Annotated in this window: 51 protein-coding genes, 3 tRNA genes and 1 pseudogene (2 of these 55 only partly in view); 25 read left to right on the top strand and 30 right to left on the bottom strand. The window is 72.6% G+C overall.

Going from position 1 to position 55,102, the window contains the following annotated elements; genetic code table 11:
• A protein-coding gene (locus tag ACGFI7_RS10400; RefSeq protein ID WP_393401777.1) for a helix-turn-helix domain-containing protein crosses the window boundary here: on the top strand, positions 1 to 66 show its 3' portion. 978 nt of this gene lie to the left of the window's left edge; the window shows 66 of its 1,044 coding nt (coding positions 979-1,044); its start codon lies beyond the left edge, outside the window; the stop codon is at positions 64 to 66.
• Positions 67 to 367: 301 nt separating this feature from the next.
• Here the strand turns inward: ACGFI7_RS10400 and ACGFI7_RS10395 are convergent.
• The 3 genes and pseudogenes from ACGFI7_RS10395 to ACGFI7_RS10385 form a co-directional block, all read right to left on the bottom strand.
• A pseudogene (locus tag ACGFI7_RS10395) lies at positions 368 to 787 on the bottom strand (transposase family protein); the annotation flags it as partial.
• A gap of 16 nt (positions 788 to 803) precedes the next feature.
• On the bottom strand, positions 804 to 1,613 hold the full coding sequence (locus ACGFI7_RS10390) for a transposase (protein ID WP_393401774.1): 810 nt from the start codon (positions 1,611 to 1,613) through the stop codon (positions 804 to 806).
• 949 nt (positions 1,614 to 2,562) lie between these two features.
• Positions 2,563 to 2,637, bottom strand: a tRNA-Val gene (locus ACGFI7_RS10385).
• A 435-nt stretch (positions 2,638 to 3,072) separates the two neighbouring features.
• On the opposite strand from ACGFI7_RS10385, the gene ACGFI7_RS10380 reads away from it, so the two are divergent.
• The gene (locus tag ACGFI7_RS10380; protein ID WP_393401771.1) at positions 3,073 to 3,489 is read left to right on the top strand and encodes an SsgA family sporulation/cell division regulator; all 417 of its coding nucleotides are present in this window, start codon (positions 3,073 to 3,075) and stop codon (positions 3,487 to 3,489) included.
• A gap of 136 nt (positions 3,490 to 3,625) precedes the next feature.
• Here ACGFI7_RS10380 and ACGFI7_RS10375 read toward each other — a convergent pair whose 3' ends face one another.
• Complete coding sequence (locus ACGFI7_RS10375; protein WP_393401768.1) at positions 3,626 to 4,261, bottom strand: DUF305 domain-containing protein; 636 nt, start codon at positions 4,259 to 4,261, stop codon at positions 3,626 to 3,628.
• Positions 4,262 to 4,315: 54 nt separating this feature from the next.
• On the opposite strand from ACGFI7_RS10375, the gene ACGFI7_RS10370 reads away from it, so the two are divergent.
• The gene (locus tag ACGFI7_RS10370; RefSeq protein ID WP_393401766.1) at positions 4,316 to 5,695 is read left to right on the top strand and encodes an LVIVD repeat-containing protein; all 1,380 of its coding nucleotides are present in this window, start codon (positions 4,316 to 4,318) and stop codon (positions 5,693 to 5,695) included.
• Here the strand turns inward: ACGFI7_RS10370 and ACGFI7_RS10365 are convergent.
• The 5 genes from ACGFI7_RS10365 to ACGFI7_RS10345 are packed head-to-tail and all read right to left on the bottom strand — an operon-like array spanning position 5,689 to position 10,024.
• Positions 5,689 to 5,892: a hypothetical protein gene (locus ACGFI7_RS10365; RefSeq protein ID WP_393401763.1), complete on the bottom strand. Its 204-nt coding sequence runs from the start codon at positions 5,890 to 5,892 to the stop codon at positions 5,689 to 5,691. The two genes, ACGFI7_RS10370 and ACGFI7_RS10365, sit on opposite strands and share 7 nt — an antisense overlap.
• Complete coding sequence (locus ACGFI7_RS10360) at positions 5,835 to 7,295, bottom strand: serine/threonine protein kinase (protein WP_393401760.1); 1,461 nt, start codon at positions 7,293 to 7,295, stop codon at positions 5,835 to 5,837. Before ACGFI7_RS10360 ends, ACGFI7_RS10365 begins: the two co-directional genes overlap by 58 nt.
• Before the next feature lie 7 nt (positions 7,296 to 7,302).
• Positions 7,303 to 8,133, bottom strand: a complete 831-nt coding sequence (locus tag ACGFI7_RS10355) for an aminotransferase class IV (RefSeq protein ID WP_393401758.1) — start codon at positions 8,131 to 8,133, stop codon at positions 7,303 to 7,305.
• A complete protein-coding gene (locus ACGFI7_RS10350) occupies positions 8,130 to 9,143 on the bottom strand; it encodes a chorismate-binding protein (RefSeq protein WP_393401755.1) in 1,014 nt (337 codons plus the stop codon). The genes ACGFI7_RS10355 and ACGFI7_RS10350 overlap by 4 nt, the downstream gene beginning before the upstream one ends.
• Positions 9,110 to 10,024 (bottom strand): LysR family transcriptional regulator, encoded by a 915-nt coding sequence (locus tag ACGFI7_RS10345; RefSeq protein WP_393401752.1) that lies wholly within the window; start codon positions 10,022 to 10,024, stop codon positions 9,110 to 9,112. Before ACGFI7_RS10345 ends, ACGFI7_RS10350 begins: the two co-directional genes overlap by 34 nt.
• Between ACGFI7_RS10345 and ACGFI7_RS10340 the strand changes: the two genes are divergently transcribed.
• Positions 10,023 to 11,243 (top strand): Rid family hydrolase, encoded by a 1,221-nt coding sequence (locus tag ACGFI7_RS10340; RefSeq protein ID WP_393401929.1) that lies wholly within the window; start codon positions 10,023 to 10,025, stop codon positions 11,241 to 11,243. The genes ACGFI7_RS10345 and ACGFI7_RS10340 overlap by 2 nt on opposite strands.
• Here ACGFI7_RS10340 and hutH read toward each other — a convergent pair.
• Positions 11,240 to 12,790: a histidine ammonia-lyase gene (hutH, locus tag ACGFI7_RS10335; RefSeq protein ID WP_393401750.1), complete on the bottom strand. Its 1,551-nt coding sequence runs from the start codon at positions 12,788 to 12,790 to the stop codon at positions 11,240 to 11,242. The genes ACGFI7_RS10340 and hutH overlap by 4 nt on opposite strands.
• A gap of 16 nt (positions 12,791 to 12,806) precedes the next feature.
• Positions 12,807 to 13,511 (bottom strand): ArsR/SmtB family transcription factor, encoded by a 705-nt coding sequence (locus tag ACGFI7_RS10330; RefSeq protein ID WP_393401747.1) that lies wholly within the window; start codon positions 13,509 to 13,511, stop codon positions 12,807 to 12,809.
• A 210-nt stretch (positions 13,512 to 13,721) separates the two neighbouring features.
• On the opposite strand from ACGFI7_RS10330, the gene ACGFI7_RS10325 reads away from it, so the two are divergent.
• The 4 genes from ACGFI7_RS10325 to ACGFI7_RS10310 all read left to right on the top strand — a co-directional run bounded on the left by ACGFI7_RS10325 (position 13,722) and on the right by ACGFI7_RS10310 (position 16,414).
• Positions 13,722 to 14,468: an SDR family NAD(P)-dependent oxidoreductase gene (locus ACGFI7_RS10325; protein ID WP_393401745.1), complete on the top strand. Its 747-nt coding sequence runs from the start codon at positions 13,722 to 13,724 to the stop codon at positions 14,466 to 14,468.
• An 83-nt stretch (positions 14,469 to 14,551) separates the two neighbouring features.
• A tRNA-Gly gene (locus tag ACGFI7_RS10320) sits at positions 14,552 to 14,623 on the top strand.
• A gap of 13 nt (positions 14,624 to 14,636) precedes the next feature.
• Positions 14,637 to 14,711: transfer RNA gene (locus ACGFI7_RS10315), tRNA-Val, on the top strand.
• 131 nt (positions 14,712 to 14,842) lie between these two features.
• A complete protein-coding gene (locus ACGFI7_RS10310; protein WP_393401742.1) occupies positions 14,843 to 16,414 on the top strand; it encodes a bis-aminopropyl spermidine synthase family protein in 1,572 nt (523 codons plus the stop codon).
• Between the two features lie 15 nt (positions 16,415 to 16,429).
• Here ACGFI7_RS10310 and ACGFI7_RS10305 read toward each other — a convergent pair whose 3' ends face one another.
• Entirely contained in the window at positions 16,430 to 17,401 is a 972-nt protein-coding gene (locus ACGFI7_RS10305; protein WP_393401740.1) for an amidohydrolase family protein, read from the bottom strand.
• Entirely contained in the window at positions 17,398 to 17,763 is a 366-nt protein-coding gene (locus ACGFI7_RS10300) for a metal-sulfur cluster assembly factor (protein ID WP_393401737.1), read from the bottom strand. Before ACGFI7_RS10300 ends, ACGFI7_RS10305 begins: the two co-directional genes overlap by 4 nt.
• 88 nt (positions 17,764 to 17,851) lie before the next feature.
• Between ACGFI7_RS10300 and ACGFI7_RS10295 the strand changes: the two genes are divergently transcribed.
• From ACGFI7_RS10295 to ACGFI7_RS10280, 4 genes are all read left to right on the top strand, one after another.
• Positions 17,852 to 18,754 carry an IclR family transcriptional regulator gene (locus ACGFI7_RS10295; protein WP_393401735.1) on the top strand — a complete coding sequence of 301 codons (903 nt, stop codon included), beginning with the start codon at positions 17,852 to 17,854 and terminating at the stop codon, positions 18,752 to 18,754.
• 21 nt (positions 18,755 to 18,775) lie between these two features.
• The gene (locus tag ACGFI7_RS10290; RefSeq protein ID WP_393401732.1) at positions 18,776 to 19,426 is read left to right on the top strand and encodes an NAD(P)H-binding protein; all 651 of its coding nucleotides are present in this window, start codon (positions 18,776 to 18,778) and stop codon (positions 19,424 to 19,426) included.
• Positions 19,427 to 19,501: 75 nt separating this feature from the next.
• Positions 19,502 to 20,593, top strand: a complete 1,092-nt coding sequence (locus ACGFI7_RS10285) for an LLM class flavin-dependent oxidoreductase (protein ID WP_393401927.1) — start codon at positions 19,502 to 19,504, stop codon at positions 20,591 to 20,593.
• Positions 20,590 to 21,240, top strand: a complete 651-nt coding sequence (locus tag ACGFI7_RS10280) for an FMN reductase (protein ID WP_393401730.1) — start codon at positions 20,590 to 20,592, stop codon at positions 21,238 to 21,240. The genes ACGFI7_RS10285 and ACGFI7_RS10280 overlap by 4 nt, the downstream gene beginning before the upstream one ends.
• On the opposite strand, the gene ACGFI7_RS10275 is transcribed toward ACGFI7_RS10280, so the two are convergent.
• From ACGFI7_RS10275 to ACGFI7_RS10250, 6 genes are all read right to left on the bottom strand, one after another.
• Entirely contained in the window at positions 21,241 to 22,158 is a 918-nt protein-coding gene (locus ACGFI7_RS10275) for a superoxide dismutase (protein ID WP_393401728.1), read from the bottom strand.
• Positions 22,159 to 22,232: 74 nt separating this feature from the next.
• Positions 22,233 to 22,829: a DUF1349 domain-containing protein gene (locus ACGFI7_RS10270; RefSeq protein WP_393401726.1), complete on the bottom strand. Its 597-nt coding sequence runs from the start codon at positions 22,827 to 22,829 to the stop codon at positions 22,233 to 22,235.
• Positions 22,829 to 23,938 (bottom strand): Gfo/Idh/MocA family protein, encoded by a 1,110-nt coding sequence (locus ACGFI7_RS10265; protein ID WP_393401724.1) that lies wholly within the window; start codon positions 23,936 to 23,938, stop codon positions 22,829 to 22,831. The genes ACGFI7_RS10270 and ACGFI7_RS10265 overlap by 1 nt, the downstream gene beginning before the upstream one ends.
• Positions 23,920 to 24,930, bottom strand: a complete 1,011-nt coding sequence (locus ACGFI7_RS10260; RefSeq protein WP_393401721.1) for a zinc-binding dehydrogenase — start codon at positions 24,928 to 24,930, stop codon at positions 23,920 to 23,922. The genes ACGFI7_RS10265 and ACGFI7_RS10260 overlap by 19 nt, the downstream gene beginning before the upstream one ends.
• 50 nt (positions 24,931 to 24,980) lie before the next feature.
• Positions 24,981 to 26,798: a N,N-dimethylformamidase beta subunit family domain-containing protein gene (locus ACGFI7_RS10255; RefSeq protein WP_393401718.1), complete on the bottom strand. Its 1,818-nt coding sequence runs from the start codon at positions 26,796 to 26,798 to the stop codon at positions 24,981 to 24,983.
• Entirely contained in the window at positions 26,795 to 27,985 is a 1,191-nt protein-coding gene (locus ACGFI7_RS10250; RefSeq protein ID WP_393401716.1) for a glycosyltransferase, read from the bottom strand. Before ACGFI7_RS10250 ends, ACGFI7_RS10255 begins: the two co-directional genes overlap by 4 nt.
• A 244-nt stretch (positions 27,986 to 28,229) precedes the next feature.
• Between ACGFI7_RS10250 and ACGFI7_RS10245 the strand changes: the two genes are divergently transcribed.
• Genes ACGFI7_RS10245 through ACGFI7_RS10220 form a run of 6 tightly spaced genes read left to right on the top strand, consistent with a single transcriptional unit; the run spans position 28,230 to position 35,875 of the window.
• Complete coding sequence (locus ACGFI7_RS10245) at positions 28,230 to 29,423, top strand: radical SAM protein (protein WP_393401714.1); 1,194 nt, start codon at positions 28,230 to 28,232, stop codon at positions 29,421 to 29,423.
• 13 nt (positions 29,424 to 29,436) lie between these two features.
• Positions 29,437 to 31,548: a DegT/DnrJ/EryC1/StrS family aminotransferase gene (locus tag ACGFI7_RS10240; RefSeq protein ID WP_393401711.1), complete on the top strand. Its 2,112-nt coding sequence runs from the start codon at positions 29,437 to 29,439 to the stop codon at positions 31,546 to 31,548.
• Positions 31,545 to 32,708: an acyl-CoA reductase gene (locus ACGFI7_RS10235; RefSeq protein ID WP_393401708.1), complete on the top strand. Its 1,164-nt coding sequence runs from the start codon at positions 31,545 to 31,547 to the stop codon at positions 32,706 to 32,708. The genes ACGFI7_RS10240 and ACGFI7_RS10235 overlap by 4 nt, the downstream gene beginning before the upstream one ends.
• A 44-nt stretch (positions 32,709 to 32,752) precedes the next feature.
• Positions 32,753 to 33,814, top strand: coding sequence for a hypothetical protein (locus ACGFI7_RS10230; protein WP_393401705.1), 1,062 nt, complete (start codon positions 32,753 to 32,755; stop codon positions 33,812 to 33,814).
• Positions 33,814 to 34,677, top strand: a complete 864-nt coding sequence (locus ACGFI7_RS10225) for a phytanoyl-CoA dioxygenase family protein (RefSeq protein ID WP_393401702.1) — start codon at positions 33,814 to 33,816, stop codon at positions 34,675 to 34,677. Before ACGFI7_RS10230 ends, ACGFI7_RS10225 begins: the two co-directional genes overlap by 1 nt.
• Positions 34,664 to 35,875 carry an MFS transporter gene (locus ACGFI7_RS10220; RefSeq protein WP_393401699.1) on the top strand — a complete coding sequence of 404 codons (1,212 nt, stop codon included), beginning with the start codon at positions 34,664 to 34,666 and terminating at the stop codon, positions 35,873 to 35,875. The genes ACGFI7_RS10225 and ACGFI7_RS10220 overlap by 14 nt, the downstream gene beginning before the upstream one ends.
• 45 nt (positions 35,876 to 35,920) lie before the next feature.
• Here the strand turns inward: ACGFI7_RS10220 and ACGFI7_RS10215 are convergent, their stop codons facing one another.
• From ACGFI7_RS10215 to ACGFI7_RS10185, 7 genes are all read right to left on the bottom strand, one after another.
• Positions 35,921 to 37,960: a bifunctional aldolase/short-chain dehydrogenase gene (locus tag ACGFI7_RS10215; RefSeq protein ID WP_393401696.1), complete on the bottom strand. Its 2,040-nt coding sequence runs from the start codon at positions 37,958 to 37,960 to the stop codon at positions 35,921 to 35,923.
• Entirely contained in the window at positions 37,960 to 39,105 is a 1,146-nt protein-coding gene (rhaI, locus tag ACGFI7_RS10210) for an L-rhamnose isomerase (RefSeq protein ID WP_393401694.1), read from the bottom strand. The genes ACGFI7_RS10215 and rhaI overlap by 1 nt, the downstream gene beginning before the upstream one ends.
• A complete protein-coding gene (locus ACGFI7_RS10205) occupies positions 39,102 to 39,431 on the bottom strand; it encodes an L-rhamnose mutarotase (RefSeq protein ID WP_393401691.1) in 330 nt (109 codons plus the stop codon). Before ACGFI7_RS10205 ends, rhaI begins: the two co-directional genes overlap by 4 nt.
• 63 nt (positions 39,432 to 39,494) lie before the next feature.
• A complete protein-coding gene (gene rhaS / locus ACGFI7_RS10200) occupies positions 39,495 to 40,565 on the bottom strand; it encodes a rhamnose ABC transporter substrate-binding protein (RefSeq protein ID WP_393401688.1) in 1,071 nt (356 codons plus the stop codon).
• On the bottom strand, positions 40,562 to 41,536 hold the full coding sequence (locus ACGFI7_RS10195; protein ID WP_393401685.1) for an ABC transporter permease: 975 nt from the start codon (positions 41,534 to 41,536) through the stop codon (positions 40,562 to 40,564). The genes rhaS and ACGFI7_RS10195 overlap by 4 nt, the downstream gene beginning before the upstream one ends.
• The gene (locus ACGFI7_RS10190) at positions 41,529 to 42,560 is read right to left on the bottom strand and encodes an ABC transporter permease (protein ID WP_393401682.1); all 1,032 of its coding nucleotides are present in this window, start codon (positions 42,558 to 42,560) and stop codon (positions 41,529 to 41,531) included. Before ACGFI7_RS10190 ends, ACGFI7_RS10195 begins: the two co-directional genes overlap by 8 nt.
• Positions 42,557 to 44,053 carry a sugar ABC transporter ATP-binding protein gene (locus ACGFI7_RS10185; RefSeq protein WP_393401680.1) on the bottom strand — a complete coding sequence of 499 codons (1,497 nt, stop codon included), beginning with the start codon at positions 44,051 to 44,053 and terminating at the stop codon, positions 42,557 to 42,559. Before ACGFI7_RS10185 ends, ACGFI7_RS10190 begins: the two co-directional genes overlap by 4 nt.
• 168 nt (positions 44,054 to 44,221) lie before the next feature.
• On the opposite strand from ACGFI7_RS10185, the gene ACGFI7_RS10180 reads away from it, so the two are divergent.
• From ACGFI7_RS10180 to ACGFI7_RS10155, 6 genes are read left to right on the top strand one after another with little or no spacing between them, the layout of a single operon-like run.
• Positions 44,222 to 45,538, top strand: coding sequence for a rhamnulokinase family protein (locus ACGFI7_RS10180; RefSeq protein WP_393401925.1), 1,317 nt, complete (start codon positions 44,222 to 44,224; stop codon positions 45,536 to 45,538).
• A complete protein-coding gene (locus ACGFI7_RS10175; protein WP_393401678.1) occupies positions 45,535 to 46,584 on the top strand; it encodes a LacI family DNA-binding transcriptional regulator in 1,050 nt (349 codons plus the stop codon). Before ACGFI7_RS10180 ends, ACGFI7_RS10175 begins: the two co-directional genes overlap by 4 nt.
• A gap of 34 nt (positions 46,585 to 46,618) precedes the next feature.
• Complete coding sequence (locus tag ACGFI7_RS10170) at positions 46,619 to 47,248, top strand: hypothetical protein (protein ID WP_393401676.1); 630 nt, start codon at positions 46,619 to 46,621, stop codon at positions 47,246 to 47,248.
• Between the two features lie 36 nt (positions 47,249 to 47,284).
• Positions 47,285 to 47,890: a cyclodeaminase/cyclohydrolase family protein gene (locus ACGFI7_RS10165; RefSeq protein ID WP_393401673.1), complete on the top strand. Its 606-nt coding sequence runs from the start codon at positions 47,285 to 47,287 to the stop codon at positions 47,888 to 47,890.
• A 34-nt stretch (positions 47,891 to 47,924) separates the two neighbouring features.
• Entirely contained in the window at positions 47,925 to 48,752 is an 828-nt protein-coding gene (locus tag ACGFI7_RS10160) for a bifunctional 5,10-methylenetetrahydrofolate dehydrogenase/5,10-methenyltetrahydrofolate cyclohydrolase (RefSeq protein WP_393401671.1), read from the top strand.
• A 28-nt stretch (positions 48,753 to 48,780) separates the two neighbouring features.
• Positions 48,781 to 49,458 (top strand): type 1 glutamine amidotransferase, encoded by a 678-nt coding sequence (locus ACGFI7_RS10155; protein ID WP_393401668.1) that lies wholly within the window; start codon positions 48,781 to 48,783, stop codon positions 49,456 to 49,458.
• A 135-nt stretch (positions 49,459 to 49,593) separates the two neighbouring features.
• On the opposite strand, the gene ACGFI7_RS10150 is transcribed toward ACGFI7_RS10155, so the two are convergent.
• From ACGFI7_RS10150 to ACGFI7_RS10135, 4 genes are all read right to left on the bottom strand, one after another.
• The gene (locus ACGFI7_RS10150) at positions 49,594 to 50,334 is read right to left on the bottom strand and encodes a sulfite exporter TauE/SafE family protein (RefSeq protein ID WP_393401665.1); all 741 of its coding nucleotides are present in this window, start codon (positions 50,332 to 50,334) and stop codon (positions 49,594 to 49,596) included.
• A gap of 155 nt (positions 50,335 to 50,489) precedes the next feature.
• The gene (locus tag ACGFI7_RS10145) at positions 50,490 to 52,103 is read right to left on the bottom strand and encodes an AMP-binding protein (protein ID WP_393401663.1); all 1,614 of its coding nucleotides are present in this window, start codon (positions 52,101 to 52,103) and stop codon (positions 50,490 to 50,492) included.
• 26 nt (positions 52,104 to 52,129) lie between these two features.
• Positions 52,130 to 53,443: an FAD-dependent oxidoreductase gene (locus ACGFI7_RS10140; protein WP_393401660.1), complete on the bottom strand. Its 1,314-nt coding sequence runs from the start codon at positions 53,441 to 53,443 to the stop codon at positions 52,130 to 52,132.
• A 38-nt stretch (positions 53,444 to 53,481) separates the two neighbouring features.
• Positions 53,482 to 54,711 carry an alpha/beta hydrolase gene (locus ACGFI7_RS10135; protein ID WP_393401658.1) on the bottom strand — a complete coding sequence of 410 codons (1,230 nt, stop codon included), beginning with the start codon at positions 54,709 to 54,711 and terminating at the stop codon, positions 53,482 to 53,484.
• A gap of 86 nt (positions 54,712 to 54,797) precedes the next feature.
• Here ACGFI7_RS10135 and ACGFI7_RS10130 point away from each other — a divergent pair, with 86 nt between their 5' ends.
• Positions 54,798 to 55,102, top strand: partial view of an endonuclease V gene (locus ACGFI7_RS10130; protein WP_393401655.1) — the 5' end (the start) only. Its footprint extends 355 nt past the window's final position; only the first 305 of its 660 coding nucleotides appear in the window; the start codon lies at positions 54,798 to 54,800; its stop codon lies beyond the right edge, outside the window.

Raw genomic sequence — 55,102 nt, 5'->3', positions numbered from 1 at the left:
CAAGAAGCGAGAAAGATCGCACGCATGCACCGCGAAACCCGGAATGAGGTGAAAACAAGAAGTTGACGGGAAATGGATACAAACGATGCAAGTGCCGGGAGAGCGGCCGTGAACTCGGCGCCAACTTCCAAAGCTCCGCCGCGAGGACGGCACGTGGAATCCGCATCACGGCACCTGGCACGGCAAGGAAGAGCTGCCTGCCGGGCCTGACGGCAAGCGCGTCTACCTGAGGCTGGGTGGTTTCAGGAGCGAGAGCGAGTTGTCCGCCTTCTATCAGCAGGCGGGGCGCCTGCTCGACATCGCGGACGCCGGCCTGGTGGGGCACGAGACGCGGATGGAAATCCTAGAGATTATCAAGGAGCACTTTTCATCCTGAGTAGCGGCCTTCTTCGATGAGCTGCAGGACGAGGATGGCCTGCACGATCGTGGTGGCGCGGTGCGCGTAGCAGCGCAGCCGGGTCAGGATCTTCCAGGTCTTCAAGGTGGCAACGGCGCGTTCCCCGCAGGCGCGGATGCGCGCGTGTGCGCGGTTGACCGAGCGCTGATGGCGCGACAGCGGCGGCCGCAGCCGATGGCCTTTGAACGGCGTGCGGATGCTGCCACCCGCCCCTTGATAACCCTTGTCGGCGAAGGTCGTCACTCCTGCGGCGCTCAGCGCGTCGACCAGGCCGGTGGCGCGGGCCGCGGCCAGGTCGTGCGCGGCACCGGGCAGTGCAGGGGCGGCCCATATGAGCCGGCCGGCCGGATCGGCCAGGACCTGCACGTTCACGCCGTGGCGGCGGTGTTTGATGCCCCTATGTTCGTCAAGTCCCTTCCGCCGGCGCAGGGGGTGTGAGAGCAGCTTTGATGATCTTGAAGAGGGTTCTCGACAGGTAGCGCTTCAGGCAGCGGATGATCTCTCTCTTCGAGAGTCCGTCCTGCGTGCGGCGGGCGATGTAATCGCGAGTGGGCTGATGGCGCCGTATACGGGTGATCACTACCCGGAACAGGGCAGCATTCGCCTGGCGATTGCCGCCACGGTTCAACCGATGGCGTTGATTCTTGCCCGACGAAGCTTCGACAGGGCTGACACCGCACAGGGCGGCGAACGATGCCTCGCTGGCGAGCCGTTCGGGGTTGTCGCCAGCTGCGATGAGCAGAGCGGCAGCGGAGTCTGGGCCCACGCCGAACTGCTGGAGAAGCCGCGGCGCGGTCGTCTTGACGGCAGCGGCGATGCGCCCGTCGAGGTCCTTGATCTCATGGGTGAGCTGCTGGATGCGCATGGCAAGCAGACGAAGGGCATGCCTGCAGGCAGCTTCCACTCCGGAGTGGTCGTCGGACCGCAGCGCGGCGCATCGTGCCACCAAGGTCGCAGTGCCCAAGCCTGTCAGTGACTCTCGGAGTGCAGGTTCGGCGTTGACGAGGAGCATCTTCATCTGGTTGATCGCTTGCGTGCGAGACTTGATCGCCGAGTCCTTGGCGACCTTGTAGATCCGCATCTGCTCGACCTGGCCGTCTGCGGCCTTGGGGATGGCGGTGGCACGCCCGGACAGCACTGCGACAGCGGCGGCTTCGGCGTCCACGGCGTCGCTCTTGCCGCGGCTGCGGCGCATCGCTCGGTCCGGCCGGTTCACCGGCGCTCACCCGGACATCCGGACACCGGTCAGGTCGGCCAGGCCCGGGAAGCTGGTGACCGCAGCCGCCTCTCTCCCGCCGCTGGCTCAAGCCACGATCTTGGCGAAAAGGGGCAACTGACGGGGTCGCGGTCGAGAGGAATCAAGGTGCACGGCCTCAGCAGAGAACTCCAGGTCCAGTTTCGACTCAGGCGTTCACTCGTCCGCCGACCACCATCCGCTGAGGACTCGCCCCATTCGTACGGCCTCCGGTCAGGAGTCAAGTTCCGATTCGCATCAAGGCTTCCGGGGGCGAGTGCCCGAGTCGGCGAAGCTCGGGGACGTACGGAGTCAACGGAGTGATCAGGTTCGAATCCTGCAGGGCGCGCTCGTCGCCAGGCTTCGACCTGCAGCCCGGCCAATAGCTCAGCAAAGCGGGGCCAGGAGCCAGAGGAGGAACGTCGATTCCGCACGAATATCCCGGACGAAACGACTCGCGAGCCACCGGCCTGGGCGGACAGACGCAGCAGGTTACCGATGAGGTGGCAAGCTATCTCAACACCTTCACCAGCTTTTGATCTTGCTCGCTGGGGTGGAGCATGGCTTACAAGACCGACAAACCGTCCCGAGGGCGTCGAGGACCCGCCCGTCTCCCTCACTCGACGGGCACCTGATGGATCATGCCAAGAGCTTGTGGAGGGTACTCGTTGAGCATGGCCAACAGCTTTACGCTGTAGATCCCTATGTGTAGGTCACTCGCCGATGCCCACGCTCACGGCTGAAGGCCCCGAGCGAAGACCGGCCAGTTGAACATCGCGGACCGTCCGGACCGCGGCGAGGGTGCCGGGACCTGCCGTCCCGTGACGGTCCACCCGGGCGGGTGACGATCAAGGCCACGGTCCAACGACGGTCCAGACAGCAAAAAGGCCGGTCGCTCCGTTGGAGAACCGGCCTCTGACCTGCTGCGATGTGGTGGGCGATACTGGGATCGAACCAGTGACCTCTTCGGTGTGAACGAAGCGCTCTCCCGCTGAGCTAATCGCCCGCCCTGTCCGGCCCCGTGGGGCCCGACGGGGAAAACCATACCGCACTCCAGCACCCGCTGGCGAAACGATAGACGGCAGGGTGAGGATTCGGGGTGAAACGCGGCGGTTGCCCACCGCTGTGGCGGGCCGGTGGCATACCATCGTCGTGTCCCGGGTAGACGCCCGACGTGATCAGCATCGAGAACGATCACCGGCGGCTTCCGGGACGAGATCCACAACACGCAAAACCCTCGTAAATACGACCCAACTGATCCCGTTTAGCCAGGTAGATGCCTAAATGTCCAGCTGTGAGTTGCGTTACAGAAGGGCCTTGGAGCGGAATCTTTCCAACAGGTTTCTTCGTTGCGCCGTCAGAGCTCGGACACGTGGACGAAGTACCCCCGAGCAGTGAAAGCCCCGTAGAGGGGACCTACGACGAAAAGGTTTGGCTGACGATGAACAGCACCACCGTCTCCGCCGAGCTTGGCCTTCGGCTTGTGGTCCCCGACCGTACGACCGTCCCCCTGCTCGCCGGGCTGAGCTACACAGCCGACGATCCGTATGCCATCCGCATGGCCTTCCACGTAGGGAACGACGAACCGGTCGAGTGGATCTTCGCCCGCGAGTTGCTGACCGTCGGCATCGTGCGGCGAGTCGGCGACGGCGACGTGCAGGTGTGGCCGTCGCGCGCCGACGGCGAGCGCACGTTGCACATCAGCCTGACGTCGCCTTTCGGGCAGGCACTGTTCGAGGTGCCGCTGGCTCCGTTGACGGAGTTCCTGCACCGTACGTACGAGAAGGTGCCGGCCGGGCGGGAGACCGACTACATGGATCTGGACGCCGAACTGTCCAACATGCTCTGGTCCAGCTGAAAGGCCCGCTCCGGGACAGGCAGGAAGGCCGGTGTCCGGTCCTCACGGCCTGACAAGCCTCCGGTCCTCACAGCCTGCCATGCCTCCGGTCCTCACAGCCTGCCATGCCTCCCTGCCAAGCCTTCGGGTAGGTCGGTCATGGGCTGTCGCGCAGCAGCTTGCGCATTCTGGCGATCTCGATGCTCTGCCCCGCGTACACCTCGCGTGCCATGAGCCGCATCCGCTGGTCCTTTCCCCCGGCCAGTTGCTCCTGCGCCATCTTGAGCGCGCCCTCGTGGTGCCTGATCATCAGCTGCAGGAACATGCGGTCGAAGGCGCTGCCCTTGGCGGCGCGCAGGGCTTTCAGCTGCTCCTCGGTCGCCATGCCGTAACCATCCTGGCCGCCGTGGCCGTGGCCGGAGGGGACGCGGCGGCCCAGGCCGGTCAGCCACTCCGACATGATGGCGATCTCGGGTTGCTGGCTGATGGCGATCTGCTGGGCGAAGCCGAGCACGGACGCGGTGGAGGTGCGGTTGGCCGCCAGGCCGGACATCTCGAGCGCCTGCCGATGGTGGGGGATCATGCCTTCGGCGAACCGCACGTCCGCCGCCGTGGGGGTGGCCGGGACCTGGCCGAGGCGCTCGCCGGGGGTCGCGGTGCGGGCCGTGGCGCCGGGGTCGCCCGGTACGATCACCGGAGCCTCGGTGCCGATGGCCGAGGGCTGCGGGGACTCGTCGCCGCAGCCGGCCAGGACGGACGATGTCAGCAGAACTGTGACCAATAGCGCGCGCATTCCGGACCTCCCTGGCATAGCTTCCATACTGAGCTATGAGACGAGGGGGCAGGCGTGATCTTCGCCAAGGTTCGTCGGGCTGCGCTGGGGGCGGCCTTTCTGCTGGTCACCGCATGTGCGGGGAGTCCTCCGGCGGAGGCGCCGCTCACCGGCGAGCCGCAGGGAAGCTCGCCGAGCTCGGAGAGCTCGCAGAGCCAGGCGGCGCCCGGTGAGGTGTTGACGAGCGACAACGTCGAACATGTGGCGAACGTGCCGCGGACCGCCCCGCTCAACGGTGAGATGGACTGGAACACCGACCTCGCCTTCCAGGGCGACTATCTCTACATGGGCAATTTCGGCGGGTTCTCGATCTTCGACATCAGCGACCCGGCCGCGCCGAAGGTCGTCAGCCAGGTGACCTGCCCGGCTCAGCAGAACGACGTGTCCGTGTACGAGAACCTGGTGATCCTCTCGATCGACTCGCCGCGCAGCGGCGAGGGCTGCGACTCCACGGAGAACGAGGCCACGTGGGAGGGCCTGCGCATCTTCGACGTCAGCGACAAGAAGAACCCGAGGTACGTGGGAGCGGTCGCCACCGAGTGCGGCTCGCACACGCACACGATGGTGCCCAAGGACGGCAAGCTCTTCGTGTACGTCTCCTCGCCCGGTCCGGAGCCCGACTCCCAGACCTGCCCGCCGCCGCACCAGCTGCTGCAGGTCGTGGAGATCCCGCTGGACGACCCGAAGTCGGCCAAGGTGCTGGCCAGCCCGGACATCCCGATCGGCGACCAGGGCGAGGGCACGGGCTGCCACGACATCACCGCCTACCCGGAGAAGAACCTGGCCGCTGCCGCCTGCTTCGGCGACGGCTACCTGTTCGACATCACGGACCCGGTGAACCCCAAGCTGATCCAGCAGGTCACCGACGAGGAGAACTTCCAGATCTGGCACTCCGCCACGTTCAACAACGACGCCACCAAGGTGCTGTTCAGCGACGAGCTCGGCGGCGGCTCGGCCCCGACCTGCACCGCGCAGATCCCGGCCACCAAGGGCGCGAACGCGGTGTACGACATCGTGGACGGCAAGCTGGAGAAGCGCGGCTACTTCAAGATCCCGCGTGAGCAGGGGCCGACCGAGAACTGCGTCGCCCACAACGGCTCGCTGCTGCCCATCCCGGGCAAGGACATCATGGTGCAGGCCTGGTACCAGGGCGGTGTGTCCTTCTTCGACTTCACCGACTCCGCCAACCCGAAGGAGATCGGCTTCTTCGAGCGCGGCCCGTTCGCGGAAGAGGGCATCGCGGGCTCCTGGTCGGCGTACTACTACAACGGGTACGTCTACTCGGCCGACATCCGGATGGGCCTGGACGTCCTGCGGATCACCGACCCGCTGACCGACCCGGCCAAGGACGTGAAGATGGACGACTTCAACGTCCAGACCCAGAAGAGCTACTGAGGCGGTGGGATCGCGCCCTTGCGCCAGTCGCGGTAGCCGGTGGTCCAGGTCGAGGTGAGTACGGTGCCGTCCACGGGGAAGCGCCAGGCCAGCGTGTAGGAGCGCGGGCGGCCGTCCGCGTCCAGTTCGAGCCGCCAGCTCAGGGTGGTCGCGGCGAGCTGCTCCGACTCCCAGCCGGCGATGTCGGCGAGGAACATCTGCAGGCTCTGCGGGGCCTTGCTGGTGACGAGGGAGGCAGCGTAGACGCGCTCGGACCCGCGGATGGCCGGGGTGAGCGCGACGAGGTCGGCGGCCACCCCGACGGACGCCATGATCGCGACCATCCGGCTGCCGGTCCCGGCCTCGGAGTTGTCCTGTTCGCCCAGTTTGCGGCCGTCGAGGTAGAGGCCCTCGCGGGCGCCGGCGGCGATGAGCACGGCCTGGTGTTTCCTGCCGAGGGCCGTATGGACATGGCGTAGTCGACGCTGCTGGAGCTGTCGGACGTCTCCGGGTGGTAGGCGAGCTTCCCGCCGGCGGTGGCGTGGGTGTCGCTCTGGGTCAGGCCGCCCTCGTGGGTGAAGTCGGCCATCGGGGCGATCGCGATCGCGTCCTGGAGGGCCGCGGCGAGCGCCCGCGGCTGGACTTCCGTGGGGGACGGCGTCCCGCCGGGACCGTCGGAGGCGAACGCCCGGGGCGAGCCTCCCGGGCCGCGCCCCCACAGGAGGGCGGCGGTGGTGGCCAGGGCGGCCGTCGCCGCGCCCGCGCCGATCAGCACGGTGCGGCGGGAGACGCGCGGAGCGGCCACGGCGATCGCGGCCTCCCGGAGCGTGTCCGCCTCGCCGCCCGGCGTGCTCCCGCCGAGGAGTTCCAGCAGCACGTCGCGGGCCGAGGGGCGGCGGGCGGGGTCCTTGTCCAGGCAGCGGGCGACGATGTCGCGCAAGGGGCCGGTCAGCCCGCCCAGGTCGGGCTCGGCGTGCAGCACGCGGTGGATGACGGCGGGGATGGTGTCGCCGCCGAACGGCGGCCGCGCGGCCGCCGCGAACACGATCGTGCAGCCCCAGGCGAACACGTCGGCGGCGGGCCCGACCGGCCCGCCGGCGAACTGTTCGGGCGCCATGTAGCGGGGGGTGCCGGCCAGCGCGCCGCCGGTCGTGCTGGAGTCGGTCAGGCGGGCGATGCCGAAGTCGATGACCCGCGGCCCGTCGGGCGCCATCAGCACGTTGCCCGGCTTGAAGTCGCGGTGCACCACCCCGGCCTGGTGGATGGCGGTGAGCGCGGTCGCGGTGGCGATCGCCAGCCGCGCCAGCGGGGTGCCGTGCAGCGGGGCGACGTCGGCCAGCGGCGGGCCGTCGATGTACTCGCTCGCCACGTACGGCGGATCGTGGTCGAGGTCGGCCGCGATGACGCGGGCAGTGCAGAACTCGGCGACCTGGCGGGCGGCGGCCAGCTCGCGGGCGAACGAGCGGTCGAGGCCGCCGGTGAGCATCTTGACGGCCACGCGCTCGCCGCCGGGACCTTCGCCGAGGTAGACGATGCCCTGGCCGCCCTGGCCGAGGCGGCCGGCGATCACGTAGGGACCGAGCCGCTCCGGATCTCCGGGGCGGCGGGGGGTGACGGTCAACGCGGGATCAGGGGTTGAGGTCGGCGGCGGCTCGCTCGGCGAAGACCTGCATCGCCTTGGCGGTGACGGGGCCGGGGGCGACGGGCAGCACGGTGTCGTCGACGCGGGCGATCGGCTGGACGTCGCGGGTGGTGGAGGTGAGGAACGCCTCCTCGGCGGAGTAGAAGGACGACAGCGGCAGGTCGACCTCCTTGGCCCCGAACCACTCGATGACCAGCGCCCGGGTGACGCCCGCCAGGCATCCGGAGTCGAGCGTCGGGGTGAGCAGCCGGCCGTCGCGGACGATGAAGACGTTGGAGCCGGTGCCCTCGCACAGGTTGCCGGCCAGGTTGCCGAAGATCGCCTCGCCGCCGCCGCGGGCCTTGGCGTAGGCCAGCGCCTTGGCGTTGTCGCCGTAGGAGGTGCTCTTGACGCCGGACAGGGCGCCGCGCTCGTTGCGCGGCCAGGGCACGACGGTGACGTCGGCGGCGGCCGGGAACGGCTTCTGCTCGTCCACGATCACCACCGAGGTGGCGCCCTGGTTGCCGCGGTCGGAGCCGAGCGGGCCGGGGCCGCTGGTGTAGGTGACGCGGATGCGGCCGAGCGGCCAGGCGGGGGCCGCGGCGAGGCACCGGGCGATGCCGTCGGCGATCGCCTCCAGGTCGGGCTCGGGCAGGTCCATGCGCTGGGCCGAGAGCTTGAGCCGGTCGAGGTGGCGGGTCAGGGCGAAGGACCGGCCGTTGACGATCTTGATGGTCTCGAAGACGCCGTCGCCGACCATCAGGCCGTGATCGAACACCGAGACCGTGGCCTGCGTGGGGTCGAGCAGCTCCCCGTTGACCCAGACAGGGACGTTCATCCATTTCCTCCCGATGATGCCAGTGTGATCAGCCTGGATGCCTTGAGCTCGGTCTCGGCCCATTCGCGCCCGGGGTCACTGCCCCAGGTGATGCCGGCTCCGGTGCCGAAGCGGATCTGACCGGAGCGGATCCAGAACGTGCGGATGCCGACGGCCAGCGCCGCCGTGCGCCGGTCGGCGTCGACCCAGCCCACCGCCCCACAGTAGGGCCCGCGCGGCTCCGGTTCGAGCGCATTGATGATGTGCAGGGCCGAGGATTTCGGCGCGCCGGTGACCGAGCCGGGCGGGAAGGTGGCGGCGAACAGCTCGGCCCACCCCGCGCCGGGCTCCAGCCGGGCGCGGACGGTGGAGACGAGGTGGACCAGGCCGGGGTGCTCCTCGACGGCGCACAGCTCGGGCACCTCGACGGTGCCGACGGCGGCGACCCTGCCGAGGTCGTTGCGGACCAGGTCGACGATCATCACGTTCTCCGCGTGATCCTTCTCCAGCAGGTCGGCGGCGGTGACGCCGGTGCCCTTGATGGGGCGTGACTCGACCACGTCGCCGTCGCGCGACAGGTAGAGCTCGGGCGAGGCGGAGATGACGTCGAGGCCGGGCAGGTGGATGACGGCGGCGTGCGGGGCGGGGTTTCCGGCGGCGAGGCGGGCGGCGAGCGCGAGCGGGTCGGCCCCCGGCGCGAGCGGCGCGGTGAGGACGCGGCAGAGGTTGGCCTGGTAGACCTCGCCGCGTTCGATGTGGTCGCGGATGGCGCGCACGCCCCGCTCGTAGGCGGCGCGGTCGAGCGAGCTGCGCCATTCCTCGGGGCGCGGGCCGGGCCAGGGGCCGCGCGGCGCGGGCAGCGGGGCGCGGCGCACCCGGTCGAAGCGGGCGCAGGTGACCTTGCCCTCGTAGTCGACCACGACGGCCCACCAGCCCTCGCCGTCGAGCGCTGCGAGGTCGGTCGTCACGTCGCGCAGCCCCGTGGCGAGCCGGCCGCCTAAGTGCGCGTAGCCGTCGTACACGCCTCCCATTCTCCCAGCATTCCGGCGAGCTCCGTCGCGGCCGGAAGCGCCGGTTCGGGCAGGACCGCGTACACGGTGCGGGCGGGCATCCGGCCGCGCAGGCGGCGCAGGACGATCGAGGGCGGCACGGCGCGGGCGGCCAGCTCCGGCACGAGCGTGACCCCGAGCCCGGCGGCGACGAAGCCGAACTTGCCGGACCACTCGGCGACCCGCAACCCGCCGCGCGGGGTGAACCCGGCGGCGGAGCAGGCGGCCAGGAGCAGGGTGGGCTGGCCGCGCGGGGCGGCCTCGATCCAGCTCTCCTGGGCCAGGTCGCGCAGGTCGACCTCGTCCTCGCCGGCCAGCGCGTGGTCGCGGGGCAGCGCGACCAGGAGGCGGTCCGCCAGCAGCGGGATCAGGCGGAGCTCGCCCGGCGGCGTGGTCAGGTAGTCGCTGATCACGGCCATGTCGAGCGCCCCGGCGTGCAGCCGTTCGATGAGGTGCGGGCTGAGCCCCTCGATCAGCCGCAGGTCTATGGCGGGGCGGCGCTCGGCGAACCGCTTCAGGGTGGTGGGCAGCAGGTCGGCGTTGGCGGTGGCGAACGAGCCGACGCGCAGGGTGCCGCCGCTGCCGCGGTGCAGCGCGATCAGCTCCTCCCCCGCCTGGTCGAGCCGGTCGAGGACCTCGGCGGCGTGCCGGTGCAGCAGGTGGCCGGCGGAGGTGAGGCGGACGCCGCGGGGCAGGCGTTCGAAGAGGGGCCCGCCGGCGGCGCGTTCCAGCGCGGCGATGCGCCGGGAGACCGCGGACTGGGTGTAGCCGAGCAGCTCGGCGGCGGCGGTGAACGATCCGCTGCCGGCGACCTCGTGGAACAGGCGCAGGGCGGCGGTGTCGAAGGCATTCGTGTTCGGCATGGCTGCCATGCAATCTAGTCGCTGGTGGAATACCACGCGTACCGCTTCACTGGTGGACGTGATTGCATTTCTCGGACAGGGACGCATGGGCGTCCCCATGGCCCGGCGGCTCGTGGACGCCGGGCACAAGGTGACCACCTGGCGGCGTGGGACCGGCGTGACGGCCGCCGCGGCGGTCGAGGACGCGGACCTCGTCATCACGATGCTGCGCGACCCGGCCGCCGTGCGAGAGGTGCTGACGGCGGCGCTGCCGGGGCTGCGGCCGGGTGCGACGGTGGTGGAGATGTCCACGATCGGCCCGGAGGCGGTGCGCGACCTGCGCGAGCTGCTGCCGGCGAGGGTGGCTCTGGTGGACGCGCCGGTGCTGGGCAGCGTGGGCCCGGCGGCTTCCGGCGCGCTGACGGTGCTGGCCGGCGGGGACGTCTCGGGCTGCCGCGAGGTGCTGGAGGTGTTCGGCGCCGTGCGCGAGTGCGGCCCGCTGGGCGCGGGGGCGGCCATGAAGCTCGCCGTCATGAGCGCGATCGTGCCCGCCCAGGTGCTGGTCGCGGAGACGCTCGCGTACGGGACGGCGCACGGGGTGGATCGTACGGCGCTGCTGGACGTGCTGGCGGGCACCCCGCTCGGCGGGGTGGCGGAGCGGCTGCGCGAGCCCGCGGCGGAGACCCGCTACGCGCTCGGGCTGGCCGCCAAGGACCTGGACCTGGCCGCGTGGCCGGAGGCGACGGTGGCGACCGCGGCGCTGCGGCGGCTGCGCGAGGCGGAGGCGGCGGGCCTGGGCGGGCGCGACCTGACCTCGATCGCGCCGCACGTCGAGGGCGGACCGCGGCGGAGCCGGGCGGTGCCGCTCAACCCGGCCACCGTGCCGGCCACGAACGGGATGTACTCGCACGCGGTCCGCGTCGGCGACACCCTCTACGTGTCGGGCCAGGCGGCCTTCGACGAGCAGGGCCGCCTGGTCGGCGAGGGGTCGATGGCCGAGCAGGCCGAGCACGTCTTCCAGTGCCTGGGCAAGATCCTCGCCGATCAGGGCGCGGGGTTCGGCGACATCGCGTTCCTGCGTACGTACCTGACGGACATGGACCAGAGGGTCGAGTACGGAAAGGTACGCAGGAAGTACATCACCGGCACTCCCCCGGCCAGCACGACGGTTGAGGTGTCGAAGCTGTTCATGCCGGGGCTGCTGCTGGAGATGGACGCGATCGTCGCGCTGCCTTCCTAGCCGAGCGGGCCGGTGACGGCCTCCACGGCCTGGACCACGCCGCCCTCGGCCACCAGCCGGACCGCGGCGTCGATCTCCGGCGCGAGGAACCGGTCGGGTCCCGGCCCCGGCACGGTCTCGCGCAGCGCCTTGACCACGGCGGCGGTGGCCGGGGCGGGCGTGAGCGGGCGGCGCAGGTCGAGGGCGCGGGCGGCGGTGAGCACCTCGACGGCCAGCACGCGGGTGAGTCCGTCGACGGAACGGCGCAGCTTGCGTGCCGCGGACCAGCCCATCGAGACGTGGTCCTCCTGCATGGCGCTGCTCGGGATGGAGTCGACGCTGGCGGGCACGGCCAGCCGCTTCAGCTCCGAGACGATGGCGGCCTGGGTGTACTGGGCGATCATGTGGCCGGAGTCGACCCCGGGGTCGTCGGCCAGGAACGCGGGCAGGCCGTGGTTGCGCGCCACGTCCAGGAAGCGGTCGGTGCGCCGCTCGGACATCGAGGCCAGGTCGGCGGCCACGATGGCGAGGAAGTCCAGCACGTACGCGAGCGGCGCGCCGTGGAAGTTGCCGTTGGACTCGACGCGGCCGTCGTCGAGCACGGCCGGGTTGTCGACGGCGCTGGCCAGCTCCCGCCCGGCGACGGCGGCGGCGTGCGCGATCGTGTCGCGGGCGGCGCCGGCGACCTGGGGGGCGCAGCGCAGCGAGTAGGCGTCCTGGACGCGGGTGCACGCCTCGGGGTCGCGGTGGCTGGCCATGATCTCCGAACCCGCCAGGATCTTGACCATGTTGGCGGCGGCCGCGGCCTGGCCGGGGTGCGGGCGCAGGGCCTGGAGCTCGGGGGCGAACACACGGTCGGTGCCGAGCAGCGCCTCGACGCTCATCGCGGCGCTGACGTCGGCGGTCCTGGCCAGCGTGGTCAGGTCGGCGATGGCGAGGACGAGCATGCCGAGCATGCCGTCGGTGCCGTTGATGAGGGCCAGGCCCTCCTTGGCGGCGAGTTCGACGGGTTCGATGCCGGCCTGCTTGAGCGCTTCGCCTGCCGGGGCGAGATTTCCGGATTTATCGCGTACGACACCCTCGCCCATCAGGGTGAGGGCCACGTGCGCCAGCGGGGCGAGGTCGCCCGAGCAGCCGAGACTGCCGTACTCGTGGACCACCGGCGTGATCCCGGCGCTGAGCAGCGCGGCCAGGGTCTTGGCCGTGGTCGGGCGGATGCCGGTGTGGCCGGTGGCGAGCGTGTGCAGGCGCAGCAGCATGAGCGCGCGCACCACCTCGGTCTCCACCTCGGGGCCGTTGCCCGCGGCGTGCGAGCGCACCAGCGACCGCTGCAGCTGGGTGCGGAGCGACGGGTCGATGTGGCGGGTGGCCAGCGCGCCGAACCCGGTCGAGATCCCGTACGCGGGGACGGGGGCCTCGGCCAGGTCGTCCACCCGCTGGCGGGCCGCCGAGACCGCGGCGATCGCGTCGTCGGCGAGCCGGACGGGGGCGCCGTGGCGGGCCACCCGGATGACGTCGTCGAAGCTGAGGGGTTCGGGACCGACGTTCACGACCTCGTTGTCGCGCATGATGTGTTTCTCCCGTTTAGGTAACCGGCAAATGCGATGTTAGCTCCTTACCGGAGAACAACGCGGCCAGCCCTTCCCGTCCCTCGTCGGTGAGCACGACCGCGCGCGGCATGCTGCCCCTGCGGTACCAGCCGCGCTCCAGCAGCACCTCGGTGACGGCGGCGCCGAGCGCGCCGCCGAGGTGGGCCCGGCGCTCGGTCCAGTCGAGGCACTCCGGGGCGAACCTGCGCCTGGCCCGGCGCGCCCGCTCGACGTCCACGCCCAGCTCCGCCAGCAGGCTCTCCCCTCCCGGGGTGACCCGCTCGCCGTCGAGGCAGCCGTGCCCGCGCAGCGCGTCCAGCAGCGCGACGCCGGCCCGCCCGGCCAGGTGGTCGTAGCAGGTGCGCGCCTCCTCCAGCAGCCGGGCCTGCCGCGACTGCCGCAGCGACCGCACGGGCGGCCGCGCGCTGACTCTGGCGAGCACCTCCAGCACCTCCGCGATCTCGTGTCCGGCCAGCCGGTAGTAACGGTGGCGGCCCTGCCGCACCACCCCGACCAGCCCGCCGTCGAGCAGCCGGGCCAGGTGGGCGCTGGCGGTGGCCGCGCTCACCCCGGCCAGCGCGGCCAGCTCCCCGGCCGCCAGCGCGCGCCCGTCGAGCAGCGCCGTCAGGATCGCGGCCCGGGTCGGGTCGGCGATGAGCGCCGCGACCGGCGCGATGTCGGCATCGGTACGTTCAGCCATGTGGTGACGGTAGCTCAGGCACGTTTGCGCGCCGGTCGAAGTATCACCCGTCTACCCGTGGGGGCGGCTCTCATGCGACCCCGGACGCGTCACTCACCCGGCCCTCGATCACGGCTCCCGGACGCGTCACTCACCCGGCCCTCGAGCACGGCTCCCGAGCACGGCTCCCGAGCGCGGCCCTCGACAGCGCCCCTCGGTAGGGTGGCGGGCGTGCATGAGCAAGTGAGAGTCGCGCTGGTCACCGGGGCCTCCCGTGGCCTGGGGGCCGCCATCGCGCGCCGGCTGGGCGCCGACGGCTGGGCGGTGGGGGTCAACTACCGGTCCGACGCGGCCGGCGCCGCCGCGGTGGTCGACGAGATCCGGGCGGCGGGCGGGCGCGCGGAAGCTTTCCCCGCCGACGTGACGGACGAGGCAGCCACCGCCGGCCTGGCGGCCCGGGTCACGCGGGAGCTCGGGCCGGTCGAGGCGCTGGTGCTGAACGCCACCGGCCCGCAGCCCGAGCTCGGCGTCGAGGAGCTGACCTGGCAGGCGCAGCTCGACCAGCTCACGTTCTTCGTCAAGAGTCCCACGCTGCTGGTCCAGGCCTGCCTGCCCGCGATGCGGGAGCGCGGCAGGGGCCGGGTGATCCAGATCGGCTCCGACGTCGTGGACCGCACGCTGCCGCGCACCTCCGCCTACACCTCGGCCAAGGCCGCGCAGCACGCGATGACCCGGTGCTGGGCGCGCGAGCTCGGTCCGTACGGGATCACCGTGAACGTGGTCGCGCCCGGCTGGATCCCGGTCGAGCGGCACGCCGGCCTCGACGCCGACGACTACGTGGCGGAGGTCCCGGTGGGCCGGATCGGCACGCCCAGGGACGTCGCGGCGGCCGTGGCGTACCTCGCCTCCGACGAGGCGGCGTACGTGACCGGGCAGCGCCTCACCGTCAACGGAGGGCACACGCCGTCGCCCGTCTGAGCGCCTGGGCAGGACAATCCGGTTTGGGGAGTCGGCGAGTATTCGCTAGAGTTCTCTCGTCACCCGGCGTTCGCCGGGCGGGCGCGGAAGTGGCTCAGGGGTAGAGCATCACCTTGCCAAGGTGAGGGTCGCGGGTTCGAATCCCGTCTTCCGCTCGGTCTCGCACTTGGACGATTAGCTCAGCGGGAGAGCGCTTCCCTGACACGGAAGAGGTCACTGGTTCAATCCCAGTATCGTCCACCATCTCACTCACCGGCCGGGGGCAGTCCCCCGGCCTTTCGCTTTCTCCGGGGTCGCGCGAGGTGGCTCCCTCCCACCGATAGAAGGCATTCGGGCGGCCGGGAAGGTGGTTCGGTCCCGATAGGGTTCTGGCCATGGATGGCGAGGGCGTGCGGAAGGTGCTGGCCGGGGCGGGGGTGGATGCCGGGCGGTTCCGGGCCGCGCTGGCGCTGCTGGCCGACGGCGGCTGGTGGACCCTCGCCGACCTCGTACGGGAGACCGCCACCTCCAGGCGGGGCATCGAGGCGCTGTTGCGCGAGGTGGCCCCCGAGCGTTCCGGCGACCGGTTCCGTCTCACGGCCGGGCAGGCCGAGGCGGTCCGCGAACTGCTCGGCGACAGCCCGTCCGCCAGGCCCGCCGATCCCGTCGGGCATCTCCTCCCCCGGCACTCCGGGGTCGTGGAGCTCATGGAGCGGCTGATCGCCGGGGCGCCGCGGGGGCGGCACGTGCTCGACCACGTGGCGGCGACGCCGGAGACCGTCGTGCGGCGGGCGCTGCTGCTCGGCGCCCGGTTCTGGCTGCGGGACGCGAAGGTGCTGTGCGTCGGCGACCACGACCTGACCTCGCTGGCGATCAAGCTGATCCATCCCGAGGCCGAGGTCGCCGTGGCCGACCTCGACGAGCGGATCCTCGCCTACATCGACGAGCAGGCCCGGCGGCTCGGCCTGGCGGTGCGCACCCGCTGGGCCGACCTGCGCCTCGGCCTGCCGCGCTCCGCCCACGAGTGGGCCGACCTGGCCGTCACCGACCCGCCGTACACCCCCGAGGGGGTGGGGCTGTTCGTCGCCAGGGCCGTCGAGGGCCTGCGCGACCCGGATCAGGGGCGCGTGCTCCTCGCGTACGGGGCGAGCGAGCGGACGCCGATGCTGGCCCTGAAGGTGCAGGAATCGCTGCACGATCTGAACCTCGCCTACGAGGCGATGTATCCCGACTTCAACCGCTATTTCGGGGCGGAGGCCATCGGCTCGGCGGCCGACCTCTACGTGCTGCGCCCGACCACCAAGACCCGGCCGGCCGTCGCCGCCAGGGCCGACCGCTACGGCACCGCGATCTACACCAAGGGCCCCCAGTCCGTGGAGTCCCGCCCGGCGGCCGGCTCGGTCCGGCTGGGCGGCTTCGAGCCGGGCGTCCTGGTCGGCGACTGGCCGAAGGACCTCCTCCCCCGCGTTCCCCGGGCCCGCCTGTCCACCTGGCTGGCCAAGCCGTACGCGGCCGCGCCCGAGCGGGTGGCCGTCGCCGTGCCCGCGGGGATGACGGCCGCGGTGCCGCGCCTCCTGCTGGCCACCCGGGCGCGGCACGTGCGGGTGTTCCTCGCCGAGCCGCCGGACGACCTCGCGGGGCTGACCGCGCCGCTGTCGCCGGTCTACCGGATCACCGCCGACGGCGCGGTCCTCGACGCCGAGCGCGCCGGCCCCGCCCAGGACCCGCCGGGCCGCCTGCTGCGCGCGATACTCGACAACGCGCACGGCAAGCTCGCCAACACCTGGCGCGAGGGCCTGACCAGGGCGGACGGCGGGCTGACCAAGAGGCAGGCCCGCGAGGTCGTCGCCCGGGTCGCGCCGTGGGCCGACGACGTCACCGTGCTGGAACTGCCCGCCCACCGCCTGCGCGAGTTGCCCGCGGCCGTGACGGCCTCGCTCACGATCGGGGCCGGCGCGCAGGGGTGACGGCGGCGGCCGGGGTCAGCGTGACAGGCCGTGCAGGCGGAGCAGGTTGTCGCCGAGGATCTTGCGTTTGGCCTGGTCGGTGAGCTGGGGGTAGCCGTAGCCGTCGCACAGGTCCTGCGGGATCCGGAAGTCCTTGAAGGCGCGCAGCGCCCACTGCGGGTGGAAGATGGGCGCCTCCGAGCCGTACACGATCTTGTCTTCGCCGCACCAGAAGAGCAGCTTGCCGATGATCTCGGCGAACATCCGCGGGGCGCGCACCACGAAGTTGATGGTCGCGGCGAGGGACGCGTACAGGTTGGGATAGCGGATGAGCTGCCAGCAGGTCTCGTCTAGGAACGGCAGCCCGACGTGGAAGATGACGAAGTTGATGTCGGGGAAGTTGGCGGCGGCGCCGTCCATGTCCCAGGTCTGGGTGTGCTCGATGGGCTGCGGGCCGAGCGGCACGCCCTTGTGCACGCCGATGAGGTTGACGTTCAGGTCGCGGGCCTTCTCGAAGATCGGGAAGGCGATCCGCGGGTCGTCCATGCGCCACGGGTAGGGCGAGCCGTAGTCGTAGCGGACGTTGTAGAGCTTGAAGGCGCGCGCGTTGTGCTCGCCGACCTGGCGTTCCATGAGGTCGAGGGCGCGGCGGCCTTCGAGCGGGTTGACGGTGCCCCAGAAGACGGTGCGGTCGGGGTCGCGGGCGGCGAGTTCGGCGCACTCCTGCCAGGGTGACAGGCCGTCGTGGTAGAGGTCGGTCAGCGGCAGCGGCATGGCGACGAGCATGTCGGTGTCCGACTCGTCGTAGACCATGCGCCGGATGTCGTCGACGGTCCACTGCCGCAGGAACTCCTCGGGCGACAGCTTGGGCTCACCCTCCGGGGTCAGCGTGGTGTGGAAGGCGTACAGATGGTCGGAGAACATCCGGCCGGGCTGACCGAAGGCGTTCTTCGGTTCGAAGTTGAAGACGTGCGCGACGCTGTCGAACACGAACATGTCGTCGATCACCGCAGCTCCTCCCTGATGTAAGCCGATCTGTCGGGCACGGCCCGGGGGTCGGGCAGGAACCGCAGCAGGCGGGCGGCCCGGGGCGAGAGCCGGTCCACGGTCCACGCCTCGTCCCAGACGACCTCCACCTCGGCCTCGGTCACGCCCGGCTGCTCCTCGATCCGCTCGCGCACCTCGGTGAGCACCCGGGCCGCGAACGGGCACCAGCCGGTGGTCAGCAGCAGTTCCACGCGGGCCCGGCCGTCGTCCAGTTCGACGGAGCGGACCAGGCCCATCTCGACGACGGAGATGCCCTTCTCGCGGCAGCACGGGTCGTAGACGGAATCCAGCGCTCGGTATGCCCATGGCGGTATGTCCGGCATGGCCTCATCGTCGACCTGGGGTGTCGCCGGGGGTAGCCTGCCCGTTTTCAGATGGCGAACAGGGGATGCGCGGCGGATGCTGGAGTGCATGAAAGGCGAGCAACCCAGCGACCTCATCCGCAGCGTGTCACGCGCGCTGCGCGTGCTGGAGGAGGTCGCCCAGTCGGACCGGCCGCTGACGGTCAAGGTGATCGCGCGCCGGTGCGGGCTGAACCTGTCCACGTCCTACCACCTGGTGCGGACGCTGTGTTACGAGGGCTACCTGCACCGGCGGCCCAACGGCGACTACCTGCTCGGCCCGCAGGTGGCTGAGCGCTTCCACGACATGCTGGGCGCCTTCGGCCGGCCGCCCGAGGCGCGGGCGGTGCTCACCCACCTGGCGGCGACCACCGGGCGCACCGCCTATCTGGCGCGGCTGGCCGACGGGCGGCTGGTGGTGGCGGGCGTGGCGGAGGGGCCGGGTTCCCCGTACCTGGAGGATCTGCAGACGGGGCTGGAGGCGGCGCCGCACGCGACCGCGCTCGGCAAGGCGCTGCTGCTCACGCTCCCTCCGCGGACGCGGCGGTCGCTGCTGGCGGAGACCGGCATGCGGCGGTTCACGCCGACGACGCCGGTGCGTCCGGAGGACCTGGAGGCGGAGCTGGGCCGGCTGCGCGCGGGCCAGGTGGTGGAGGAGCACGGGCAGTTCCGCGACGGGGTGGCGTGCGCGGGCGTCGCGGTCCCGGAAGCGGGCGCGGGAGTGGCACCGGAAGCGGGCGCGGGAGCGGGAGCGGGCGCGGGAGCGGGCGCGGGAGCGGGCGCGGGCGCGGGAGCGGGCGCGGGAGCGGGCGCGGGAGCGGGCGCGGGAGCGGGAGCGGGAGCGGGCGCGGGAGCGGGAGCGGGAGCGGGAGCGGGGCCGCGCTGGGCCGTCGCGGTCTCGACCCGGGGGCTGCACCTGCCGCCAGGGGTTCACCGCAGGCTGCGCGAGGCCGCGGGCGACCTGGCCGGATAGGCTGCGGCCAGGAGGGGTCTCATGAGGGTCATCGTGTTCGGCGCCACCGGCATGCTCGGTCAGGGCGTGCTGCGCGAGTGCCTGGCCGACGACCGGGTGACGGCGGTGCTGTCGGTCGGCCGCTCGGTCACCGGTCTCACGCACGCCAAGCTGCGCGAGATCCGGCACGCCGACCTGTCCGACCTGACGCCCGTGGCGGGCGAGCTGGCGGGGTACGACGCCTGCTTCTTCTGCGTGGGGGTGTCCTCGGCGGGCATGGGCGAGCGCGACTACCGGCGCGTCACCTACGATCTCACGCTGGCCGTGGCGCGCACGCTCGCGGACATCAGCCCCGGCTCGACGTTCGTGTACGTGTCGGGCATCGGCACCGACGCCCGGAGCCGCACGATGTGGGCCAGGGTGAAGGGCGAGACGGAGAACGCCCTGCTGGCGCTGCCGCTGGAGGCCTACATGTTCCGCCCGGGCTACATCCAGCCGCTGTACGGGGCCACGTCCAGGACGAGGCTCTACCGGCTGGCGTACGTGGTGGCGGCGCCGTTCTATCCCGTGCTGCGGCGGTTGTTCCCGTCGGCGGTGACCACGACCGAGCAGGTCGGGCGGGCTATGATCGCGGTGGCCGAGCGGGGCGCGCCCGAACGCGTCCTTGACGCGGCCGCCATCAACGCTCTGTGACAGTCTGGAATAACAAGGCGGCCCCGGACGCTTACGTAGCTGTTGAAAGTTCAACAGTAAGGGTGGGTGACTAAAGTGCAGTTCGGCATCTTCAGTGTCGGCGACGTGACCATGGACCCGACGACGGGGCGAACCCCCACCGAGGGCGAGCGCATCAAGGCGATCATGCGGATCGCGTCGAAGGCCGAGGAGGTGGGCCTGGACGTGTTCGCCACCGGCGAGCACCACAACCCGCCGTTCGTGCCGTCCTCGCCGACCACCATGCTGGGCTACGTCGCCGCCAGGACCGAGCGGCTGATCCTCTCGACCGCCACCACGTTGATCACCACGAACGACCCGGTCAAGATCGCGGAAGACTACGCGATGCTGCAGCACCTGGCCGACGGCCGGGTGGACCTGATGATGGGCCGCGGCAACACCGGGCCGGTCTACCCGTGGTTCGGCCAGGACATCCGGCAGGGCATCCCGCTGGCCGTCGAGAACTACGCGCTGCTGCACCGGCTCTGGCGCGAGGACGTGGTCGACTGGGAGGGCCGCTTCCGCACACCGCTGCAGGGCTTCACCTCCACGCCGCGCCCGCTGGACGGGGTGCCGCCGTTCGTGTGGCACGGCTCCATCCGCAGCCCGGAGATCGCCGAGCAGGCCGCCTACTACGGCGACGGGTTCTTCGCCAACAACATCTTCTGGCCGAAGGAGCACTTCATCCGCCTGATCACCCTCTACCGGCAGCGTTACGCCCACTACGGGCACGGCACGCCGGAGCAGGCGATCGTCGGGCTCGGCGGGCAGGTGTTCATGCGCAAGAACTCCCAGGACGCGATCCGCGAGTTCCGCCCGTACTTCGACAACGCCCCGGTCTACGGCCACGGGCCGTCGCTGGAGGACTTCATGGCCGAGACGCCGCTGACGGTGGGCAGCCCGCAGCAGGTCATCGACCGTACGCTCGAGTTCCGCGAGTACTTCGGCGACTACCAGCGCCAGCTGTTCCTCATGGACCACGCCGGTCTGCCGCTGAAGACGGTGCTGGAGCAGCTCGACATCCTCGGCGAGGAGGTCGTGCCGGTGCTGCGCCGGGAGTTCGCGGTCGGCCGCCCGGCCGACGTGCCCGACGCCCCCACGCACGCCTCCCTGCTCGCCGCCAGGAACGCGAAGGAGATCACCGTATGAAGCTCGTCGTCGTCACGGCCGGGCTGACCCAGCCGTCCTCCACCCGCCTGCTCGCCGACCGCCTCGCGCGGGCCGTCGGCGAGCGGCTCGGCGGCGGGTCCGAGCCGGTCGTCGTCGAACTCCGCGACCTGGCGACGGACATCGCCGACGCCTTCGTCACCGGCTTCCCCAACACCCGGCTGCGCCGCGCGATCGACGACGTGACCGGGGCGGACGGGCTGATCGCGGTCACCCCGGTCTTCACCGCCTCCTACAGCGGGCTGTTCAAGTCGTTCTTCGACGTGCTCGACCCGCGGGCGCTGGAGGGCAAGCCGGTGCTGATGGGCGCCACCGGCGGGACGCCCCGGCACTCGCTGGTGCTGGAGCACGCGATGCGGCCGCTCTTCTCGTACCTGCGCGCCGTGGTGACGCCGACCGCGGTGTACGCGGCGACGGAAGACTGGGGCGGCGGCGGTGACGCCTACGCCGACGGGCTGTCGGACCGGATCGCCCGCGCGGCGGCCGAGCTGGCCGGTCTCATGCGTGGCACGGGGCAGCCGGCGGCCCACAACGGGAACGGCAGGCACGCCGGAGAGGTGAGGGCCGAGGAGGTCGTCCCCTTCGAGGAGTATCTGGCCTCCATCCGGCCCTCGCCCTCCGGGTCGTGATCAGCGCCTGGCCTTGACGGAGACCACGTCGTACGGGGTGTCGGGGGTCGGCGGCGTGGTGAAGCGGGCGTTCGGCAGGTAGAGCCGCCCGCCGAAGGCGGCCACCGTGGTGGGCACGTCGAACCGGTCGTCGGTGAGCCGGTCGGCCACCCGGCCGGAGGAGCCGTCGGCGCTCATGCGGACCACGGCCACGACGTTCAGCCGGTTCTGCACCACGTACAACGTCCGGCCGCGCAGCAGCAGGCCGTCGCCGTTGGCGAGCGACTCACCGCCCAGGTCGACCTCGGTGGTGGCGCCGTTGCGCGGGTCGGCCCTGAACAGCTTGCCGGTGTTGGACTGGACGATGAGCAGCTTCCGCCCGTCCGGCGTGGGCGCGATGCCGTTGGCGTTGGTGCCGGTGACGTACTGGATCGCGCCGGTGAGCGGGACGGTCACCGGCTGCTCGGGGAGCTTGCCGTGGCGGCCGAGCGGCAGCCGGTAGAGCACCGGGTTGGCCGAGTCGGTGATCCACGCGGAGCCGCGGAACAGCAGCACGTCGTTGACGAACGCGGTGCCGGTCGCGAGCTGGTACGACTTGATCACCGCGCCGGTGCGCAGGTCGATGACGCGGGCGTTCCCGGCGTTCCCGCCGGCGACGAACAACCGCCCGCGGTCGTCGGTCTTGAGCCCGAGCGACTGGGTGCCCGGCCCCTTGCTGATCACCTTGCCCCGGCCGGTGCGCAGGTCGGCACGGTAGATGTCGCCGGTGGCCCGCGATCCGAAGTAGGCGTACGGGCCGGGCCCGATCTCTATGCCCTCCGGCTGGAACCCGTTGGGCAGCGGGAAGGTATCGGGAAGCGTGGCAGCCTGCGCGGGCGGCGCCATGAGCGCGCCCGCGAGGGCCGCGCAGAGCGCGGTCTTGAGGATCGCTGATCTCATGCGGCCACGATCCCCCCGCCGGAGGCCGCCGCAAAGGCCCAAGGACGGGCTTCACAGCGACCTCGCAGGTTCGGTCACTCGCCGTTGCGCAGGTCGGACAGCCGTTTGGGGGTGTACTGGATGTCCTCGAAGCGGACGGTGGCGCCGACACCGGTGGGGCTCTGGGCGAGGAAGCCCACCTCCGGGTCGCCGTCCAGCGCGAAGTACCTGATGAGGCTCCAGGCGCCGGTCCCCTCGGCGACGTGGAAGGCGAAGGCCGGGCCGACGCGTGAGACGCGGAGCCGGATGTCGTCGCCGTGCATGGGCACCGAGTTGCAGTCGTCGGAGACGCCCCGGGTGACCACCGAGACGACGGTGGGGGTGCGCTGGGGGGACAGTTCGAGGCAGAACTTGGCCCAGTGATCGGCGTCGGCGTGCAGCAGCAGCACGCCCGCGTCGAAGGTGGAGCGCAGGTCGAGCCGGACCCGGGCGCTGAGCGTGAAGTCGCCGTCCAGGCGTCCCACCAGGGCGGGGGCGTTGGCGTACCGGTTCGGCTCGCCCGGGTCGGAGAACAGGTCGGTGCCCGCGGCGGCGGTGATGACGAGCGTGTCGTCGCCGTCGACGCGCCATCCTTCGGGCTCGTTGAGCCAGCGCAGCGGCGCCGGGAACGCGGGCAGGGATACGGCAGCCATCAGGTGTCTTCCTCCAGAGTGGTCGCGGCCGCGTACACGGCCGAGATGAGCCGGTCGACGGCGCGGGCGTCGCGGACGGGACAGACCGGTGCGGTCCCGTCGCGGACGCTGCGCGCGAAGTCGGCCATGAGCGGTGCGTGCGCGTTGGCCGGTGGCGGCAGGTGCTGCTCGACGGTGACCCCGTCGACGGTGCCGCGCACCCACCCCGAGTCGAGCGGGTCGAGTTCCAGCCGGCCGCCGTCGAAGACGAGCAGCAGGCGGTCGTGCCGAGGTCCCGGCCGCCAGGCCGTGTCCACCGCTCCGCTCGCCCCGTCCGGCCAGGCGAGCCTGGCCCGCGCGACCCGTTCGGCGCCGCGCGGGAAGGGCAGGCCGACCTCCGCGCCGGTGACGACCGGCTCGCCCAGCAGCAGGCAGAGCAGGTCGAGGCGGTGGCTGCCCACGTCGGCGAGCACCCCGCCGCCGGACAGCGCCGGATCGGTACGCCACACCTTGGGGTCGTCGGGGCCGGGGTCGAACGATCCCTGGTACGCCACCTCGACCCGGCGCACCGCGCGCCCGCCCAGCAGCTCACGCACCCGGCGGACGGCGGGCGCGAGCCTGCGGTAGTAGGCGACCCCGACGTGGGCGGCGTCCAGCGCGGCGGCGTCCAACAGGGCGGAGTGCGGCTTGGTGGGGTGCGGCTCGGCGGCGTGCGGCTCGGCGGCGTGCGGCTCGGCGGCGTGCGGCTCGGCGGCGTGCGGCTTGAGGGGGCCAGCGTGCGGGTGAGCGGCGTGCGGCTCGGCGGCGTGCGGCTTGAGGGGGTGTGGTGGGCTGCCGAGGGGTTTTTCCACGAGGACGGGGAGGCCGGCGCGGGCCGCTGCCGCGGCGAGCGGCAGGTGGGCGGCGACCGGGGTGGCGACGTAGACGACGTCCGACGCGGCGAGCAGTTCACCGTAGTCGGAGGTGCCGAAGCCGGCCGCGAACGCGTCGCAGGTGGCGCGGGCGCGGGCGGCGTCCCGGCCCCAGACGCAGGCGACCGTCTCCCCGAGGGCGAGCAGGGCGGGCAGGGCCCGTTTGCGCACGATGTCGCCGTAACCGGCGATCCCCCAGGTCAGCCCGGATCCGGACATATCGCGATCTTCAGGGTTTTCGCAGGTGGAGTGAGGTGAGGCGTGTCGTCCCCGGCGGGGTGCAGGGTGGGGCTCTCGGAGAGGCGGTCGAGGGCGTCCTGGAGATTCTCCAGCGGGTACGTCGCGGTGAGGATCGCGTCGAGACGCAGCCGCCCGGTGAAGGCGGCGGCCAGGCGCACGGCGACCGCCATGGCCTCGGCCCTGGCGGTGTCGGTCGGCTCGGCGGAGCTGTGCACGCGCAACCCCTTGCGCTCCCACTGGACGAGGTCGAAGGTGACGTGCGTGTCGACGTGGTGGGTGCCGAGGAAGACCACCAGCCCGTTCTGGCGGACGAGGTCGACGCAGGCGCGGGCGGTGTGCGGGGTGCCGACGGCCTCGACGGCGACGTCGAAGTCCGCGCCCAGGTCGCCGGGCACGGCGTGCGGGGACGGCGCCACGACCGTGCGGTCGGCGCCCAGGAGCGCCGAACGTTCCAGCCGCCAGGGGTCCAGGTCCGTGACGACGATCTCGGCGGCCCCGCGCAACCGCGCGACCTGCAGGGCCATCAGGCCGACCGGCCCCTGGCCCACGATCGCCACCCGGTCGCCCAGCCGCACGCCCCGGGTCGCGTGCACGGCCAGCGGCAGCAGTTGCAGGATCGAGCCCTGTTCGAACGGCACGTCGTCGGGCAGCGCGCCGACGCTGATCTCCCTGGCCGCCGCGAACTCGGCGAACCCCGAGGTGAGCGGGGTGCGGACGAACACCCGCCGTCCCGGCTCGACACTGGTCACGCGCTCCCCGACGGCCTCGACGGTGCCGGCGATCTCGTGGCCGAAGCAGCCGGTCGCGCAGTGGTCACGCAGGCCGTAGTAGTGGTAGTAGGCCAGGTCGCTGCGGTTGCAGACCGTGCAGGCGCCCACCCGGACCAGCACGTCGCCCGGTCCGATGGCGGGCACGGGCGCGTCGTGGTCCAGCCGGATGCGGCGGCGGCCGGCGAGCGAGATGCGGCGCACGCGTCCTCCTCTGCGGGGTCGGGGTGCCGAAGGGTTGCGGGGCGGGGTGGTCAGGGGGCCGGCCGTGGGACGGGTGGTTCGCGCCAGTAGAGGTCGCCCTGCGGGGTGGCGCCGACGAGCCTGCCCGCCGAGCCGGTCAGGGTGGCCAGACCGGGCGTCGTGTCGAGCGGGGCCCACGCGTCGCCGTCCGGCATCCTGCCGTACAGGGCGCCGCCGGCGTCCAGGCCCATCAGCCGCCCGCCGAGATGGGCGAGCGCCACGATGCCGGACCCACCGGTCACGGGGGTCCACGGGCCGGACACCCCGGCGGCGAGCGGGCGGCCCCACAGCTCGCCGCCGGAACCGAGCGCGAACATGGTCCGGTCGACGGGCGCGAGGCCGATCGCGCCGGGCGGTGCGGGATAGATCTCGGTCCACGGCGCGGCCTCGGCCACCGGGTCGCGGACGAGCACCCGGCCGGCGGAGTCCAGGCCGTAGAGGACGACGGGCGCGCCGGAGGTCGCCTCGCGCGGTGCGGCCAGCGCCACCAGCCCGGCCGCCGGCTCGACCGGCCGCCACGGCAGGTTCTGCGTGCGGAAGCGCCGTACGCGCAGCTCGCCGTCCACCAGGCCGAAGAGCAGGTGGTCGCAGACGGCCAGCCCGGTCACGCCGGCCCCGCCGCCCATCGGCTCCCACCAGCCGGCGGGCCCGCCGAGCCGGCGCAGCACGTTGCGGGTGACGCGGTCGACGACCGGGTCGTCGTCGATGGCGTCTCCCCAGCCGACCGTGGCCGCGTTGAACACGGTGCCGGCGCCGCGCCGCATGATGCCCATCGTGGCGTGGCCGCCCTGCCCGAGGTCACGCCAGTGGCGCAGGTCGGCGGTGGCCAGGATGGTGAACTCGGCGGGCGTGCCGTCGGCGCCGGTCGCCAGCGGCACCCCGTCGACCTCGGCGTATTCTGCGGCGTCGGTCTCGTAGCCGATGGCGCCCTTGCCGAAGGCGTCGCCGTCGCGCAGCCCGGTGCCCTCGAACACCCAGTGTCCGGCGAACCGCGTCGTGTAGGCCTCGGCGGCGACCGCGCCCATGTCCTCCCAGCAGCCGGCGCCGCGCCGGAAGCTCACGCCGGTCAGCGTGTTCTCCGGGCGGGACACCGGCGCGCTGGTCCACTCGACGGTGACCAGGCTCGGATCGACGGAGGCCATCGGGTCGAGCAGGGCGTCGCGGTGGCAGACCAGGGTGCGGCCGCCGTCTTCCAGGCGGGCCTGCCACCAGCAGGTGTTGCCGCCGAAGAAGGCGATGTTGCCGCCCGCCGCGACGAACGACTCGGCCGCGTCGCGCATCCGCCGGGTCCAGTATTCGTCGTGGCCCGCGACCACCAGCAGCCGGCGGCCGCGCAGCAGCGGGCCGGGGTCCTCGTGCAGGTCGAGGTTGGAGCAGTAGTCGGCCCGGACGCCGGTGCGGCTCAGCCAGCGGTAGAAGCGATCCTCCCAGTGGCCGGCCGGTCCGCCGCCCGGCCGGTCGAAGGTGACGCGACCGGCCCGGCCGGCGCTCTCCGTCGGGTAGAGCCCCTCCCCCGGCACGCCCGCCCGGTTGTAGGCCTGCCAGGTGAGGAAGGGGACGGACACCAGGAGGGCGTCGCCCGGCCTGTCGGGTCGTACCACGAAGTAGACGTCGTCCTCGGGATCGGCGGAGCCGAAGGACGCGGCGTAGAGCGAGCTCGGCCAGCCGGGCGGGATGTCGAGGGTCCACCACGGCCCGGCGCAGCCGAGCCGCGCCACGGTCTCGCCGGTCACCGTGTCGCGGACGACGCAGTGGCTCTCGTCGCCGGTCAGGCGGAAGCGGAGCCGGCCGCCGCGCGGCGCCGAGGTGGCGGTCGCGTACGCGCTCATCCCCTGGGGCCCCGCAGGTCGCCGTATCCGCCGTCGGCGGTCCAGCTCAGCGGCCGGATGTGGGCGTTGAACGGCTTGCCGTCGAGTGTCATCTCCGGGCGCGGGTGCGCCAGGTGCAGCAGCGGGTCGTCGAACCTGGTCAGCCGTCCGGCGCGGGCGAGCCTGGCCACGACGTCGTCGTCCTCGCCGCCCCAGCCCTGGAAGCGCTCGTCGAAGCCGCCGATGGCGTGGAAGACCGGGGCCCTGACCCACAGGCAGGCGCCGGGCGGCTCGCGGAGCACCAGCGAGCGGAGCGCGTCGAGCGGCACGTCGGCGTCGCCGCGCTCCAGCCTGCCGCGGATGGCGGCGGAGGAGGACTCGGGGTCGAGGCAGTACATGCGGCGGTAGGGCAGGAAGGCCGACAGCGTGGGCTCCGCGGTCATCCGGCCGATGTTGCGCGCCAGGAAGCGCCGGTCGGTCAGGATGTCGGTGTCGAGCACGCAGATCAGCTCGGGCTCGCCGGGGGTGTTGCGCACGCCGGCGTTGACCGCCCACGACTTGTTGAAGTGGCCGTCGTGCCGCGCGAACAGGTAGTGGTCGGCGAGCGGCTCGACGGTGCCGCGCCAGCGGGGCTCGGAGTCGGACTCGACGACGGTGACGCGCACCCGCGCGCCGTGCTCGTCCTGGTCGCGCAGGGCTGCCAGGCAGGCGAGCAGGTTGCGGGCGCGGGCGCCGCCCACGCGGTCGCGGAAGGGGATGACGATCGTGACCGGGGTGCGCGGCCGGGCCCAGGCGGCGACGTCGTCCAGGCCGACCGCGGGCGCGGACCGGTCGATCCTGACGCCGTGGTGGTAGTCGACGAGCACCTGCTCGTCGGCGGCGGCGACGAGCTTCTCCAGCCGGGGGCGGTCGGCGGGAGAGTCGAGCAGCAGGGCGGTGAGCGAGTCGGCCAGCGCCGACTCCAGCGCGCGGTCGCCGGGCTCGGCGGCGAACCGGTCGAGGTCGGCCGCCGCGGGACGGCCGGCGGCGAATTCGGCCACCGCGCCGGCCACGTCGCGATAGTGCGGCCCGCTGATCTCCCACCAGTCGGCGGCCACGGCGGGGACCGAGGGATCGTACGCGAGGAAGACGTAGGCGGCCAGCCGGCGGCCCAGGGACCGGACGTCTCTTTCCGGATTTCCGGAAGACGTTGCGGGAGTTTCTGCCACGCCGATTCCTCTCACCTGCGATAACACAGAGCCGGACACACGCTACCCCGCCGAAAATTTCATCACAAGAGGTCTTGACCAATTTTGATGTTTCCCCTAGCGTCACCTGGGAGCGCTCCCAACATCCCGTTAACGGACGGGACAGAACACCTTCCCCGGCAAGACGGAAACCGGCCGACACCGGATTCCGGCACGCATCCGAACCATAAGTTCGAGGCCATGTGTTCCGAGGGCTGGAGACGAGATGTCCGACGAGGGTTACCGATCCGCGCGTCCCCACAACCGTGACGATCTGGTGGAGGTATCGCTCGACCAGGCCCACGCCCCCGACAAGGTGCTGGCTCACGAGGACTTGCTGCGGAAATTCGTCAACGGCGAGACTTTCCGGCCCATCCATATGCGCATCGGCATCATGGGCGCCTGCAACATGCGTTGCAATTTCTGCAACTTCCATTCCCCGAACGAGGAGAACTTCTACGACCTGTTCTCCTTCAAGGACGCCATTCCCACCGACAAAAGCGTCAAGCTCATGCGGGAATTCGCCGAGTCCGGCGGCCGGGCGGTCACCTTCTGCGGCAGCGGGGAGTGCACCATTCACCGCGGCTACCCGGAGATCTGCACGGCCGGCCATGAGTCGGGGCTGCGTATCGGGCTGATCACCAACGGGTCGCGGCTGCACCGCCGGGAGATCGCCGACTGCGTGATCAACACGCACACCTGGGTGCGGGTCGGGCTCAACGCCGGCACGGAGGCGACCTTCAACGAGATCACCCGGGACCGCGAGCGGACCTTCACCACATTCCTGACGGCCGTGGGCCGGCTGCGCGAGAAGGCGGTCGATCCCGAGTTCCGCATCGGCTTCAACTTCGTGATCACCAAGCAGAACTACCGGGAGATCGTCCAGGCGGCGCGGGCCGTGTGCGACTCGGGGGCGCACTACGTCCGGTTCGAGCCGGAGTTCTACAGCGCCATGGGCCACGAGACCATCGACGAGGTCATGGCCGAGGTCTCCGCCTCGCTGGCCGAGGCCGCCGCGATGTCGACGGAGGAGTTCGAGGTCTCGATCCCCAAGCTCGACCGGGGGCCGATGGACCAGGTGGACGAGGTCGAGGGCGACTTCGAGCACTGCCACTACAGCCGCTTCGTCACCGCCGTCGGCGCGGACGGCCATCTCTACCCGTGCCCCCAGGTGCACCTCAACAGCCGCTACCGCATCGGCAACGTGCTGGAGGACGGCTACCTGCCGGTTCTGGAAGGCGGGCCGAGGGCCGAGTGGGAGTCCAGCAACCCGCGCCGTACCGACCTGTGCAAGTCCTGCTTCTACCGGCCGCAGAACGAGCTGCTCGAATGGCTGCGCCGAGGCCGGATCAAGCTCGACGACGCGCTGGCCCACTACCGCGTCGAGGTGCCCCAGGCGCTTCACGCCGACTTCGTCTGACCCGGGGACCGCCTTGACGCCGATCGACCGGTTCGCCCATCTGGGCCGTTCCCCCGTACAGGCCGCGGACCAGACCACCCGGAACGCGCAGGTGCGCAGGGCGGTCACCCGGCTCGCCGCCGTCCGCGACCGGACCCTGCGCGTCCGGTCCGCGTCCGCGGAAGAACGGCGCCACCCGCGCACGGACCCCCACAGCGCCGGCCACGCGGACGAGCACCCGGGGCGGCGGGTCGATCGGTTCGTGTTCGAGCACGACGGGCGCGGCGAGATCCGCGCCGTCATGCTGACGCCGCCGGGTCCGCCGCCGTGGCCCGCCGTGCTGGTGTGCCCGGGGCGCAACGCGACGCTGGAGCGGGTGACCGGGCTGGTCCCGCCCGACCATCCAGGGCGTGACGTGGCCGCGCACCTGACCGCGGCCGGGTTCCGCACGCTCACCCTGGATCACGGGCTCGACGGGTGGGCCGACCCGGCGGCGCTGGGCGGGCGCGACGCCGGGGACGTGCTGGACGCCACGCTGCGGCTGCACGGCGGCAGCCTGCTCGGCGCGCTGGCCGAGGACACGCTGGCCGCGCTCGCCTGGCTGCGCGCCGACCCCGAGGTGGAGAGCGTGGGCCTGTTCGGCCACAGCCTGGGCGCGGCCGTGGCCCTGCACGCCGCGCTCCTGCTCGACGAGCCGATCCCGCTCTGCGCGGCCAGCCACCTGGGCACGTACCAGACGATGATCGGCAGGCTGCTGGCCTGGAACCAGTACGTCGCGCTGCCGTCCATCCTGCGCCACGCCGACCTGCCCGACCTGTACGCGGCACTGACGCCGGCGCCGCTGCAGATCCAGTACGGCGCGGCCGACGCGCGGCTCGACCCGGGCGACGCGGCGCAGGCCGGCGAGCGGATCACGCGGGCGTACGAGCCGGGCCGGGCCGAGGTGCTCCGCCTGCCGATGGGGCACGGCACCGGCCTGGCCGAGACAGCCGAATTCTTCACCCGGACCCTGGCCAAGCCCGCACCCGCCGAGGTGACGGTGCCCGCCGCCCGGATCCTTTTCGACGTGCGGGCCCGGCTGGACGTGCTGGACCTGGTGGACGACGCCCTGGCCACGGGGTCGCTGACGCTCGGCCCGACCGGGGCGCGACTGGAGGAGCTGGCGGGCCGGGAGCTCGGCCGCGGCGTCGCCGCCGTCAGCTCCGGCTCCTCGGCCCTGGAGATCGCGCTGCGGATCGTCGGCGTCGCGGGGCGGACCGTGCTGGTCCCGGCCAACACCTTCTTCGCCACCGCCGCGAGCGCCGTCCGCGCCGGGGCGGCGGTCGACTTCGTGGATCTGGAGCCGGACGGCCTCGGGATGGATCCCGAGGGCCTGCGGGCCGCGCTGGCCGCGCACGGGGACGTGGCCGCGGTCGTGCCCGTGCACCTGGCCGGGGCGCTGCCCGACTCGCTCGCCGAGGTGCTGGCGATCTGCGCCGACCAGGGCGTGGCGGTCGTCGAGGACGCCGCGCACGCGCTCGGCTCGTCGCTCGGCGGACGGCCGGCGGGCGCGTTCGGCCGGCTGGCCGCCTTCTCCCTCTACCCGACGAAGGTCGTCACCAGCGGGGAGGGCGGGCTGCTGACCGCCGGGCCCGACGACCTGGACCGGGCCAGGCGGCTGCGCGACCACGGCAAACGGTCCTTCGAGGAGAACCTGCACGGCGACCTCGGCAGCAACTGGCGGATGAGCGAGCCGCACGCGGCGGTGGGACTCACCCACCTGGCCCGGCTGGCGGAGCTGCTGGCCGAACGCCGGGCGCTGGCCGCACGGTACGACGAGGGCCTGGCCGGCGTGCCCGCGCTGAGCCGCCCGGCCATCTCGGCGCGCTGCTCGACGAACCACTACAAGTACCTCGCCCTGCTGCCGGAAGGCGTCGACCGGGCGGCGCTCAAGCGGCGGCTGCGCGAGGGCGGGGTGCGGCTGGCCGGCGAGGTGTACGACGTCCCGCTGCACCATCAGCCCTACTTCGCGGACCGCTTCGGCGACCGGTCCTTCCCCCGGGCCGAGGCGTTCGCCGCCCGCCACATCTGCCTGCCGATCTTCCCCGGCATGACCGCCGCCCAGCAGGACCGGGTCGTCCAGGCGCTGCGGGACGCGTTCTCGTGACCCGCGAGGCGACACTCCCCCTGCTGCGCGGGGGCCGGTGGTACCGGTCGATGGACACCGTCCCGGCGCCCGGCGGCACGCTGCTCTGTCTCGCCCCGGAGATCGTCGTCCGCGACGACGCCGCCCGCCTGCGGGCCCGGCGTCCCGCGATGCCGGACCGGAGCCGGCGGCTGGAGCTGCTGCGCGAGGCCGTGGAGCGGTTCCGGCACGGCCGCGTTCCGGTGGAGGGCCTCGGCGCGCAGGACCCGGGCGACTTCGCCGCGTCCATGCGGGAGTCGGCCGGGCTGCCGGCCGCGCTGACGCGCCGCTGGTCGGACCTGCTCGCCGAACGGCTGGAGGAGCTCGAGCCGGACGAGCACGACGGACTCACCGTGGTGTCGCTGCCCGCCAACACCTTCACCTGCCTGGAGGCGGTCCTGGAGGCCGCGCTCTCCGGCGCGGCCGTCTGGGTGCGCCCGAGCAGGCGTGAGCCGGTGTCGTCGGCCCGGCTGATCGGCGCCCTGCTCGACGTGGGCTGGCCGGCCGGGGCGCTCGGCTACTACCCGTCCGCGCCGCGTACGCTGCACGCCCTCATCAGGGGCTCGGACCGGCAGATCGTGTACGGCGGGGACGGCCTGGCTGCGGACCTGGCGAGCGGAGCGCCCGGGCTCGACCTGCGCGGACCCGGGCGGGCGTGTGTGATCGTGGACGGCCGGCCGGACCCCGAAGAGCTGGCCGCGCGGATCGCGGGGGACGCCGGACGGTTCTGCACCAACGCGTGCGTGATCGCCTGCCTGGACGGCACGGAGCCGCTCGGCAGGCGGCTGGCCGGGACGCTCGACGGCATCGCGCTCGACCCGCCGGACCCGCGCTGGCCGCAGGCGTCATGGCCGGAGCCTGACGCCGCCCGCCTCGCCGCGTTCGTCATGGACCGGCTCGAACCCGGCGGGCGGCTGCTCACCCGGCGGCCCGTGCTGTCGAAGGCCGGCGGGTCCGTCTACCTCGCCCCCACCCTCGTCGAGGCCGGCCACCCCGGCCACCCGCTGGTCGGCTGCGAGCTGCCCTTCCCCTTCGCCGCCGTCGTCGCGACGGACCGGGCCGGTGCGCGCCGCCTCGCGGCCGGGTCCCGGTTCGTCCACCCCGCGGGCTTCGCCGCCTCCCCGGAAGGAGTGCCGTCCTGAACACGAACCACCCCAGGGAGCCTGACGGTTCCCTGCTCGACGCCATGCGGGAACACGTCCCCCCGCTGCGCGAGTCGCTCGACGAGTGGACGGCGCGGATGATGAGGTGGCACTTCGACGACCGGACCGGCTCGGCGTTCTGGCTGGCGCGCAAGCGCGACCTGCCCTTCGACCCGATCCGCGACGTCACGGACTACGCCTCGCTCCGCCTGTTCGGCCTGTTCGACAAGACGGACCTGCGCGGGGTGCGGGCACGCGACCTGGTGCCGCGCGGCTTCGCCGGGCGCCCGTTCCGCGTCGTGGAGACCGGCGGCTCGTCGGGTCGCCCGTACCGGGTCGTGGACGTCACCCGCGCGATCCACGACGTGGCGATGTACCGCGTCATGCTGGAGGCGCGCGGACTGCTCGGCGGCGACATCCTGGCCATGACGCCGAGCGGCCCGCACGCCTACGGCCACTTCGTCAAGCTGCTCGGCGACAGCTGGGGGGCCGCCGTCTTCTCGGTCGACTTCGACCCCCGCTGGGTCAAGCGGCTGGTCGGGGCGTCGGGCGAGGCGGACGCGTACGTGGACCACCTGATCGCGCAGACCGCCGACATCCTGGAGGACGAGCGGCCCGCGCTGCTCTTCACGACCTCCCGGCTGCTCCTGTCGCTCGCGCCGGCGCTGCGCAAGCCACTGAGCGCGTACGGGGTGCGGGCCGTGTGCACGGGCGGCACCTCCTGCACCGCCGAGGAGGCCCGATACCTGCGTGAGGAGTACCTGCAGGGGGTCCAGTGGATCGACACCTACGGCAACACGCTGTCCGGGCACGCGCTCCAGGGTGACGCCGCGACGCCCGGCGAGCCGCACAGCCACCACCTGCCGCCGCCGCTGGCGGTCATGCACGTGGTGCGGCCGGACGACGTCTGGCAGGAGGTCGCCGTCGGCGAGCGGGGCCGGATCCGGGTGGTGACCCTGCTGGAGGACCTCTTCCTGCCCAACCTGCTGGAGCGGGACACGGCGGTCTCCGCGCCGCCGCATCCCTGGTTCCCGTGGCCCGGCGTGTCGCAGGTGGGACCGTACGAGGCCGAGGACGGGCCGCGGATCATCGAGGGGGTCTACTGATGTCACGCCAGGTCGTCTCTTCCAACGGCGTGCCCATCCCGTTCACCGACGAGCTGTTCGCGCCGATGCCCGACAGCACGCCGCTGGCCGGTGACGCCGCCGCGCTGCGCCGGCGCTTCGCCGAGGACGGGGTGGTGCTGCTGCGCGGGTTCCTGGACCGGCGGGCGGTGCTGGACCTGCGCGCGGCGTACCTGTCGGCGTTCCCCGACGGGCTGCTGGCCCCCGGCTCCACGCCGGAGGAGGGGATCTTCTCCGGCCGGTCCCCCGGCGGCCTGCCCGCGCACGGGGTGCGCGGCCATCCGGCGCACGCGTTCGTACGGGACCCGCGCTTCACCGCGTTCGCCGACCAGCCGGCGCTGACCGGGCTGGCGGCGGCGCTGCTCGGCGGCCCGGTCGAGCGGCTGCCGCGCGGCATACTCCGCCACTTCCACGCGGGCACGCTCGCGGCCTCGCGCGCGCACACCGACCACGCCTACATGACCAGGGGCAGCGACCGGGTGCTCACCATGTGGATCCCGGTGGGCGACTGCCCGGTGGAGACCGGCGGCCTGGTCTACCTCGAAGGCTCGCACCGGGAGACGGCCGAGCGGTTCGCCCGGGCCCGGCTCGCCCGTGACCGCGCCCACGACCCGCGGCCGATCAGCCACGACCTGCGGGCCACCGCGCTGGCCGTGGGCCGCAGGTGGCTGTGGCACGACTACGAGGCGGGCGACGTCACCGTGCACGGGCCCCATCTGGTGCACGCCTCGCTCGACACCGTGACCGACGCCATGCGGGTCTCCGTGGACCTGCGCTTCATCCTCCGGGGTGAGAAGGCGGACAACCGATGGATGAAGGAGTGGGCCGGCGATGACGGCGCCTGAGGACACCAGCCCGCCGGACCTGGCGCCGGAACCCCGCAACGCGGGCCTGACCAGGCTGGCCGCGATGGCGGCGTTCCTGATCGTCGGGCTCGCCTACGCCAGCTTCCTGATCCGGGTGCCGACGCTCAAGGTCGAGCACGGGCTGTCGGAGGGGCAGCTGGGCCTGCTGCTGTTCGTGCCGTCGGTCTGCGCGCTGATCTCCATGCAGCTCACCGGCGCCCTGGTGGCCAGGTTCGGCAGCGCGCCGATCGCCAGGGTGACCGGGGTGGCGCTGCCGCTGTCGCTGGTCGGCATCGCGCTGGCCGCCGACCCGATCCAGCTCGCCGTCGCGCTGGCGGTCTTCGGCCTGATCGACGGGCTGCTCGACGTGTCGATGAACGCGCACGCGATCGCGGTGGAGCGCACGCTCAAGCGGGCCGTGATGAACCGCTGCCACGCGGCCTGGAGCATCGGCGCGCTGGCCGCGTCGCTGCTGGGCGGGCTGGTGCTGCAGGCCGACGTCTCGCTGACGGCGCACTTCGTCTGGATGGGCCTCGGGGTGGCCGCTCTCGCGCTGGTCACCGGCCTGTGGATGCTGCCGCCCGGCGCCGACCGGCAGCCGGACCAGGAGAAGAAGATCAAGGTACGGTGGGCCGCCGGTTGGACGCCCCGGGTGCTGCTGCTGGGCGTGATGGGCGCGAGCGTGCTCGTCCTGGAAGGCGCGGTCGGCAACTGGAGCGGCGTGCTGCTGCTGGACGAGCGGGGCGCGACCCTGGCCGTGGCCTCGCTGGGCTACACCCTGTTCAACATCTGCCAGGTCGGCGGGCGGCTCGTCGGCGACCGGCTGCACGAGAGGTACGGCGCGCCGCTCCTGGTGCGGGTGAGCGGCGCCATCGCGCTCGCGGGCCTGGCGCTGGTCGTGGCCGGCCCGAACGCGGCCGTGACGATCGCCGGTTTCGGCGTGGTCGGCGCGGGGCTGTCGGTGCTGCTGCCGCTCATCTTCAGCGCGGTCGGGCACGGCAGCTCGGTGGGCGCGGCGACGGCGCTGGCCAGGTTCACCACCATGACCTACTCGGGCCTGCTGCTCGGCCCGGTGCTGATCGGCTGGCTGGCCGAGGGCGTCGGCCTGGCCGTCGTCTTCGCCGGTCTGCTCCTGCTGCTGGCCGTGGTGATCCTGAACGCCGGGGCGACCCGCGCGGCCGACCAGAGGGACGCCTGACCGCGCGCCCGCCCCGGGCTCCCGGGGCGGGCCGCGCGGTGCGGGTCAGCGCAGGAACGCGGCCGCCACCCCGGCGTCGACCGGGACGTGCAGGCCGGTGGTGTGCGCCAGGTCGCCGCCGGTGAGCGCGAACACGGCCGCGGCCACGTGCTCCGGCAGCACCTCCTTCTTCAGCAGCGTCCGCTGGGCGTAGAACTCGCCCAGCTTCTCCTCCTCGACCCCGTACACGGCCGCCCGGTTGGCGCCCCAGCCGGAGGCGAAGATGCCGGAGCCGCGGACCACGCCGTCGGGGTTGACGCCGTTCACCCGGATGCCGTGGCCGCCCAGTTCGGCGGCGAGCAGCCGTACCTGGTGGGCCTGGTCGGCCTTGGCGGCGCCGTAGGCGACGTTGTTCGGCCCGGCGAAGACGCTGTTCTTGGAGGAGATGTAGACGACGTCGCCGCCCAGGTTCTGGGCGATCATGACGCGGGCGGTCTCGCGGGAGACGAGGAACGAGCCGCGCGCCATCACGTCGTGCTGCAGGTCCCAGTCGTCGAGGGTGGTCTCCAGCAGCGACCGCGAGAGCGACAGCCCGGCGTTGTTGACGACGAGGTCGACGCCGCCGAAGGCGAGCACGGCCTGCCGGACCGCCTCCTGGACCTGCTCCTCCGAGGTGACGTCCACGCCGGCCGCGATCGCCACGTCCTGCTGCCGGTGGGCGGACGCGCCCAGCTCGGCGGCGACCTTCTCGGCGGCGGCCAGGTCGCGGTCGGCGACCACCACGCAGGCGCCCTCGGCGGCCAGCCGGCGGGCGGTGGCGGCGCCGATGCCGGACCCGCCGCCGGTGACCAGGGCGACCCGCCCGGCCAACGGCCTGGGCTTCGGCAGGCGGCGCAGCTTGGCCTCCTCCAGCTCCCAGTACTCGATGCGGAACTTCTCCGCCTCGTCGATCGGCCGGTAGCTGGACAGCGCCTCAGCGCCGCGCATCACGTTGATCGCGTTGACGTAGAACTCGCCCGCCACCCTGGCGGTCTGCTTGTCCTTGCCGAAGCTGAACATGCCGACGCCGGGCACCAGCACGACGGCCGGGTCGGCGCCGCGCATCGGCGGGGAGCCGGGGGTGGCGTGCCGCCGGTAGTAGGCGGCGTAGTCCTCGCGGTAGCGGGCGTGCAGCTCGCGCAGCCGGGCCACCGCCTCCTCCAGGGGCGCGTCGGGCGGCAGGTCGAGCACGAGCGGGGCGACCTTGGTGCGCAGGAAGTGGTCCGGGCAGGAGGTGCCGAGTGCGGCCAGCCTGGGGTGCTCGGCCCGTGACAGGAAGTCGAGCACCTCGGGGGTGGCGGTGTAGTGGCCGACCTGGCGGGCGTCCGTACCGGCCAGGCCGCGCACGACGGGGAACAGCTCGGCGGCCCGGCGGAGCCTGGCCTCCTCGGGCAGCGGCTCGTGCACGACCGGCCCGAACGGGTCGGGGCGGCCGTGCTCGGCGATGTACGCCTCGGCGGTGCGGATGATGTCCAGCGAGTTGCGCTCGCACTCCTCGCTGGTGTCGCCCCAGGCGGTGATGCCGTGGCCGCCGAGCACGCAGCCGACGGCCTGCGGGTTGGCGGCCTTGACGGCGGCGATGTCCAGGCCGAGCTGGAAGCCGGGGCGGCGCCACGGCACCCACACCACCCGGTCGCCGAAGATCCGCCCGGTCAGCTCGGGGCCGTCGGCGGCGGTGGCGATCGCGATGCCGGAGTCGGGGTGCAGGTGGTCCACGTGGGCGGCGTCGACCAGGGCGTGCATGGCGGTGTCGATCGACGGCGCGGCGCCTCCCTTGCCGTGCAGGCAGTGGTCGAACGCGGCGACCATCTCGTCCTCGCGCTCGACTCCCGGATAGACGTCCACGAGGGCGCGCACCCGGTCCAGGCGGAGCACGGCCAGCCCGGCGGCCGTCAGCGTGCCCAGGTCGCCGCCGGAGCCCTTGACCCACAGGAGGTCGACGTCGCGGCCGGTGACGGGGTCGTGCCCGGGGCCCTTGGCGGAGGCGTTGCCGCCGGCGTAGTTGGTGTTGCGCGGGTCGGCGCCCAACGCGTGGGATCGGTTGAGCAGGTCGTCCACGGGACTCATCAGGCGCCCCACCCAGCCTGGCTGCCGCCCACCCGATCGGCGGCGATTTTCTCGAAATATCCGGACTTGGCGTAGGCGGCCATCGGGTCGGGCGCCAGCCCCATCTCCTCCCGCAGCTCCGCCAGCAGCGGCCGCACGTCGGTGTTGTAGGCGTCCATGAGCACCGCGTTGGCGCCCAGCACGTCACCGGCCCGCTGCGCCGAGGCCAGTGCGTCCCGGTCCACGAGCAGCGCCTTGGCGGTGGCCTCCTGCACGTTCATCACCGACCGGATCTGCCCGGCGATCTTCGGCTCGATGTTGTGGCACTGGTCCAGCATGAACGCGGTCCGCTCGGTGTAGCCGCCGCCCCTGATGACCTCGTACATGATCCTGAAGAGCTGGAACGGGTCGGCGGCGCCCACCATGAGGTCGTCGTCGGCGTAGAAGCGGGAGTTGAAGTCGAAGCCGCCGAGCTTCCCCTCGCGCAGCAGGAACGCCACGATGAACTCGATGTTGGTGCCCGGCGCGTGGTGGCCGGTGTCGACCACGACCTGCGCCCTGGGGCCGAGCTTGGCGCAGTGGGCGTACGCGGTGCCCCAGTCGGGCAGGTCCGTCATGTAGAAGGCGGGCTCGAACAGCTTGTACTCCAGCAGGAACCGCTGGTCCTCGCCGAGCCGGGCGTACACCGCCGCCAGCGCCTCGGCCAGCCGGTCCTGGCGGGCCCGGATGTCGTCCTGGCCCGGGTAGTTGGTCCCGTCGGAGAACCACAGTTTGAGGGTGTCGGACCCGGTCTGGTCCATGATGTCCACGCACTCCAGCAGATGCGCCAGCGCCTTGGCCCGCACCTCGGCGTCCGGATGGGTGACGCTGCCCAGCTTGTAGTCGTCGTCCTGGAACACGTTGGAGTTGATCGCGCCGATGCCCACCCCCAGGTCGGCGGCGTGCCGGGCCAGGGCGGCGTAGTCGTCGACCTTGTCCCACGGGATGTGCAGCGCCACCGTCGGCGCCACGCCGGTGAACGCGTGCACCTGGGCGGCGTCGGCGATCTTCTCGTACGGGTCGCGCGGCACGCCGGGCTGGGCGAACACCTTGAAGCGGGTGCCGGAGTTCCCGTACGCCCACGAGGGTGTCTCGATGCGTTGCCTGCGAAGCTGTTCCTTGATCATTCACATTCCCCGATTCCATCCAGATGGAAAACTTCTTCGAGCACGATCCGGCCCTCGTCGGCCCGGCCGGACTCGAAGAACGACGCCATGTCGGTCTCCCACCGGGCGCTCACCTCGGCGGCGGCCATGGCCCGCTGCGCCGCCTCGAAGTCGTCGGTCTCCAGGTAGCCGACGAGCAGGCCGTCGTCGCTCAGGAAGAGCGAGTAGTTGCGCCAGCCCGCCGCGCGCAGCGCGTCGAGCATCTCCGGCCACACGTGCCGGTGCCGTTCGCGGTACTCGTCGAGCCGGTCCGGTCGTACCCGTAGCAGGAAGCACACCCGCTCCACGTCTTGCTCCTTCCCGCGCACGCGCGCCCCGGGCCGGTCCCGGGACGCGCGCGTGCCTGGTCGTCAGAAGTCGAAGTCGTCGATGTTGGACGCCTCGAAGGTGAACGGCGGGCCGAGGATGACCTCGCCCTTCGCGCCGATGGTCCGTTCGCCGAGCTTGCCCGCCTTGAACGTCTCGCCCTCGGCGCCGGTGATCTGGCCGGACACCAGCGCGGCCGCGGCGTAGGAGGCCAGGTAGCCGAGGTCCTTGGGGTTCCACAGGGCGAACTTCTCGACGGTGCCGTCCTTGACGAACTGCCGCATCTGGTTCGGCGTGCCGAGGCCGGTGAGCACGACCTCGCCCTTGTACTTGGAGCCGGAGATGTAGCGGGCCGCCGCCGCGACGCCGACAGTGGTGGGCGAGATGATGCCCTTCAGATCGGGGTAGGCCTGCAGCAGGCCCTGGGTCTCGGTGAACGACTTCTGGTCGTCGTCGTCGCCGTAGGCCACCTTGACCAGCTTCATGTCCTTGTACTCGGGCTTGGACAGCTCGTCCTTCATGAACTCGATCCAGGTGTTCTGGTTCGTCGCGTTGGCCGTGGCCGACAGGACCGCGATCTCGCCCTTGTGGTCGATCATCTCCGCCAGCAGCTTGACCTGGCTGCGGCCGACCTCCTCGGAGCTGGCCTGGTTGATGAACAGGTCACGGCACTCGGGAGCGGCGTCCGAGTCGTACGAGACGATCTTGATGCCCTTGTCCCTGGCCTGCTGGAGCGGGCCGCACACGGCGTTGGGGTCGTTGGCCGAGATGAGGATCGCGTCGTGGCCCTGCTGCGTGAGCGTGTTGATGTAGGAGATCTGCGAGGACGCCGACGCGTCGGACGGGCCGACCTCCTTGGCCTCGCCCTGGAACTCCTTCGCCGCCTCGGCGCCCGCCGTGGCGACGATCGTCATGTACGGGTTGTTGATCTGCTTGGGCAGGAAGGCCAGCTTGAGGCCCTGCTTGATCGGCGCGTTCGGGTCGGCGGAGGCCGCCGCCGAGGAGGCGGGCGGCTGCGCGGGCGCGGAGGTCACACTCGACTTGGTGGTGCCGCCGCAGGCCGCGACGCCGAGGGCGAGCACCGCGGTGAGTGCGGCGAGGCGCATCGGTCTCATGATGGTCCTTTCAGTGCCGACGTGCCGGTTCTGACCGGTCTGAGCAGGGAGATGAGTCGGGGGGTGAGCACCGAGACGATGAGCAGGAGGCCGGTGACGATCGATTGGATCTCGGTCGAGACGTCGTTGAGCATGAGCAGGTTGCGCAGCAGGCCGATGAGCAGCACGCCGGCGACGACCCCGCCGAGCGTGCCCTTGCCGCCGTCGAAGTCGACGCCGCCCAGCAGCACTGCGGCGATCACGGCCAGTTCGACGCCGAGCCCGTTGTCGGCCCTGGCCGAGCCGTAGCGCAGGGTGAAGACGACCCCGGCGAAGGCGGCCACGGTGCCGGAGATCACGAACAGGATCAGCTTGATCCGCTTGACCCTGATCCCGGCGAAGAACGCGGCCTGCTCCTGCGCGCCGATCGCGAACAGCGCCCGGCCGAAGCCGGTGGCGTGCAGCACCACCGCGACCACCACGGCCAGCAGCGCGAACAGCGCGACCGGGTACGGGACGAACGTGCCGGGCACGTCGTCCACGGCCAGCGACACGTACGAGGGCGGGAACTGGGCCACCGCCTTGTCGCCGAGCACCACGTAGGCCAGCCCCCGGTAGAGGGCGAGGGTGCCGATCGTGACGGCCAGCGACGGCAGCCCGAGCCGGGTCACGAGCAGCCCGTTGACCAGCCCGCAGAGCGCGCCGACGAGCACCACCAGCGGGATGATCGTCTCGATGGCGAGGCCGGCGTCCCACAGCGCGCCGACCAGCGCGCTCGACAGGCCCAGCACGGACGCGACCGACAGATCGACCTCGGCGGCCACCACGAGCATGGTCATGGCCAGGGCGATGAGCGCGATCTCGCCCAGGTCGCCGAGCGCGAACGACAGGTTGTCCACGGTGGCGAACGAGGGCGAGCCGAGCGCGCCGCCCGCGAACACCGCGACCAGCAGCAACCCGATGATCACGTCCCAGCGGAGCGCTCTAGCCATGGCGGCTCCTCCTTCTGAGCAGCCGGGCGACCCGCAGGGCCAGCACCCGGTCGACGCTGATGGCCAGCAGGAGCAGCGCGCCGGTGATGGCCTGCTGCCAGAACGGGTTGACCCGGAGCACGACCAGGGCGCTGCCGATCACGGTGAGCAGCAGCGCGCCGAGCGCGGCCCCGTACACGCTGCCCACCCCGCCGGTGATCGCCACGCCGCCGACCACGACCGCGCTGATCACCAGCAGTTCCCAGCCGTTGGCCGAGTCGGCGATGACGGTGCCGAACCGGGCCAGCCAGAGCACGCCGGCGAGCCCGGCCAGGCAGCCGCTGACCAGGTAGGCGGCCAGGACGCGGCGGCGGACCGGGACCCCGGCCAGCCGGGCGGCCTCGGGGCTGGACCCGATCGCGTAGAACTCCCGGCCGCTCGGGTAGGAACGCAGGTAGTAGCCGATCGCCAGCATGATCACCACGGTGATGAGCGGCAGGTACGGCACGCCCAGCACGGCTCCGTTGCCCAGCGACAGCAGCGCGGGCGGCAGGTCGGCGGCGTTGATCTGACGGCCGGCCGCGACGTAGTGGCCCAATCCCTGGAAGACGTAGAGCGTGCCCAGCGTCACGACCAGGGCGGGCACCCGGCCGACGCTGACCAGCAGCCCGTTGAGCAGGCCGCAGGCGGCGCCGATGGCCACCCCGAGCACGGCGCCGGGCACGATGCCCCAGCCGCTCGCCAGCAGGTCGCCGACCACGAACGCGACCAGGCCGACCACCGAGCCGACGGACAGGTCGAGGTTGCGGGTGATGACCACCATCGACTGGCCGACGGCCAGCAGCGCGAGGATCGCGGTGTTGAGCAGGATGTCCTCGATGCCCTGCCCGGACAGGAAGTTCGGGTTGGCCGCGGCGGTGCCGCCGACGAGCGCGGCCAGCGCGAGGACCAGGCTCAGCTCGCGGGCCCGGAACACCAGGTCCACCAGGTTGCGGGCGCTGCGGTCGCGGACCGACGGCTCGGGCTGGGTGGCGGTGGCGGTCATGCCGCCCTCCCGGTGGCGGCGGACATGACGCGTTCCTCGGTGGCCTCGGCCCGCGGGATCTCGGCGGTGAGCCGGCCCTCGTGCATGACGAGCACCCGGTCGGCCATGCCGAGCACCTCCGGCAGGTCGGAGGAGATCATCAGCACCGCGATGCCCTGCCCGGCCAGCTCCGACAGCAGCCGGTGCACCTCGGCCTTGGTGGCGACGTCGATGCCGCGGGTGGGCTCGTCCACGATGAGCACCGACGGGCCGGTGGCCAGCCACTTGGCGAGCACGACCTTCTGCTGGTTGCCGCCGGACAGCACGCCGACGCCGTCACCGAGCCCGGCGGCCTTGAGCCGCAGGCGCACCGCCCAGTCCCTGGCCCGGTCGCGTTCGGCGGCGCGGGAGATGGTCAGGCCGCGGCGCAGCGAGCGCAGCCCGGTCAGGCCGATGTTGCGCTCGATGGACAGCTCCATGACCAGGCCCTGCTGCCGCCGGTCCTCCGGCACCAGGGCGAGCCCGGCGGCCATGGCGGCGGTCGGGCTGGCGGCGGGCAGCGGGCGGCCGTCCACGTGCACGGCCCCGGCGTCCCACCGGTCGATGCCGAAGATCGCCCTGGCCACCTCGCTGCGCCCGGCCCCGACCAGGCCGGCCAGCGCGACGATCTCGCCGCGCCGCACCTCGAACGAGACGTCGGTGAACACGCCTTCCCTGGTCAGCCGCTCGACCCGGAGCGCGACCTCGCCGGTCTCGGTCTCCTGCTTGGGGTAGAGCGCGCCGAGCTCGCGCCCGACCATGCGGCGGATCAGGTCGTCGTGGGTGAGCCCGGCGACCGGCTCGCTGGCGATCCAGGCGCCGTCCCGCAGGGTGGTGACGCGCTGGCAGAGCGAGAAGATCTCGTCGAGCCGGTGGGAGATGAACAGGACGGCGCACCCGTCCGCGCGCAGCGCCTCCACCACCGAGAAGAGCCTGGCCACCTCGTTGCCCGACAGCGCGGCCGTCGGCTCGTCCATGACCAGCACGCGGGCGTCCCTGGAGATGGCCTTGGCGATCTCGACGAGCTGCTGGTCGGCGATGGACAGGCCGCGGGCGGGCTGCTCGGGGTCGAGGGTGACGCCGAGCCGGGCGAACAGCTCGGCGGACCCGGCCCGCCGGGCGCGCCGGTCGATGCGGCCCAGGGTGGTGCGGGGCTGGCGGCCCATGAAGATGTTCTCGGCCACGGACAGATCGGGGAAGAGCGTGGGCTCCTGGTAGATGACGGCCACCCCGGCCTGCTGGGCGTCGGCGGGGCTGTGGAAGACGACGGGCTCGCCGTTGAGCAGCACCTGGCCGCTGTCCGGCCGGTGCACCCCGGCGAGCGTCTTGACGAGAGTGGACTTGCCGGCGCCGTTCTCCCCCGCGAGCGCGTGCGCCTCCCCGGCGTGCAGCTCGAGCGACACCTCGCGCAGGGCCCGCACGGCGCCGAACGACTTGCTGACGTTCGCGAGCGCGAGGGTGGGGGGACCACTCATGCGTCCTCCGGACGACAAACGTTTTAACGGGATGTTTCCGGAATCTAGGTGCTGTACCGGTGAGCGTCAATGCCTGAGCCCGATGTCTGGCGGAGAAAGGATTGCTACGTTTTAATCAAGCTCGTGCGATTCACAGCTGTTGATCTCGGGGCTTCCAGCGGGCGGGTGATGAGCGCCGGCGTGTCCGGCGGGCGGATCGAGCTCGCGGAGGTGCACCGCTTCCCCAACCGGCCCGTACGCGTCGCCGGCACCCTGCACTGGGACATCCTCTCCCTCTACCAGGGCGTGCTGGACGGGCTGCGCGCGGCCGGCCCGGCCGAGTCCGTCGGCGTCGACTCGTGGGCGGTGGACTACGGGCTGCTCGACGCCGACGGCAGGCTGATCGGCAACCCGGTGCACTACCGCGACGCGCGCACCGCCCGCTTCACCGAGCGGGTGGACCCGTACGAGGTGACCGGGATGCAGTTCCTGCCGTTCAACACCGTGAACCAGCTGCTGTGCGAGCCGCTCGACCGGGCCGCGACCATGCTGATGATCCCGGACCTGCTCGGCTACTGGCTGACCGGGACCATCGGGGCCGAGCGGACCAACGCCTCCACCACCGCGCTGTACGACGTGCGCGGGCGGGAGTGGGCCTGGGAGCTGATCGACAAGCTGGGCCTGCCCCGGCGGATCTTCCCGGAATTTGTGGAAAGCGCTTCCCCGCTGCTGGACGACGTCGCCGCCGAGGTCGGCTACACCACCGACGTGGTCAAGGTCGCCTCGCACGACACCGCCTCCGCCGTGGTGGCCGTGCCCGCCGAGACCGACCGCTTCGCGTACATCTCCTGCGGCACCTGGTCACTGGTCGGCGTCGAGCTGCCCGCGCCGGTGCTCACCGAGGAGAGCCGCCTGGCCAACTTCACCAACGAGGCCGGCGTCGACGGCACCACCCGCTACCTGCGCAACGTCATGGGCCTGTGGATCCTCCAGGAGTGCCTGCGCGCCTGGGGCGGCCCGCCGCTGGAGCCGCTGCTCGCCGAGGCGGAGACCGTGCGCGCCGACACCGTCATCGACCCGGACGACCCCTCGTTCCTGCCCCCTGGCGACATGCCGGCCAGGATCGCCGCCTACTGCGCCCGCACCGGGCAGGCTGCGCCGGAAGGTCGCGCGCAGGTCGTACGATGCATCCTGCAGAGCCTCGCCCTCGCCTACCGGCGGGCGATCGCCGACGCCGTCCGGCTCAGCGGGCGGCCGGTCGAGGTCGTCCACCTGGTGGGCGGCGGGTCGCTCAACACGCTGCTGTGCCGGCTCACCGCGGGCGCGACCGGCCTGCCGGTCGTGGCCGGGCCCGTCGAGGCGGCCGCGCTCGGCAACGCGCTGGTGCAGGCTCGCGCGCGCGGCCTGGTCGGCGGCCTGGCCGAGATGCGCGAGCTGGTCCGGCGCAGCGCGGGCGTGCGCACCTACCAGCCAGAGCACTCCTACGAGCCACGGGAACGCGGATGAGCACCGACGGATGGGACGAGGCGCCGGCCCCCGGGGGCATCCGGCCGAGCCCGTCGATCAAGGACGTCGCGGCTCTGGCCGGGGTGTCACCCGGCACCGTGTCCAACGTGCTCAACCGGCCGGAGAAGGTGGCCGGGGCCACCCGCGACCGGGTGGAGAGCGCGATCAGGGAGCTGGGCTTCGTCCGGCACGGCTCGGCGTCCACGCTCCGCGCCGGGCACAGCCGCACCATCGGCCTGTCCGTGATCGACATCGGCAACCCGTTCTTCACCGACGTGGCCGCGGGCGTCGAGGACCTGGCCAGCGAGCGCGGCTACGCCGTCATCCTGGGCAACTCCTCCGGCAGCCGCATCAAGGAGGAGCGCAACCTGCTCGTCTTCGCCGAGCAGCGGGTGCGCGGGGTGCTCATCACCCCCTCCGACCAGGATCCGGTCCGGCTCGACCGGCTGCGCGAGCGCGGCATCAGCGTGGTGCTGGTCGACCATCCGGCCGAGCGGCCCGACCAGTGCGCGGTCGCGGTCAACGACGTGACGGGCGGGGCGATGGCCGTCGAGCACCTGCTGGCGGGCGGGGCCGACCGGATCGCGTACGTCACCGGCCCGGCCGCCATGCGCCAGTGCCAGGACCGGCGGCGCGGCGCCGAGCGGGCGCTGACCGCCGCCGGTCGCGACCCGCGCGACCTGCGGGAGGTCGCCATGCCGGCGATGACCGCCGCCGCCGGGCAGCAGGCCGCGGAGAAGCTGCTCGCCCAGGACGTGCTGCCCGACGCGCTGTTCTGCGCCAACGACCTGCTCGCGCTGGGCGTGCTGCGCGGGTTGCTGCAGGCGGGGGTGCGGGTGCCTGAGGACGTCTCGCTCATCGGGTACGACGACATCGACTTCGCCTCGGCCTCGACCGTCTCGCTCAGCTCGGTCAGGCAGCCGACCTACCAGCTCGGGCGGGCGGCCACCGAGCTGCTGCTGGACGAGTGCGACAACCCCGACACGCACGCCCACCAGCAGATCATGTTCCAGCCCGATCTCGTCGTGCGGGAGTCCACGAGGTAGCTTGGAGCACTAAACCGAACAACGGGGAAGATCTATGACAAACGGCGTTCGTCATGTGCTCGGGCTCGTCGCCGGACTGTTCCTGCCACCGTTGATCCTGGCCGTGCTGCTGTATGCGTCGGCCGAGTTCACGCTCTCCGCGCAGCGGTTCTACGCCGTCTCCTGGCTGGCGCTCGGGATGATGCTGGTCGCCGCGGTCGGGCTGGCGTTCCTGGTCGCGTCGCGGTTGTCGCCGCTGGCCTCGTTGCTGGGCGGGCTGCAGTACACCGTGCTCGGGCTGCTGCCGGTGCTGGAGCTGTCCGGCCTGCGCATTTTGCCGCGCTCGTGGCTGCCACAGCCCTGGGCCACCGGGTACATGAACCTGGGGTATCTGGGGTTCCTGCTGCTGCTCGGGGTGCTGTTGCTGGCCGCCTCGGCCTTCCCTTCGCGCTGGCGGGGCCGTCCCACGTCGAGCGCGTCTCCCGCTCCGTACTATGCGGGCCCGCACGCCCACCCGGGCCCGCAGCCCTCGTCCGGCCCGCAGCCGCACGCCGAGCCGCAGGCCCGCGACCCGTACGCCGGGGATCAGGCCCGCGGCCCCTACGCCGGGGATCAGGCCCGCGGCCCCTACGCCGGGGAGCCGTGGCGCGGCGACGACGCCACCCGCCCGATGCACCGCGACTGAGCCGCCCCGCGGGCCCGGCCTGGCAGAATGCCAGGCATGCGCGAGACGACCATCGCCGGTTTCCTGTCCGCACTCGCCGACAAGGCGCCCGCGCCGGGCGGGGGCGCCACCGCGGCCCTGCACGCCGCCCAGGCGGCGGCGCTGCTGGGGATGGCGGCCCGCTACTCCACCGGAGAGCGCTACGCCGAGCACGCGACGACCGTCGCGGCCGTGATCGCCGAGACCGACGAGCTGCGGGCGCGGGCGCTCGACTTGGCGGAGGCCGACGCGGCGGCGTTCACCGCCGTCACCGACGCCTACCGGCTGCCCAAGGGCGAGGAGCGCACCGTCTCGATCGCCCGCGCGCTGGCCGGCGCGGCCGAGCCGCCCGCCCGGGTGGCCGAGACCGCCTACCGGCTGGTCGACCTCTGCGAGACGCTGCTGCCGATCGGCAACCGCAACCTGCTGACCGACGTCGCGGCCGCCGCCGAGGCGGCCCGGGCCGCGCTGACCACGGCCCGGGTGAACGTCGAGGTCAACCTGGGCGGCATCACCGACGAGAAGACCCGGTACGCGCTGCTGTCGCGGCTGGCCGACGTGGACGCCGCCGCGTCCCGGGCCGAACGGGTGACCGCCGAGGTGCGCGCCGGGCTGAAAGCCTGATCCTGGAGTGACGACGACGGACGAGAGGACAGGCGTGAGGAAGCTGACCGGCAAGGAGCTGGCACAGGCGATCAGGGCGCAGACGGCCGCCGAGGTGGCGGCCGGGCCGCAGCCGCGGCTGGCCGTGGTGGTGGCGACCGGCGACGAGGCGAGTCTGTGGTACGTGCGCTCGATCGCCAAGGTGGCGGCCGGGGTGGGCATCGCGGCCGACATCGTCGACCTGGGCGCCGACGCGCGGCCCGAGCAGATCCGCGAGAGCCTCGTCCGGCTCAGCGGCGACAGCGGCGTACACGGCCTGATGCTCCAGACGCCGCTGCCCCCGGGCGCGTCCGCGCAGGAGCTGGCCGGGGCCATCGACCCGCGCAAGGACGTCGACGGCGCCAACCCGCTCTCGCTGGGCAGGCTGGCCGCCGGGCTGCCCGCGTTCGCCCCGGCCACCGCCGCCGCCGTGATGGCCCTGCTCGACCATCACGGCGTCGAGCTGGAGGGCAGGCGGGCGGTGGTGGTGGGCCGGTCCACCGTCGTCGGCAAGCCCCTGGCCCACCTGCTGCTCGACCGGCACGCCACGGTCACGGTGTGCCATTCGCGCACCCGCGACCTGGCGTCCGTCACCTCCACGGCCGAGGTGCTGATCGCCGCGGTGGGCCGGGCGGGGCTGATCGGCGCCGGGCACGTGGCGCCGGGCGCGGTCGTCATCGACGTCGGCACCAACCCGACCGACGACGGCGGGCTGACCGGCGACGTGGACTTCGAGGCGGTCTCGGCCACGGCGGGCGCGCTCACCCCGGTGCCGGGCGGCGTCGGCCCCGTCACCACCGCCCTGCTGCTGCGCCACACCGCCAGAGCGGCCAACCTCCCTTGATACCTGCCGGACGGATGAAAGAGATTCGATGCGCGACGTCCTGGTGATCCAGAACAGCCGGAGCGGCGGGCCGGGCAGACTGGGCGACTGGCTGGAGGAGGCGGGGCTGCGGCTGGACGTGGTGCACGCCTACGCCGGCGATCCGGTGCCGCACCGGTTGACGCACGACGCGATGGTCATGCTGGGCGGCGGCTACCTCCCCGGCGACGACCATCGGGCGCCGTGGCTGGCGCCGGCCCGCAAGCTGATGGCCGACGCGCTGTCCCGGGAGGTGCCGCTGTTCGGCGTCTGCCTGGGCGGGCAGATGCTCGCCGAGGTGGCGGGCGGTGAGGTGACCGCCGACACCGGCGCTCCCGAGAACGGCAGCCTGCCCGTCACGATCCGGCCGGAGGCGGCCGGCGACCCGCTCTTCCACGGCCTGCCCCCGGTGGTCCCGGCCGTCGAGCACCACGTCGACGCGGTCACCGCGCTGCCGCCGGGCGCGGTGTGGCTGGCGCAGACCGAGCGCTGCCCCTACCAGGCGTTCCGGGTGGGCGGCCGGGCGTGGGGTGTCCAGTTCCACCCGGAGGTGCTGCCGGACCGGATCCGGGAGTGGCGGGCCGACGGGTTCGACCCGGACGAGGTGTACGCGCGAGCGGTCGCGGACGAGCCGGTCTCGACGCCCGTCTGGCGGCAGGTGACCCTCCGCTTCGCGGCCCTCGTGTGACCGCCTGACGCCGGATGCCCCTTGACCCCTGACGTCGGGTGCCCCGACGTCGGGTGCCCTTGACGCCGGGTGCCCTTGACGCCGGGTGCCCTTGGTGCCGGATGCCCTTGATGCCGGATGCCCGCCGCGAGGCCGTCAGGTGGTGTACGCGTCGTAGCCGAGTTTGATCGCGACGGCGAGGCCGCAGGCGGCGGCGAGGTAGCGCAGGCTCTGGCCGGGAAGACGGCGGGCGATCTTGGGGCCGACCCAGCCGCCCAGCAGGAAACCCGCGGCCAGCGGGATCGCCGCACCCCAGTCGACCGGCCCGAACAGCGCGAACCCTGCGGCGGCCACCGCGTTGGCCAGGCCGGACAGCACGTTCTTCAGGGCGTTCAGCTTGGCCGGGGTGCCCTCCAGCATCGACGACAGCACCGCCAGCATGAGAATGCCGCCCGCCGCCCCGAAGTAGCCGACGTAGATCGCGACGGCGAACAGCGCGCAGCGCATGAGCAACCCGTGCTCGCTGTGCCGTTCGCCGCGGGGCGGGCGGATCAGCAGCAGCGAGGCCAGGCCGATCAGCCACGGCGCGATCTGCTCGAAGGTCTCGGACGGGGTCACGAGCAGCAGGAAGGCGCCCGTGGCGCCGCCGAGCATGGTCAGCCAGCCCAGCCTGAGCACCCGCGGCCGCTGCCCGGTCAGCTCGGGCCGCGAGCCGAAGGCCGCGCCGACCCCGGTGAACAGCAGCGCGACCGTGTTGGTGACGTTCGCGGCGAGCGGTGACAGCCCGAACGCGAGCAGCGCCGGGTAGGACACGATCGACGCGAGGCTCACCACCGTGCTCACGACGCCGGCGAACGCGCCGACCGCGAGCAGGCCGAGCGCCTCTGCGAGGATCACCCGGACATGCTAGGCGCCGTCCGCGACACCACCGTGGGCGGGGGTCAGGCGTCGCGGAGGGCGGCGTCGCCGTGGGCGGGGTCAGGCGTCGCGGAGGGCGGCGTCGCCGTGGGCAGGGTCAGGCGTCGCTGATCGCCGCGTGGCCGTGGGCGGGGTCAGGCGTTGCGGATGGCGGCCGCGTCCTGCAGGCCGAGCAGTTCGACCGCCCGTTCGCGCATCTCCACCTTGCGGATCTTGCCGGTGACGGTGATCGGGAACGCGTCCACGACGTGCACGTACCGGGGGATCTTGTAGTGCGCCAGCCGCCCGGCGCAGAACTCCCTGACCGCCTCAGGGGTGAGCGGGACCGCGCCGGCCCGCATGATCACCCAGGCCATCAGCTCCTCCCCGTACTTCTCGTCCGGCACCCCGACCACCTGCACGTCCTGGATGTCGGGGTGACGGTAGAGGAACTCCTCGATCTCGCGCGGGTAGACGTTCTCGCCGCCTCTGATGATCATGTCCTTGATCCGGCCGACGACGTTGACGTAACCGGCCTCGTCCATGGTGGCCAGGTCGCCGGTGTGCATCCAGCGGGCGGCGTCGATGGCCTCGGCCGTCTTGCCCGGCTCGTCCCAGTAGCCCAGCATCACCGAGTAGCCGCGGGTGCACAGCTCCCCCGGTTCGCCGCGCGGCACGGTCAGCCCGGTCTCCGGGTGCACGATCTTGACCTCGACGTGCGGCATCACCCGGCCCACCGTCTCGGTCCTGCGCGCCAGGTCGTCGTCGGACCTGGTCATCGTGGACACCGGGGAGGTCTCGGTCATGCCGTAGCAGATGGCGACCTCGCGCATGTTCATCTCGCCGACGACCCGCTTCATCACCTCGACCGGGCACGGCGAGCCGGCCATGATGCCGGTGCGCAGCGAGGACAGGTCGAACGACCCGGCCACGGCCAGCTCGGCGATGAACATCGTCGGCACCCCGTACAGGCTCGTGCACCTCTCCTGCTCGACGGCGGCCAGCGTCGCGGACGCGTCGAAGCCGGGTGAGGGGATCACCGCGCAGGCGCCGTGGGAGGTGGCCGCCAGACAGCCCATGACCATGCCGAAGCAGTGGTAGAACGGCACCGGCAGGCAGATCCTGTCGTGCTCGGTGTAGTGCAGCAGCTCGCCGACGAAGAAGCCGTTGTTCAGGATGTTGTGGTGGGAGAGGGTCGCGCCCTTAGGGAAGCCGGTCGTGCCGGAGGTGTACTGGATGTTGATCGGGTCGTCGAAGGCCAGCTCGGTCATCCGCCGCCGGAGCGTCTCGCGCCCGGCCTGCCCGGCGAGCAGGGTGTCCCACGACGGGTCGTCGAAGTAGACGACCTCGCCGAAGCCGATCTCCGTCACCATGGCGCGGTAGTCGCTGCCCTTGTGATCGAGGGCGCTGATCAGCAGCCGCATGCCCGACTGCTTGACCACGAAGTCGAGCTCGTGACTCCGGTAGGCGGGGTTGACGTTGACCAGGATCGCGCCGATCTTGGCGGTGGCGTACTGGACCATGACCCATTCGGCCCGGTTGGGCGCCCAGATGCCCACCCGGTCGCCCTTGCCGACGCCCCGGGCCAGCAGGGCCAGCGCGAGCCGGTCGACCTCGGCGTCGAGCTCGGCGTAGGTCCAGCGGCGGCCGGACGGGACGTCGACGAGCGCCTCCCGGTCAGGAAACCGGGCGACGGTCCGTTCGAGGTTCTCGCCGATGGTCTCGCCCAGGAGCGGGGTCTGCGCGGTGGCGCTGGAGTACGAGAGCATGCCCCCAGTCTCCGCCGGGACCCCGGTCACGGCCAGCCCCGCCGCACCGTGCGGGCGAGTCGCGCCCCCAGGAGGGCGGCGGCCAGCCCGCCGGCCAGCCCGGCGGCGGCCCAGCGGCGCTGGCGGGTGACCCGGCGCTCCACCTCGGAGTACGGGGTCGTGGAGAACGACACCAGCTCATAGCGGGAGGCGTACCGGCCGGGCAGGGCCCGTTCCAGCGCGTGCTCCAGCCGCTTGCCCGCGAGGAACATCCGGGAGCCGACCTTGTCGCGCATCTCCACGAAGTTCGCCAGCGCCAGGCGGGCGATCACGTCGGTGTCGGCCTTGCGCCGCTCGAACAGCTCCAGCGCGGCGGCGAAGTCGTCGCCGGTCTCGTCCAGGCACCGGTCGAGCTCGACGCAGTCCTCGAAGCCGCAGTTGGCGCCCTGACCGTAGAAGGGGACGATGGCGTGCGCGGCGTCGCCGATCAGCCCGGCCGTCACCCCGCCGGTGGTCACGTGCCAGGGGTCGCAGCGCATGGTGACGAGGTGGCCGACCGGGTTGGCGCGGTAGTGCTCGACCAGGTCCGGCATGAGCTCGAACGCGTCCGGATACTCCCCGGCGAAGCGGGCCCGGACGCGCTGCGGGGTGTCGAGGGCGGCCAGGTCCTCGTGCGGCCAGAACAGGGTGCAGGTGAACGACCGGTCGGGGTTCGGCAGGGCGATCATCATGGCGCGGCCGCGCGGCCAGATGTGCAGCGCCCCCGGGTCCATGGCGTAGCCGCCGTCCCTGGGCGGGATGGTCAGCTCCTTGTAGCCGTAGTCGAGGTACTGCTGGCTGAAGTCGACGCCGGGCAGGGCCTGCAGCCGGCTCCTGACCGCGCTGTGCGCGCCGTCGGCGCCGATCACGACCGGCGCGCGGGCGGTGGCGCCGGAGCCGAACTCCAGCTTGCCGGTCCGCTCGTCGAGCCCGGTCAGCCGGTGCTCGAACAGCACCTGCACGCCCGGCATCGCGGTGGCGGCGTCGAGCAGCAGCCGGTTGAGTTCGGCGCGGCCGATGGAGTTGATCGCGTGGCCGCGGTCGGCGCTGTAGGGCTGGAAGGTGAGCTCGCCGTCGAGCGCGTGCATCATCCGGCCGGGCATCGGGATCGCGGCGTCGAGCACGTCGCGGTCCAGTCCCAGCCGGCGCAGCGCGTCGATGCCCCGTTCGGAGATCGCCAGGTTGATCGACCTGCCCCGGTCGGCGCCGGCCCGCCTCGGGTCGGGGCGGCGCTCGTACAGCGTGACCTCGTGGCCGCGGCGGGCGAGGAAGCAGGCGAGCAGGCAGCCGACGAGGCCCGCGCCGACGATCGTGACCTCCATCTCTCCTTCGTACGGGCGAGTCCTGCCGATGTCCAGAGCTAGCGGAGCGCGTCGGCGATGGCCTGGGCGGTGGCGGTCCAGATGGGGGTGCCGGGGTCGATGACGGCGAGGTGGTCACCCACCATTTCCAGATATGTCACTTCATCTCCGGCATTGGCCGCGGTACGCGCGTACCGCCGGCCGAAGTCGACCAGGTCCAGGTCGTCCCCTGAGCCCTGGACGATGAGCTGCCGCACCTTGATCGGCACCCGCACGAGCGGCGACGCCCCGCCGTAGGTCCGCTCGGCCGCGGAACGTTCCTCGCCCGGGGTGTCGTCCCAGGTGTGCGCGCCGAGCGCGGAGGCCACCGCGCCCGCGCCGACCCAGCGCCGGTCGCCCTCGACCAGGTCGAGCACGCCGGCCAGCGACACGGCCAGCGCGACCCCGGCCCCGTCGGCGGCGGCCCGCAGGGCGAGCTGGCCCCCGGCCGAGTGCCCGGCGATCGCCACCCGTTCCAGGTCGAGCGGCGCGTCCAGGCCGGCCAGCGCCTCCATCCCGGCGGCCACGTCGGCGGTGGTAGCGTCCCAGCCGTGCCGGTCGGGGCGGCGGTACTCGAGGTTCCACACGGCGAACCCGCGGCCGGTCAGGTCGGCGCAGAGCCCTTCCATCAGGTCGGCGTCCCAGAGGGACCGCCAGTATCCCCCGTGCACCAGCACCACGACGGGCCACGGGCCGGCGCCGGCGTCCCCCGCGGGCGGCTCCGGCGGGCCGCCGCGCCGCCGGGGCAGCGCGGGCGCCTCGGTCTCCGCCGTGCGGGCGGCCGTCTGTGGCGCCGGCAGGTAGAGGTGCCCCCATTGGTCCCGGTCCGTGCCGTACGGGACGCGGACGTGCGGCTGTCTGAGGCGGTGGACCGCGTGGCGGACGGCCCAGCGGAGTCCTGCGACGCCGCGGCCGTGGATGTGGGTGGCGTCCTCGGCCACCTCGACGCCGTCCGCGCGCCAGATGTCCAGCCAGGTGACCGGCCCGAGCGGCTCCCTCATCAGGGGCCGCAGTTCGCCGGGCCCCGGCAGGATGACGACCGCGCGGCCGTCGGGATTGTGCCGCTCCCCCTGGCGGTCGACAGCGCCCGGGTGGCGGCGGCGGGTCCGCGCGCGGACGTCGTCGGGGTCCCTGACATGCGTGATGACACCTCGCACGCCCAGGGAGACGAACTCGCGTTCGGCGATCTCGCCAAGGAGGGCCTCGTCCGCGGCCAGTCCAGGGCCGATCAGCACCAGGACATCGCTCATGACTTCCGACACTACAGAAGTTTCACCATCTGAGCCTTTACTTAATCTTGTATCGGTATGAGAGACGCGCGGCGTAGGTTGACCGGGTGCGTGTCGATCTTCCTCACCCGTGGCCGGAGAGCGTCGCCGAGGCCGAGGCGATCCAGGAGCTGCTCCGCCCCCGCGTCGAGCTGACCGGCCCCGCCGAGTTCGCCACGGTGGCGGGCCTGGACGTGCACTACCACGGTGACGACGAGGTGTCGGCCGCCGTGGTGGTGCTGGACGCGGCCACGCTGTCGGTGGTGGAGCAGGCGGTGGCGCACGGGAAGGCGGCCTTCCCGTACGTCCCCGGCCTGTTCGCCTTCCGCGAGCTGCCCACCCTGGTGGAGGCGCTGGAACGGCTCACGGTCAC

It is taken from the genome of Nonomuraea sp. NPDC048826, assembly GCF_043198225.1.
Taxonomy (GTDB): Bacteria; Actinomycetota; Actinomycetes; order Streptosporangiales; family Streptosporangiaceae; genus Nonomuraea.
Note: the sequence above shows the minus strand (reverse complement) of the source record. Positions and strands in the feature narration are given on the sequence as shown.

What these genes read in the sequence shown, in the direction of transcription:
- ACGFI7_RS10380 (WP_393401771.1), top strand. Translation starts at nt 3,073, where the DNA reads ATGAACAGCACCACCGTCTCCGCCGAGCTTGGCCTTCGGCTTGTGGTC.
- ACGFI7_RS10375 (WP_393401768.1), bottom strand. Translation starts at nt 4,261, where the DNA reads ATGCGCGCGCTATTGGTCACAGTTCTGCTGACATCGTCCGTCCTGGCC.
- ACGFI7_RS10365 (WP_393401763.1), bottom strand. Translation starts at nt 5,892, where the DNA reads ATGTTCCTCGCCGACATCGCCGGCTGGGAGTCGGAGCAGCTCGCCGCG.
- ACGFI7_RS10355 (WP_393401758.1), bottom strand. Translation starts at nt 8,133, where the DNA reads ATGAACGTCCCTGTCTGGGTCAACGGGGAGCTGCTCGACCCCACGCAG.
- ACGFI7_RS10350 (WP_393401755.1), bottom strand. Translation starts at nt 9,143, where the DNA reads ATGGGAGGCGTGTACGACGGCTACGCGCACTTAGGCGGCCGGCTCGCC.
- ACGFI7_RS10340 (WP_393401929.1), top strand. Translation starts at nt 10,023, where the DNA reads ATGGCTGCCATGCAATCTAGTCGCTGGTGGAATACCACGCGTACCGCT.
- ACGFI7_RS10345 (WP_393401752.1), bottom strand. Translation starts at nt 10,024, where the DNA reads ATGCCGAACACGAATGCCTTCGACACCGCCGCCCTGCGCCTGTTCCAC.
- hutH (WP_393401750.1), bottom strand. Translation starts at nt 12,790, where the DNA reads ATGCGCGACAACGAGGTCGTGAACGTCGGTCCCGAACCCCTCAGCTTC.
- ACGFI7_RS10330 (WP_393401747.1), bottom strand. Translation starts at nt 13,511, where the DNA reads ATGGCTGAACGTACCGATGCCGACATCGCGCCGGTCGCGGCGCTCATC.
- ACGFI7_RS10310 (WP_393401742.1), top strand. Translation starts at nt 14,843, where the DNA reads ATGGATGGCGAGGGCGTGCGGAAGGTGCTGGCCGGGGCGGGGGTGGAT.
- ACGFI7_RS10300 (WP_393401737.1), bottom strand. Translation starts at nt 17,763, where the DNA reads ATGCCGGACATACCGCCATGGGCATACCGAGCGCTGGATTCCGTCTAC.
- ACGFI7_RS10295 (WP_393401735.1), top strand. Translation starts at nt 17,852, where the DNA reads ATGAAAGGCGAGCAACCCAGCGACCTCATCCGCAGCGTGTCACGCGCG.
- ACGFI7_RS10290 (WP_393401732.1), top strand. Translation starts at nt 18,776, where the DNA reads ATGAGGGTCATCGTGTTCGGCGCCACCGGCATGCTCGGTCAGGGCGTG.
- ACGFI7_RS10280 (WP_393401730.1), top strand. Translation starts at nt 20,590, where the DNA reads ATGAAGCTCGTCGTCGTCACGGCCGGGCTGACCCAGCCGTCCTCCACC.
- ACGFI7_RS10275 (WP_393401728.1), bottom strand. Translation starts at nt 22,158, where the DNA reads ATGAGATCAGCGATCCTCAAGACCGCGCTCTGCGCGGCCCTCGCGGGC.
- ACGFI7_RS10270 (WP_393401726.1), bottom strand. Translation starts at nt 22,829, where the DNA reads ATGGCTGCCGTATCCCTGCCCGCGTTCCCGGCGCCGCTGCGCTGGCTC.
- ACGFI7_RS10265 (WP_393401724.1), bottom strand. Translation starts at nt 23,938, where the DNA reads ATGTCCGGATCCGGGCTGACCTGGGGGATCGCCGGTTACGGCGACATC.
- ACGFI7_RS10255 (WP_393401718.1), bottom strand. Translation starts at nt 26,798, where the DNA reads ATGAGCGCGTACGCGACCGCCACCTCGGCGCCGCGCGGCGGCCGGCTC.
- ACGFI7_RS10245 (WP_393401714.1), top strand. Translation starts at nt 28,230, where the DNA reads ATGTCCGACGAGGGTTACCGATCCGCGCGTCCCCACAACCGTGACGAT.
- ACGFI7_RS10230 (WP_393401705.1), top strand. Translation starts at nt 32,753, where the DNA reads ATGCGGGAACACGTCCCCCCGCTGCGCGAGTCGCTCGACGAGTGGACG.
- ACGFI7_RS10225 (WP_393401702.1), top strand. Translation starts at nt 33,814, where the DNA reads ATGTCACGCCAGGTCGTCTCTTCCAACGGCGTGCCCATCCCGTTCACC.
- ACGFI7_RS10220 (WP_393401699.1), top strand. Translation starts at nt 34,664, where the DNA reads ATGACGGCGCCTGAGGACACCAGCCCGCCGGACCTGGCGCCGGAACCC.
- ACGFI7_RS10215 (WP_393401696.1), bottom strand. Translation starts at nt 37,960, where the DNA reads ATGAGTCCCGTGGACGACCTGCTCAACCGATCCCACGCGTTGGGCGCC.
- rhaI (WP_393401694.1), bottom strand. Translation starts at nt 39,105, where the DNA reads ATGATCAAGGAACAGCTTCGCAGGCAACGCATCGAGACACCCTCGTGG.
- rhaS (WP_393401688.1), bottom strand. Translation starts at nt 40,565, where the DNA reads ATGAGACCGATGCGCCTCGCCGCACTCACCGCGGTGCTCGCCCTCGGC.
- ACGFI7_RS10195 (WP_393401685.1), bottom strand. Translation starts at nt 41,536, where the DNA reads ATGGCTAGAGCGCTCCGCTGGGACGTGATCATCGGGTTGCTGCTGGTC.
- ACGFI7_RS10190 (WP_393401682.1), bottom strand. Translation starts at nt 42,560, where the DNA reads ATGACCGCCACCGCCACCCAGCCCGAGCCGTCGGTCCGCGACCGCAGC.
- ACGFI7_RS10185 (WP_393401680.1), bottom strand. Translation starts at nt 44,053, where the DNA reads ATGAGTGGTCCCCCCACCCTCGCGCTCGCGAACGTCAGCAAGTCGTTC.
- ACGFI7_RS10180 (WP_393401925.1), top strand. Translation starts at nt 44,222, where the DNA reads ATGAGCGCCGGCGTGTCCGGCGGGCGGATCGAGCTCGCGGAGGTGCAC.
- ACGFI7_RS10175 (WP_393401678.1), top strand. Translation starts at nt 45,535, where the DNA reads ATGAGCACCGACGGATGGGACGAGGCGCCGGCCCCCGGGGGCATCCGG.
- ACGFI7_RS10170 (WP_393401676.1), top strand. Translation starts at nt 46,619, where the DNA reads ATGACAAACGGCGTTCGTCATGTGCTCGGGCTCGTCGCCGGACTGTTC.
- ACGFI7_RS10165 (WP_393401673.1), top strand. Translation starts at nt 47,285, where the DNA reads ATGCGCGAGACGACCATCGCCGGTTTCCTGTCCGCACTCGCCGACAAG.
- ACGFI7_RS10155 (WP_393401668.1), top strand. Translation starts at nt 48,781, where the DNA reads ATGCGCGACGTCCTGGTGATCCAGAACAGCCGGAGCGGCGGGCCGGGC.
- ACGFI7_RS10145 (WP_393401663.1), bottom strand. Translation starts at nt 52,103, where the DNA reads ATGCTCTCGTACTCCAGCGCCACCGCGCAGACCCCGCTCCTGGGCGAG.
- ACGFI7_RS10140 (WP_393401660.1), bottom strand. Translation starts at nt 53,443, where the DNA reads ATGGAGGTCACGATCGTCGGCGCGGGCCTCGTCGGCTGCCTGCTCGCC.
- ACGFI7_RS10135 (WP_393401658.1), bottom strand. Translation starts at nt 54,711, where the DNA reads ATGAGCGATGTCCTGGTGCTGATCGGCCCTGGACTGGCCGCGGACGAG.